We start from the raw sequence: 55548 nt of genomic DNA, 5'->3' as shown, positions 1-55548 counted from the left end.
CGGCGCACCGGGAATCACATTGGAAACCCCCCCAGACGCCGATGTCGGAGGTGTTTACCCGGATTCATGGCTGACACGTGGCCGTTACCGGCCATTTGTCTTCTAACGATAACGCCTTACCTGCGGTTCGGCCGCGCCGCGAGAAGCGTCCGCTCGGACGTGGGCAACAATGTGCCGGTGCGGAAACTGGTGATCGGCTTCGTCGCGACCGTGCTCGCACTCGTCGTGGCGGCCGTCGGCGTCGACTTCGGCGCCGCCATCTACGCCGAATACCGGCTGGCCCGGACGCTGCGCACGGTCGCGGCCCTGAACTGGGACCCCACCGCCGCGATCCTCGGATTCCCGTTCATCACCCAGGCCCGCCGGCACCAGTACAACGAGGTGGAGCTGCGGGCGATCGGTGTGGACCACCCCGTGGTCGGCAAGGCGTCGCTGGAAGCCACCATGCACCACATCAACCTGACCGAGGCTTCGTGGCTCATCCGGCCGAACGCGCCCATGCACATCGGCAAGCTGGAGAGCCGCATCATCATCGACTCCACCCACGTCGGACGGTTCATGGGGATCGACGACCTGCTGGTCGAGGCCCCGTCCCGGGAGACCAACGACCCCACCGGCGGAACCACCGAATCGGGCATATCCAGCAACCAGGGCCTGGTCTTCACCGGCACCCCGCGCGCCGCGGGCATCGACAAGCGCGTCAGCGTCACCGTGGATCTGTCCATCACCGGCGAAGACCACAGCACGCTGGTAATGACCGCCACCGGCGTGCTCACCGGCGCAGGCACCGCCGACCAGCCGGTTCCCGAGGACAAGACCGCCGCGGTGCTCGCAGAGTTCAGCAGCACCATCACCGGGCAGAGGCTGCCCTTCGGCATCGCGCCGACCAGTGAGGGTGCCCGGGGCTCGGACATCATCATCGAGGGCATCGCCGAGGGAGTAACCGTCGAGCTCAGCGAGTTCAGACAGACATGAGCACTTCCATGATCACCGTGATCGCGGTGGTGATCGCCGCGCTGGGCGTCGCGTACGTGATCGGCCGGCTGGTGACCCGGCGCGCCGGGATGCTGCGCAGCGCCGACGAGGCTGCCACGCAGCTGGACACCTCCGACCTCGGGCTGTCCAGCACGGGACCGACCATCCTGCACTTCAGCGCAGAATGGTGCGGGCCGTGCGCAGGGGTACGCCGCGTGGTCGACCAGGTGTGCGCCGACTTGCCCGCGGTGGCGCACGTGGAGATCGACATGGACGCGAATCCGGCGGCGGCCCGGCGTCTTTCGGTTCTGTCGCTGCCGACGACGTTCATCTTCGACGCCGAAGGGCATCAGCGGTACCGCACCAGCGGGGTGCCGAAGGCTGCTGACCTGCGCGCAGCGCTCGAACCGCTGTTGGCCTGAGTCAGCGGTCATTGGGTAAGCTGTCGCTCGTGTCCGCCCGCATTGAGCTTGTGCTCACCAAGCGCCGCGCAGTCGATCTGTGCCGCGTTGCGGGCTGCTGCTGTTGTTGTTGCTGCTGCTGAGCGCTCCCGCGCGTCTTGACGTGCCCGCTCGGAGTCTTGTCCTCCGGCCTGCTCACCTCCCAGCCTTCCAACAACAACAGGAGCTTTTCACATGTCAGGTCCTCACCTCGAGACCACCGGTCAGGTCGACGTGCGCGGCCCCCGATTCGCCGCCTGGGTCACCACCGGTGCCCTGATTCTCATCCTGCTGATCTCCGGGGTCAGCAACGTCGCGGCGGCCGTGCTGCTCGGTCTGCAGGCGGTGGTGTTCGCCATCGGTGCCGTCGGCGGTCCCCGCAGACATCCGTACGGCCGGGTGTTCGCCACGCTCGTGGCGCCGCGCCTTGGTCCGGTTACCGAACGTGAACCGGTTGCTCCGCTGAAATTCGCCCAACTGGTCGGCTTTGCGTTCGCCGTCGTGGGTACCGTCGGCTTCGCGCTCGGGGTCCCCGCGCTGGGCTTGGCAGCCACCGCGCTGGCCTTGGTGGCAGCGTTCCTCAATGCCGCGTTCGGCATCTGCCTGGGCTGCCAGCTCTACCCGCTGGTGGCCCGTTTCCGTCGCACGCCAAGCCCCGCCTGACATCACCAAATATCAAGCAACCGAAAGGATCTCGTCTATGGCACGCTCCGACGTCCTGGTCTCCACCGAATGGGCCGGGAACAATCTCGATACTCCTGGCGTGGTATTCGTCGAGGTCGACGAGAACACAAGCGCTTATGACGACGAGGGTCACATCCCCGGCGCCGTCAAGCTGGACTGGCGCGACGACCTGCAGGACGCCGTCAAGCGTGACTTCGTCGACCAGCAGCAGTTCTCGAAGCTGTTGAGTGACAAGGGCATCAGCAACGACGACACCGTGGTTCTCTACGGCGGCAACAACAACTGGTTCGCGGCCTACGCCTACTGGTACTTCAAGCTGTACGGCCACAACGACGTCAAGCTGCTCGACGGCGGCCGCAAGCGCTGGCAGCTCGACGGACGTCCGCTCGTCAAGGACGCGGTCAGCCGCCCGGCCACGTCGTACTCGGCCAAGCCGCAGGATCACAGCATCCGCGCCTTCCGCGACGATGTGATCGCCGCGATCAACGTCAAGAACCTGGTCGACGTGCGTTCGCCCGACGAGTTCTCCGGCAAGATCCTGGCCCCCGCGCACCTGCCGCAGGAGCAGAGCCAGCGGCCCGGACACATCCCCGGAGCCATCAACGTTCCGTGGAGCAAGGCGGCCAACGAGGACGGCACCTTCAAGTCCGACGAGGAACTCGCCGCGCTGTACGCCGCGGCAGGCCTGGACGGCGAGAAGGAAACCATCGCCTACTGCCGGATCGGTGAGCGCTCGTCGCACACCTGGTTCGTGCTGCAGGAACTGTTGGGACACAAGAACGTCAAGAACTACGACGGCAGTTGGACGGAATACGGCTCCCTGGTGGGCGCCCCGATCGAGTTGGGAAGTTGATATGTGCTCTGCACCCAAGCAAGGACAGACGTTGCCGGCCGGCGTCGACCTGGAGAAGGAAACCGTGATCACGGGCCGCGTGGTCGACGGCTCCGGCCAGGCGGTCGGTGGGGCGTTCGTGCGCCTGCTCGACTCCTCCGATGAGTTCACCGCCGAGGTGGTGGCGTCAGCGACCGGTGACTTCCGCTTCTTCGCGGCGCCGGGCACCTGGACGCTGCGCGCGCTGTCGCCCGCCGGCAACGGTGACGCCAGCGTCGCCCCGACCGGTGCGGGCATCCACGAGGTCGACGTCAAGGTCGCCTGAGGTCTTCGCTCGAACGTGAGCTTGTGTGCGAGGTTTCGCCCGCATATCGCACATAAGCTCACGTTCGGCGGGTGACCTCCGGCACACCACCCGGGGCCGCGAGGCCTGTGCCGAGGAACTAGACTCGTCGCCGTGGTGCTCTTCTTCGAGATCATGCTTGTCGCGGCCGTCGTGGTCATCACGTGGTTCGCGCTGTACACCCTTTACCGGCTCGTCACCGACGAGTCGTGACGTCCGAGCAGGACGTTTCAGCCGACGGTCCTGAGCCGGTCGTACCGGGCTCCGGTGACCGCGCGGTCGCCGCGGCTGCCGAACGGGCCAAGGCCACGGCGGTACGCAACATCCCGGCCTTCCAGGACCTGCCGCTGCCCGCCGATACCGCGAATCTGCGCGACGGAGTGGGCCTCAACGACGCCCTGCTGGCGTTGTTGCCGCTCGTGGGAGTCTGGCGCGGCGAGGGCGAGGGCCGCGACGCGGACGGCGACTACCGGTTCGGCCAACAGATCGTGGTGTCCCACGACGGCTCTGACTACCTGAACTGGGAAGCTCGGTCCTGGCGACTCAACGAGGCCGGAGACTACGACTCCCCCGCCCTGCGGGAAACCGGCTACTGGCGCTTCGTCGACGATCCGTCGGATCCGTCCGAGGCGCAGGCCATCGAACTACTCCTCGCCCATTCCGCCGGCTACGTCGAGTTGTTCTACGGCCAGCCCCTCAACCAGTCGTCGTGGGAGCTGGCCACCGATGCGCTGGCCCGCAGCCGCTCCGGCGTGCTGGTGGGCGGCGCCAAACGGCTCTACGGCATCATCGAGGGCGGCGACCTGGCGTATGTGGAGGAGCGTGTCGACGCCGACGGCGGCCTGGTTCCGCATCTGTCAGCCCGGCTGAGCAGGTTCGTCGGCTAGTGCACCGCCTCGGATATGCGGTGGCCGCGCTGGCCGCCGCGGCAACCCTCGCATCCTGCTCGACCGACAGTTCGCCACAACCGGCACCGACGTCGACGCCCCCCGAACACGGTTCATTCGCGCACTGCCTCACCGAGCACGGTGTGCCCGCAGCGCCGGGCCCGGTCGCAGGACCGCCTCAAGGGGTCGACCCGGGCACCTGGCAGAAGGCCATGACAGCATGCTCGGATCTGGCTCCCGGGCCGCGCTAACCGGCCACACAGCAGGCACATAGCTTTCCGATAACCCGCACTTAGCACGGCCGCATAGCGTCACCGCCATGAGACAGTCGATCTTGAAAACGGTGTTGACCGGGGTGGCGGCCACCGCGGTGATCGGTGGCGTAGCCGCCTGTTCGTCGAACCAACCGCACAGCGGGCAGACCAGTTCGTCGGCCGCATCATCGGCCGCCACGTCAGCGGCGCCGGAATCGGCGGCACCCGACGCCTACGGCCAGTGCATGCAGGAACACGGCATGCCCGCCCCACCTGGCGGGTTCGGCCAGCGGCCGCCGGGGCATCCTGACGGCCCGCCGCCCGACGGCGCGACGCCTCCCGAGGGAGCGCCGCCTGCCGGGCCGCCACCGGGGCACCACGGTGACGGTGCCACACCGCCGCCGCCCCCGGGAGTAGACCAGGACGCCTGGAACAACGCGTTGCAGGCGTGCGCCTCATTGGCGCCGGCACCGCCTCCGCGGTAACGAGCAGTCCGCCCCGGATATGGAGCGGCCCCCGAGCCTTGGTTCCAGGGTTGGACTGACCGAGGGGCTCGGGGGCCGGGTGGCTGCGGGGAATTCGCCAGCGCGCGCAGGCAATTCACCCCGCGCTGCTAGCGGGCAGCCACCTCACATGTCCATAAATCAATCAATTTTTCGGACCACCTCCTTCCCTGTGTACGAGCGACCGTACCCCCGTATCCGCACCGCGACAAGCGATTTACTCTCAGCGATCGCTGACGATGGCGGCGTCGACCAAACCTGCCAGTTCGTCGTGCAGCGGGGCGTCGGGCAGGCGATGCCCGTCCAGGGTGTGCACCCGCGCGGCGAGCGTGATGCTCGATACCAGCCAAACACCTTGCGCGGCAACAAGATCCGCCGGTGTAAGTTGGCGGTAGTCGCAGTCGTAACCCTTGTTGCGAGCGACCTCGAAGAGCGCCTGCTGCGTCGTCCCGCGCAGGATCGGATACCACGGCGGCGGCGTGAGCAGCAGCGGCGCCCCGGATTCGTCCGGGGTCGCGATGACGACGGTGGACCGCGGCCCCTCCAACAGGTACCCGTCGGAACTGACGAAGATCACGTCACCCGCGCCGGCACGCGCGGCATGCCGCAACGCGGCCATGTTGACCGCATAGGACAGCGTCTTGGCGCCTGCGACCAACCAGGGCATGTCGGCGGCCCCGAGCGGCAGTCCCCGGTCCAGCGTGATCGCCGCGACCCCGTCCCGGCGGGCACCGGCGACCCGGTCGGCCAGCTCGCCGACGGTCGCGAACGCCGTCGGCGGCCCGCCGCTTTCGCGACCCCGGCTGTACACCAGGCGCAACACGCCGTCGCCGGCCTGACCGGATGGGTGTTCGGCCGCCCAGCGTTGCGCAGCGATGCCCACCGCGCTGCGCCAGGCCGGCAGATCGGGCTCGGGCAGATCGAGCATCCGGGCGGACTGGCTCAGCCGCGCCAGGTGCGACTCCAGCAGGCACGGTCTGCCGTCGCGGATCAGCAGGGTCTCGAAGACCCCATCGCCGCGCACCGCAGCCAGATCGTCGGCGTGCAGGAGAGGTGCCGTCGGATCGTGGAGTTGCCCGTCGAGGGTGACCACCACGGCTGGTTGACTCGCCATGGGGCCTCACCCTAGCGCCGTAGAGTTGGACCATGTCAGAAGTACCGACAGCCGTTCCCGCACCCGACAGCAGCCCTGACGCCGGTGCGGTGTGGCATTACGGCGATCCCCTCGGTGAGCAGCGGGCCGCGGCCCGGGGCGCCGTCGTGGTCGACCGGTCCCACCGCGCAGCGCTCACCCTCACCGGGAAAGACCGCCAGAGCTGGCTGCACAGCATCTCGACGCAGCACGTGAGCGCGCTGCCCGACGGCGCTGTGACGGAGAACCTCAGCTTGGACCTGCAGGGCCGCGTCGAGGATCACTGGATTCAGACCGAGCTCGGCGGCACCACCTACCTCGACACCGAGTCGTGGCGGGCCGAACCACTGCTGAGCTATCTGCGCAAGATGGTGTTCTGGGCCGACGTGCAGATCGAGCCGGCCGAACTCGCGGTGCTCTCTCTGCTGGGCCCGGCGCTGGCCGACTCGGCAGTGCTCACCGCGCTGGGCCTCGATGCCCTGCCCGCCGAGCTGTCGGCGGTCCCGCTCGCCGACGGTGGATTCGTCCGGCGCATGCCGGCCGACACGCTCGAACTCGATCTCGTGGTGCCCCGCGACCAGGTCGACGCGTGGAAGCAGCGACTGGAGGCGGCCGGGGTGCGGCGTGCCGGGGTCTGGGCCTACGAGGCGCACCGCGTGGCGGCGCGTCGGCCGCGTCTGGGAGTCGACACCGACGAACGCACCATCCCGCACGAGGTCGGCTGGATCGGGTCCGCGGTGCATCTGGACAAGGGCTGCTACCGGGGCCAGGAGACCGTCGCGCGCGTGCACAACCTGGGCAAACCACCGCGGATGCTGGTTCTGCTGCAGCTCGACGGATCCTCCGAACGCCCGTCGCCCGGTGACCCCGTGACCGCTGGCGGCCGCACGGTGGGCCGGCTGGGCACCGTAGTCGAGCACGTCGACGACGGCCCGATCGCGCTCGCGCTGCTCAAACGCGGTATTCCGGTCGAGACCGAGCTGCTCACCGGCGGGGAGGTCGCCGTCGCGGCCGTCATCGACCCGGACTCGCTGCCTGCCGCGGATACCAGCGCGGGCGCCGGCCGGGCTGCCGTGGACCGGCTGCGCAGCGGTACATGACGGCACTCACGCCCCCTCGGAGGCAGGGCCTGCCAGCACTTCGCCGCCGGGCACGGTAAAGTGTTGGCAGGACAATAAAGACACACAGATCGGAGCCGCCTAGCAAATGGGCCGCTCCGTTATTGCGCGAGGGGGTCCCCCCATGGGCCGCGGCCGGGCTAAGGCAAAGCAGACCAAGGTTGCACGTGAGCTCAAGTACAGCTCACCGCAGACCGATTTCTCCCAGCTCCAACGTGAGCTGTCGGGTGCTCCCGATTCCGAGGATGCAAACGACGACGCCGACGAGTGGGCTAACGAGGACGACTGGCGGCGCTGAGCTGACCGGCATTCCGGCCCCACGGCACCTTGGCCGCAGGGCCGGATTCCTCTATCCGCGCCGAGAACCCCTCCCGGGTTAGAAGCGCGGGTGCTGACCGACGAGTTGGGCGCGCAAACTGTCCTTCCCGCCCTTCTCGACGGTTCCCAGCGTCCAGCAGTTCAGGTGCCGCGCAGTCAGGATCGCCAGCGCACGGTCGGTGTCCTCCGGCGCGACGACGGCGACCATGCCGACGCCCATGTTGAACGTCTTCTCCATCTCGGCCCGTTCGATGCGGCCGCGCTGGGCGATCATCTGAAACACAGGTGCGGGCGTCCACGTGCCGCGATCTAGTGTCGCGGTCAGGCCGTGCGGGATGACCCGTTCCAGGTTGCCGGCCAGGCCACCGCCGGTGACGTGGCAGAACGTGCGGACCTGGGTTTCGGCGGCCAGCGCCAGGCAGTCCTTGGCGTAGATGCGCGTCGGCTCGAGCAGCTCCTCACCGAGGGTTCTGCCGAACTCCTCGACGTGGCCGGCCAGGTTCATCCGGTCGATCTCCAGCAGCACCTTGCGGGCCAGTGAGTAGCCGTTGGAGTGCAGCCCGCTGGCGGCCATGGCGATGATCACGTCACCCGGCTTGACCCGATCAGGGCCCAGCACATCGTCTGCCTCGACGATGCCGACGCCCGTCGCGGAGATGTCGTAGTGGTCGGGCTCCATCAGTCCCGGGTGCTCGGCTGTCTCACCGCCGAGCAGCGCACAGCCGGCCAGCACACACCCGTCGGCGATTCCGGACACGATGGCGCTGACGCGTTCGGGGACGGTGCGCCCGACGGCGATGTAGTCCTGCAGGAACAGTGGCTCGGCCCCGCACACGACGAGGTCGTCGACCACCATCGCGACCAGGTCGAGTCCGACGGTGTCGTGCTTGTCCATGGCCTGGGCCACCGCCAGTTTGGTGCCCACCCCGTCGGTCGACGAGGCCAGGACCGGCTCGCGGTAACCGCCGCGCAGTGCGAACAGTCCGGCGAAGCCACCCAGCCCACCCCGGACCTCGGGACGAGTTGCTTTGGCAGCGAGCGGTTTGAAGAGTTCCACAGCGCGGTCACCGGCTTCGATGTCCACCCCGGCCGATGCGTAGGAAATGCCCTGCTGATCGGCGATGCCGTGCTGTGCGGCGCCTTTAGTCATCGCAAATAAGGCTACCGCCCCGGAGATCGGCGCGATACAGCGCCAGCGCGGTGACGCTCTCCTCAGGGCCTGCGCAGCGCCGAGACGTTGTCGTTCTCGGCGCTCAACGGGATGCCGGTACGCGCCGCGGTGGCCAGCATGTGCTCGACGACGTTCTTGCCGAGCGCGGTCTCACCAGGCAGTTCGATCGGGTAGTTGCCGTCGAAGCAGGCCGAGCACAACCGGGTTGCCGGCTGTTCGGTGGCCGCGATCATGCCCTGCTGCGAGATATAACCCAAGGTGTCGGCGCCGATGGCGTGGCGCACGGCCTCCAGCATCTCCCCCTCGTGCTCCTGCGGCGCGGCGTTGGCGATCAGTTCCGCCGGGGTGGCGAAGTCGATGCCGTAGAAGCAGGGCCATTTGACCGGCGGCGACGCGATCCGGACGTGCACCTCGACGGCGCCGGCTTCCCGCAGCATGCGGACCAGGGCGCGCTGGGTGTTGCCGCGGACGATCGAATCGTCGACGACGATCAGCCGCTTGCCCCGGATCACCTCTTTGAGCGGGTTGAGCTTGAGCCGGATGCCCAGCTGGCGGATGGTCTGCGACGGCTGGATGAACGTGCGGCCCACATAGGCGTTCTTCATCAGGCCCTGCCCGTAGGGAATGCCCGATTCCTGCGCGTATCCGACCGCCGCGGGGGTGCCCGACTCGGGCACACCGATCACCAGGTCGGCGTCGATGGGGTGCTCACGGGCCAGCCGCCGGCCGATGTCGACGCGCGTGGCGTGCACCGAACGGCCGACCAGCGTGCTGTCCGGGCGGGCCAGGTAGACGTATTCGAAGACGCAGCCCTTGGGTTCCGGGTTGGCGAACCGGGTGGAGCGCACCCCGTCGGCGTCGATGGCCAGCAGCTCGCCGGGCTCGATGTCGCGGACGAACGAGGCGCCCACGATGTCGAGGGCCGCGGTCTCGGAGGCGACCACCCAGCCGCGGTCCAGCCGGCCCAACGACAGCGGCCGCACCCCGTGCGGGTCGCGTGCGGCGTAGAGGGTGGTCTCGTCCATGAAAGTCAGGCAGAACGCGCCGCGCACGGTCGGCAGCAGCTCGAGGGCGGCCTGCTCCAGCGTGGCGTCGGCGGCACCGTGGGCCAGCAGCGCGCCCAGGATGTCGGAGTCCGTCGTGGCCGCCGGGGCGCCCTTCATGTCGATGAGGCCCGCTTCGCGCGCCCGGCGGGCGAGTTCGGCGGTGTTCACCAGGTTGCCGTTGTGTCCGAGCGCCACGCCCGTACCCGCAGCGGTGTTGCGGAAGACGGGCTGGGCGTTTTCCCACGTGGTCGAGCCGGTGGTCGAGTAGCGGCAGTGGCCGACGGCGACATGGCCCGGCATCGCGGCCAGGGTCTGCTCGTCGAACACCTGGCTGACCAGGCCGAGATCCTTGAACACCAGGATCTGCGAACCGTCGGTGACCGCGATACCCGCGGCTTCCTGACCACGGTGCTGCAACGCGTACAGGCCGTAGTAGGTGAGCTTGGCGACGTCTTCTCCCGGGGCCCAGACCCCGAATACACCACACTCTTCGCGCGGTTCGTTGTCGTCGAGTTCCTGACCAGTCACGATAGGGCTGCTCCCGGGGCGGCGGTTGGAGACATCACAGAGTCTACGGTCCAGATGGGCCTGAAAAAGAATCGAATGGCCGCGTCTGGTATCGGAAACGTTCAACAACGGGTGCGGCGGGCGCATTTCCGGGCCCGCTCCGACAGTGTGGACAACCCCACCCCCTCCCTCGGGATAACCCCATCGATTCGCCACAGGTCAACGGCAAGGATGACTTTCGTGACCAGCCAACTCTCGGAGAAGCCTGAAACCGGTCCTGCCGATTCCGTCGGTGAAGCTCAGCGGCGCCCGTGGTCGAACGTGACGAAGACCTCATTCCGATTCTGTTTCATCTACTTCGGCCTGTTCTGTCTGCTGTTCGCCCAGATCACGTTTGCCTTCCTCGGCGTCGTGGGCCAGTGGCTGCCGGAATCGGCCGTGATGTGGCAGATGACGGTGCTCGGCCCGGTGTTGAGCTGGGTCGGCAGGAGCGTCTTCGGTGTGGATGCGGTGTTGCACCTGGATTCGGGCAGCGGGGATCAGGCCGCCATCTGGGTCATGGTGTTCTGCCTGCTGGTCATCGCCCTCGTGGGCACCGCGGTGTGGTCGCTGGTGGACCGGGGCCGCCGCGACTACGCCCGACTGTGGGCGTGGTTTCTGACGTTCGTACGGTTGTGCGTGGCGGGCCAGATGCTGTTCTACGGGTTCGCCAAACTCATCCCGACACAGATGCCGAGCCCACCGCTGACCGCCTTGCTGCAGCCCTACGGCAACTTCAGCCCGGCCTCGGTGCTGTGGCTGCAGGTCGGCACGTCGCAGCCCTACGAGATGGCCTTGGGCGCCGCGGAGGTGCTGGCAGGGCTGCTGCTGTTCCTGCCGCGCACCGCCACCCTGGGTGCGCTGGTCGCCCTGGCGAGCATGGCGCAGGTGTTCCTGTTGAACATGACCTTCGACGTGCCGGTCAAGATCTTGTCCGGTCACCTTCTGCTGATGAGCCTGGTCCTGCTCGCCCCGCAGCTGCGCCGGTTGACCAACCTTTTTGTGCTGCAACGCCCGTCGGAGCCGGTCAGCCAACCAGAACTGTTCGGCACCGAGCGGGCCAACCGGAGAGTCGCCACAGCTCAGGCAGTGCTGGGCGCCTGGGTGGCGATCGGCTGCGTGTGGACCTGTTGGCAGGCTTGGCACCAATACGGTGGTGGTAGCGCCAAACCCGAGCTGTACGGCATCTGGGCGGTCCGCGAGTTCAGCGTCGACGGCACTTCGCTGCCGCCGCTGACCACCGACCAGACCCGTTGGCAGCGTGTGGTTTTCGACAAGCCCGGCGCAGTGACGTATCAGCGGATGAACGGCGACCTGGTGGACGCGACCGCCGACATCAGTGCGGACACCATCCGAGCGTCGGAACCCGGCGGCCACGTGCTGGCCGAACTGACCGTGTCACGGCCGACTGAGCAGCAGCTGCACCTGACGGGCACACTGCAGGGCCGTCGCGTCGCGATGACGCTCGACCAGGTCGACCTGACCGGATTCACCTTGCGCAACAGGGGCTTTCACTGGGTTCAGGAGTATCCGTTCTTCCGGTGAGCGTCAGAGGGCGACCAGTGGTAGCCACCGCGCGACCTCGGTGGCGCGCGAACCCGACAGCTGCACGGCGCCGGCGGCCTCGTCGAGCGACAGCAGTCCGGTGGCGAGCAGCAGCCACGTGCGGGCGTCGGTTTCGACGACGTTCGGCGGTGTGCCGCGGGTGTGCCGCGGCCCCTGGATGCACTGCACCGCCACGAACGGAGGTACCCGCACCTCGACGCTCGCGCCCGGTGCGACCGCGGCCAGTGTGCGCGCGGTGAGCCGTACCGCGTCGGCAAGCTCGGCGCGACTGGGCTCGGGGGCGTCGGCGTCGCGCAACCAGTCGGCGACTGCCGACACGGCGACCCGGGTCTTCACCGGATCTGCACTACCGCGCGCTGCCATACCTTAGTGTCTCAAAGTGTTTGCCGATCGCCACAATCCGCCGTACAAGACGGCCGGAGCCGCTCTCCTTGCGGTCGTGGCGGTTCTGCTGATGCTGATCGCGCTGCAGTTCCGCGGGGCTTTCCAGCCGAAAGCACAGCTGACCCTGGTGTCCGCACGCGCCGGCCTGGTGCTGGACCCAGGATCGAAGGTCACCTATAACGGTGTCCCGATCGGCCGGGTCGCGGGCGTCAGCACGGTCAACGGGGATGACCTCAAAGCGCGGGTCGTGCTCGACATCGACCCGCGTTATCTGAACCTGTTACCCGCCAACGTGGAAACCTCGATCCAGGCCACCACCGTGTTCGGCAACAAGTACGTTGCGTTCCGCTCGCCGCAAAACCCAAGTGCAGAGCGGGTTTCCACCACAACACCCATCGACGTGTCAGCAGTGACCACCGAGTTCAACACGCTCTTCGAAACCATCACGGCCATCTCCGAGCAGGTCGACCCGATCAAGCTCAACCAGACCCTGTCGGCGACGGCACAGGCACTGTCCGGTCTCGGCGACAAGTTCGGCCGGTCGCTGGTCGACGGAAACGCCATCCTCGACGATCTGAACCCGCGGATGCCGCAGTTGCGCCACGACATCAGCGCGCTGGCCGACCTCGGCGACGTGTACGCAGGTGCGGCGCCGGACCTGTTCGACGGGTTGGCCGGCGCGACCCGCACCGCAGCCACGTTCAATGCCGAACGCGACAACATCGATTCGGCGCTGATGGCGGCAATCGGGTTCGCCGGGACCGGGGCCGACATCGCCGAACGCGGCGGCCCGTACCTGCAGCGCGGGGCGCAGGATCTGCTTCCGACGTCGAAGCTTCTCGACGAGTATCAGGGCGAGATCCTGTGCATGATCCGCAACTATCACGACGTCGCACCGGAGCTGAACCTGGCGCTCGGCGGAGACAACGGCTATTCGCTGGCGTCCTCCGGCACGCTCTACAGCGTCGGATCGGCCAATGCCTACGTCTACCCGGACAACCTGCCGCGCGTGAACGCCCACGGCGGTCCCGAGGGCAAGCCGGGCTGCTGGCAGAAGATCACGCGCGACCTGTGGCCCGCTCCGTATCTGGTGATGGACACCGGACTGTCGATCGCGCCGTACAACCACTTCGAGCTCGGCTCACCGATGTTCACGGACTACGTGTGGGGCCGTCAGATCGGGGAACCGACCATCAACCCGTGACGCAGGCGTTGACATCAACTTTCATTGAGGTTCTACCGTGACGGCATGATCTTCAAACCGCATGAGGTCGCCTTTCTGCAGAATGCCGACCTGGGCAGGTTGGCCACCATCCAACCCGACGGCACACCGCAGAACAGCCCGGTCGGCTTCACGTTCAACGAGCAGCTCGGCACGATCGACATCGCCGGTTACCGGATGGCGCACAGCCAGAAGTTCCGTAACATCGCCGGCAATCCGAAGGTCGCGTTCGTGGTCGACGACATCACCTCCCGCAACCCGTGGCGCGTTCGCTGTCTGGAGATCCGCGGCACCGCCGAGCAGGCCCAGGTGCCTGCCGCCCGCGGCGCCGGGGGCGACGAATTGGACACCGCCATCATCCGGGTGACGCCGCACAAGATCATCAGCTTCGGCATCGACGATCAGGAAACCGAACCGCACCAACTGATTCCTGACGTCAGGACGATGTAGGCAGCCTTACCATCGAACGATGCCGAAGCGGACGGTGTCCGAGACCGACGACACCGGCTACTTCGTGCCCGGGATCTTGCCGATGTGGCGAGCAGCAGGCCTGTCGCTCGCAGTGGCCGGAAGCGCTGTGTTCAACGGGGTCGGCGCCCTCGGTGCCGTGCTGATCGCCGCGGTGGTGGTCTACGCGCTCGAGCGGTTGCACCGTCACGCACCGGAAGCGCCGTCGACGGGCGATCTCGTCGGATCGACGCTCGGTCCGTCGGTTGCGCGCTTCACCGGCATGATCCAGCTGGCGGCCTACGTTGTCATGGCCGCCGGCGTCGCGGTGTCGCTGGGCGGCTTGTCGTTCTACCACTCGGCGGACCCGGCCTCGGCGATGGCCAGCTGGTGGTGGCCGATGTTGTCACTGGCCTTCGTCGGACTGGCCGCGACACTGGTTGCCGTGCTGCCGACCCGGACCATCGGCGCAGCAGCCGCGGTGCTCGCGGTCGTGGGCCTGTTGGTGTACTTCTACGTCGGCCTGGCCATCATCGCCAAGATGCTCAGCGGTACCGCACCGCTGGACATCGGCCCGCAACGCTTTCCGTCAGCACTGATCACATTGGCCACGGTGATTCCACTTGGCCTGGGGCTGGCCGGGTTCGAAGTGGCCAGCGCCGCCAACGGCAGGCTGCGCTCGGTGGGCCGGCCCCTCGGTGTGGTGTTGGCCGGGGTCGCCGTGTGCACGCTCACGCTGCTGGTGGCGGTGAACCTCGCAACGACAAGCGGTTTCCAGTACCAGGCCGGTTCGTTCTCGGCGATAGCGATCGAGATCTTCGGTGAGTCAAGCCGTTTCTGGCTGCTCGCGGGTCCCGTGCCGCTGTCGTGTGCGGCCCTGCTTGCGTTGCTGTGGGCAGCGACGCGCGTGGCCGGCCGGCTGTTCGGCGGCGGCGTGGCGACCTCCAGCCTGGTCGCGGCGGCCACCGCCGTCGTCGCCGTGGCGCTCTGCCGCTACCAGCGTGACATCAGCGGCCTGCTGTCCATCGTGGCGGCACTGCTCCTGCTTGCGGTGTATGTCCTTGTTGCCGAAGCGAACTCGCGTGTCTCGGGAACAGTCGCTGCGATGCAGGCGCCGCGCGCCGTGGTGTTGGCGACGGCAGCTGCGGTGGTGTTCATCCCGCTTCGGGCCAGGGACTTCGCGATTGCGGCGTGGTGGCCGCTGGGCGTCACAGTCCTGATCGTCGGTGTCGCGGCGCTGCTCAGCGGCGTCGGACGAACAGAACGGCCAGCGCCCCAGCCTCGTTGAGCGCCAGGTGCACCAGCATCGGCGCGGCCAGGCCACCGGAGTTGTCGGCCAACCATCCGAACACCCAGCCCGCACCGCCGGTGACCAGCACGGTGCCGATGACCGGTGCACCTGTCGCACGCGAATCGGCGATGTGCGACAAGCCGAATGCCGCCGCCTGCAGCAGCCGCCCGCCGCGCGGCCCGAATGCGCGGGAACCCAGGCTCGCGAGCGCCGCACGGTAGGTCGTCTCCTCCGCCCACACCGTGCCGACCGGTATCCGCAGCGTCAGCCATCCGACCGGGTCCGAGGGCAGTTCCCGCCGACGCATCGCGGCGCGGACCGCTGGCACCGCCGTCGTCGCCGCGGTACCGGAGGCGACCGCGACGGCGGCAGCCGCACCCCAGCGCAGGCCGGGCCGGATCCGGGCCGGCTGCAGGCCGGTCGGGGCGCGGGTGAGCGCGACCAGGCCGGTGCCCAAAGCCGCCCGCACCGCGGGCTGCCAGCGCGCCGGCAGCCGCGGATCGACCAGGGCACTCCAGGCCACCAGCCCACCGGCCAGCAGCAACGCCCGTAACTTGGTGGCGGGCATCAGTTTTCGGGACCGTCCTCGGCCATCGTCTTCTGCAGCGCGATGCGGATCCGCTCGGTGTCATGCGGTGTCCAACCGGCCGGCGGCGCCACGGCGATCCAGCCGTCCAACACCGATTCGCCGTAGTTGTGCCCGTGCCCGGCAGGCACCCCCGATGCGTTGGTGATGTCCGCGGCGACCTGCCAGAACGTGATGATCGGGTACCAGCGCATCGACGCCGTGCGGTCGCGGCCCGGCGGCTCGACGAGCCAATCCGGCCGGGAGAACAGCAGATCCGTCGACCACCAGACGATGGGGTCCGACGGATGCTGCAGGAACAGCACGCGTGTCCCCTCCCAGGTACCTGCCGTGTCAGCGGCGATCTCGCCGGGATCGACAGCTTCGGAGAACCGGACCGTGCGGCCGTTGTCGTAACGCGGTCTGACCGCCGGGGTCCCCGGATCGCGTCGGACCAGCAGGCCGTGCCACAGCGTGCTGGCGTTCGGCGGGCCCACCCACAGCACAGCGGAGAAACCCATCCTCGCGATGTCGGGCAGCCAGCTGAAGGCGCCCTGCCCGGCCAGCGAGCCCAGGCTCTCGCCGTAGAGCACCAGTTCAGGCCGGTGGTCCGCGGGCAGTTGAGCCCAGCGTTCATGGATGGCATTGATCATGGTCCGACCGGAGTCCACCGATTTCTCCCGGTCCGCCAGGAACGAAATCCAGCTCGGCAGATAGGAATACTGCATGCCGACCATGACGGTGTCGCCGTTGTACATCATCTCCAGCGCCCGCGCCGCGACCGGATTGACCCAGCCGGTACCCGTGGTCGGGACGATCACCAGCATCTTGCGATCGAACGCGTGCGTACGCTCAAGTTCGCTGAGCACCACCGAAATCCGCTGCTGATCGTCGTCGCCGGTCTGCAATCCGGCGTAGACCCGGATGGGTTCCTTTGCGGGCCTTCCGTTGAGCTTGGTGAGTTCGTCGGCGTGCGGCCCGGTGGCGACGAAGTTGCGGCCCTGGAAGCCGAGCGTGTTCCACGGCGCGAAAGAGTCTGGGCTTCCAGACCTTTCAGGTTGATCGGGTTGACTGACCCCCTCGCGGGTGGTGGTGTTCTGCGGCTGGAACACCCGGCTGGCCCCGGCCAGAAACCCTCGGTAGAGCACACCGTTGACCAGCGTGACCACCAGCACCACCACGATCGCGGTCCCGATGAACTGGGCGACCTCACGGTGCAGATGCCACCGCCGGATGAACAGCCGGGCCAGCAGGCGCACGGCGTCGCGCAGCACCCGCGCGGTGGAGATCAACGCCGTGCCCACGGCGACGGCGATGATCAACGTGCGCAGATAGCCTGCGGTGCCCGGACCTTCCATGCCCATCACCGCGGACACCTGCCGCTGCCAGGCCGCAGCCGGGATCAGCATCAGAATGCATGCCGTGATCGCTCCGGTGACGACGACCGCCTTGAGGCCGTACAGCACCCGCTTGCCCGGGGGCCACCACGGTCTGCGTCGCAAAAGCAAGCGGTACAACACTTTTCCCAGGACGACGCCGATGCCGTAGCCGATGGCGGCGTTGATCCCGCCGATCAACCCGGCGAACAACCAATCCCTGGGCAGCAGCGACGGGGTCAGCGACAGACAGAAGAACAGAGCGCCGACGGCGATGCCGACGAAATCGAGCCGGACCAGATTCCAGGCCCAGACCAGTAACGGGTGTCGATTTGTGGTCTGTTCAATCACCCGAACAACCCGGGCAGCACGCCCTCCGACGTGCTCCGCAGCTCGGACAAGGTGACACTGAACTGGCCCTGCACTTCAACCGAATCGCTACCCTGGTCGACCACGCCGATGCGGGTCACCGGCAGGCCGCGTGCCTCGCACATCGACCGGAACCGGCTCTCCTCGGTACGCGGCACGGCCACCAGCACGCGACCCGCCGACTCGGAGAACAACGTCACGAACGGGTCAGCTCCTTCGGGAAGGATTACCCGGCAACCGGTTTCACCAGCGAGTGCCGATTCGACCACGGCCTGGATCAGTCCACCCTCGGACAGATCATGGGCGGCGGAGATCAGCCCGTCACGCGATGCCGCCACCAGCACCTCGGCCAGCAACTTCTCGCGATCGAGGTCCACCTTCGGTGGCACCCCACCGAGGTGGTCGCCCGTGACCTGCGCCCAGATCGACCCGTCGAACTCGTCGTGGGTGTCGCCGAGCAGCATCAAGGTCTCGCCGGGCTCGGTGCCCAGGCCGGTGGGGATCCGGCGCTTCACATCGTCGATCACGCCGAGCACACCGACCACCGGGGTCGGCAGGATCGCGGTGGTCCCGGTCTGGTTGTAGAAGCTGACGTTGCCGCCGGTCACCGGAATGCCCAGCGCCGCACAGCCATCGGCGAGGCCGCGGACAGCCTGGCTGAACTGCCACATGACACCGGGATCCTCGGGAGACCCGAAGTTGAGGCAGTTTGTCACCGCAACCGGGGTGGCACCGGTGACGGCGACGTTGCGGTACGCCTCGGCAAGCGCGAGCTGCGCACCGGTGTAGGGATCCAGCTGGGTGTAGCGTCCGGAGGCGTCGGTGGACAACGCGATGCCCCGCCCGGTGGACTCGTCGATGCGCAGCACGCCGCCGTCGGCGTGCTCGGCCAGCACGGTGTTACCCCGCACGTACCGGTCGTACTGCTCGGTGATGAACGCCCGGCTGCACAGGTGCGGACTCCCGACCATCGTCAGCAGGGTCTCGCGCAGCTCGTCGCCGGTCGTGGGTCGCGGCAGCTTCGCCGAGGTGTCGGCGATCAGCGCGTCCTGGCTGTCGGGGCGCGCCACCGGACGCTGGTAGACCGGGCCCTCGTGCGCAACCGTGCGCGGCGGCACGTCGACGACGGTCTCGCCGTTCCAGGTGATCTGCAGCCGGTCGCCGTCGGTCACCTCGCCGATGACCGTGGCCAGCACGTCCCACTTGCGGCACACCGCGAGGAACGCGTCGACGTTCTCCGGGGTGACCACCGCGCACATCCGTTCCTGCGATTCGCTCGACAGGATCTCGGCCGGGGTCATGTTGGCCGCGCGCTGCGGTACACGTTCCAGTTCCACCCGCATGCCGCCGTCGCCTGCGGAGGCCAGTTCGGATGTGGCGCAGGACAATCCGGCGCCGCCGAGGTCCTGGATGCCGACCACCAGGCCGGCGGCGTAAAGCTCAAGACAGCACTCGATGAGCACCTTCTCGGTGAACGGGTCACCGACCTGCACCGCGGGCAGCTTCTTGCGGCCGGGGCCGGACCCTTCGTCGCCGCCGAAGGTCTCGGACGCGAGGACCGACACACCACCGATGCCGTCGAGGCCCGTGCGAGCACCGAACAGGATGATCTTGTTGCCCGTGCCCGACGCGAACGCCAGGTGCAGGTCTTCTTTGCGCAGCACCCCGACGCACAGCGCGTTCACCAGCGGGTTGCCCGCGTAGGACGCGTCGAAGACGGTCTCGCCGCCGATATTGGGCAGACCCAGGGAGTTGCCGTAGCCGCCCACACCGCGCACCACGCCGTCGAGCACGCGGCGGGTGTCGGGGGCGTCGGCCGCACCGAAGCGGAGCTGGTCCATCACCGCGACCGGGCGGGCGCCCATGGCCATGATGTCGCGGACGATGCCGCCGACACCGGTCGCCGCGCCCTGGTAGGGCTCGACGTAGGACGGGTGGTTGTGGGACTCGACCTTGAAGGTGACGGCCCAGCCGTCGCCGATGTCGACGACGCCTGCGTTCTCGCCGATGCCGGCCAGCATGCCTGCGCGCATCTCGTCGGTGGTGGTCTCACCGAAATAACGCAGGTGCACCTTGGAGGACTTGTAGGAGCAGTGCTCACTCCACATCACCGAATACATGGCCAGTTCGGCGTCGGTGGGACGCCGGCCGAGGATATCCCGGATCCGCTGGTACTCGTCATCCTTGAGGCCGAGTTCGCGGTAGGGCTGGGGGTGATCGGGGGTGGCGGCTGCCCGCTCCACCGAGTCGATGTCGTGGGTGAGCTCAGACGTCACGCTCAGAGTGTATCGTTGCCGGCCCTGCCGCTCTGACCCCGAGCAGGTCAGCGGCATACTCGGCGGATGCGCAAGCTGGGGTCCAGGGGGTGGCTCGCCGCTGTCGTCGTGGTGTTGGTGCTCGTCGCCACCTGTTACCAATTCAGGGGGTCGTGGTCGGCCCGCCTCATCGACACCGTGTTGCGGCGACAACCGGGTGTGACGTTCGTGGCCCACACCGTCTCGAGTAACGACGGCTTCGGGGTCCGCACGGCCAGCTTCGACGTGTACGTCGGCACCGACGCGACGGCCGACCAGTTGTCGGCGCTGGGCCACACCTTCGCCACGCAGATCCACGATTCCTGGGTGTACAGCGGGCTGGGAGCCAGCTTCGTTGTCATGCGCAGCGCGCAGTCCTACTCCGCCCAGTCAGGTTCCACGATGTATGTCAGCTTCGAACCGTCGCGTCCCACCCCGCAAGCGCCGTGGCGGGACTGGCTCGCCTTGTCCAAAGGCGACTACGCGTACGAGATCACCGGGTCAGCGTCGCCCGACAACACCAGCCTCACAGTGGCGCTGCGCAGTATCAAGCATTCGGCTGATCCCCTCAGCGCGTCGGAGTTCGCGGCATCGGTCCGGCGGCTGACCACGGACTTCCCCGATTCGACCGTCGGCTGGACCGTCTTCGACGCCGACACCAACAAGGCACCGAGTATCCGGTCCGACCGCGGCCTGCCCAGCCCGGCTCAACTGGCGCTGTGGCAGGCGCTCGATCAGATTGCGCCGATCGACGGCGCGTTCAACCTCGATCGGCCCGACCAGAACAGCTTCTCGCTGGATGCCCTGCCTCCGGGTCCAGACGTGGATCGCGCTGTCGTCGCCCAACTTCAGTTCATCAAGGACTCGGGGCTGCCCGCGGCGTACGACGTGGAGGACGCACAGATCACGGTGCGGCCGGGAGGTTGTTCGAAAGGCGTCCAGGAACCTCAGCCACGGACGCCGGCGGATGCGGATCTGCAAGCCAGGTTGCGCGCCCAGTTCGAGCACTGCCCCGGCTGAGCTGGGACGTCACGCGACCTGTTTGGTTTGCGACCGCTGGTAGGCGCGGGCGGCCGCCGGGGCGCTGGCCCCGTGCACGATGACGCTGCCGAGCACCGCGATCACCAGCACCTGCACGACGGTGTTCTCCGCCACGCCCTCGAGGGCATTGAACGCCAGCAGCCCGAAGACGATCGAGCTGGTGCCGCGCGGTCCCAGCCAGCCGAGCAGCAGCCGTTCCGACCATCCGACCCGTGACCCGAGCATCGCCAGCAGCACCGTGACGACGCGCACCACCGTCAGCACCAACAGGCAGAACACGACCATCCCCCACGGCACGCCGAAACCGAGCGCCAGCACTGCGGTGAGGCCGAACACGAACCACATGCCTGCGGCCAGCAGAAATCCGACGTCGTCGACGAGTTCCAGTTCGGTCGCGAAGGCCGGCGAGGTCCGGAAGTAGTTGAATGCCATGCCACAGACGAACGCCGAGACGAAGCCGTTGCCGCCGACGCCGAGGCTGGCTCCGAACGACAACAGTGGCGCGCTCACCAGGATCATGCGCTTGGCCTGGCCGGTCATCAAGCCACGGCGTTCGGCCGAGTTGGTCGCCACTGCCAGGACGGCGCCGACGACTGCGCCGATCAGCAGGGCCTTGCCTGCCTCGGGGATGGCCCGCCCGAGGGCGTCCAGCGGGGTCTCGGCCTGGGTGCGGTCGGAGGCCAGGACGAGGGCGAAGATGAAGACCGGCGAGACGATGCCGTCGTTGTAGCCTGCCTCGACGTTGAGCAGGCCACGGACCCGTTCGGGAATCCGGTCGTCCCGCAGCAGCGAGGATGTCGGCGCGAAGTCGGTCGGCACCACTACGCACGCGATGACCAGCAGCACGGCCCACGGCAGGCCCGGCAGCAGCCACAGGCCCAGCAGGACCGACGCTGCCAGGCCGAGCGGCATCGCGATGAACAGCAATCGCAGTGCCGAACGCGGGTCGGCACCGAGATACCCGCCGCGCACGTCGGTGGCATCGACGAAAAGCAGTACGGCAAGGATGATTTCGGCCACGTGCTGGGCGGCGACGGCATTCAGGGTCGACGCCAGCGCATCCTTGGTGGTGAACCCGACCGCGATCCCGGCCAGCACAAGCAGCATGGGCGAGGTGAGCCGCAGTCGCTCGAAGCCACGCGAGAAGAGCGACCAGCCGGCCAGCACCACCGAGACCGCGACGAGCGACAGCAGCATGGCCGGAATCCTGCCAGCTGTCGGCCGTTACTGACCGGCGATGCAGAAGGCGTTGCCCGCCGGGTCGGCAAGCACCACCCAGGAGAACGCGTCGCCGAAACTGTGCCGCTCGGTTTCACTGGCGCCCAACCCGACGAGCCGCGTCACCTCGGCTTCCATGTCGTCGGCGTGGAAGTCGAGATGTAGGCGGTTCTTGCCCGGCGTCGGATCCCCGACGTGCTGGAATCCCAGCTTGGAACCGTCGGGCAGCGCGACGATGATGAATTCGCCAGGGATCACAGCGTTTACGGTGCCGCCGACGGCTTGTGCCCACCACTGGGCCAGGGACTCCGGTTCGGCACAGTCGACGGTCGCCATCTCCATATGCAGGGTCATGCGCCCGACGATAGATCAGGCCGGTGACAAAAACGCCTGCAGCGCCGCCGCGTAGGCCGCAACGTCGTGGGCGCCCATGAACTCCCGCGCCGAGTGCATCGCCAGCTGCGCGGCCCCGACGTCGACGGTGGGAATGCCGGTGCGTGCCGAGGTCATCGGCCCGATCGTCGATCCACAGGGCAGATCGGCCCGGTGCTCGTAGCGTTGCAGCGGCACGCCCGCCTGCTCGCACGCGAGAGCGAATGCCGCCGCGGTGCGGCCGTCGGTGGCGTAGCGCAGGTTCGGTTGCACTTTGAGCACCGGCCCGGCGTTGACCGCGATCTGGTGGGACGGCTCGTGACGCTCGGGATAGTTCGGGTGGGTGGCGTGCGCCATGTCTCCCGATGCCACCATCGAGCCGGCCACTCGGCGCAGGTAATCCTCGCGGCTGCCTCCGGCCGCCAGGGTGATGCGTTCCAGCACGGTTATAAGAGCAAGGGACTGGGCACCGTGGTCGGAGGTGGAGCCCACCTCCTCGTGATCGAACAGCGCCAGCACCGGGATGTGATCGGATTCGGCCGCGGCGAGGAAGGCCTCCAACCCGGCGTAGCACGTCACCTGGTTGTCCAGCCGTGGCGCACTGACGAACTCGTCCTCGGCACCGGTGACGGCCGACGGGTTCGTGTCATGCGTCATCAGGTCGAATCCCAGCACGTCGGCCTCGGCGACACCGGCCCGCTCGGCCACGAAGCCGAGAAACGACCCCGGCCGCTCCCCCAGTCCCCACACGGCGTTCACGTGTCGCTGCGGGTCGGGGCTGACGCCTTTGCGGTCGTCGGACAGATGGATCGCCAGCTGCGGTACCCGCAGGATCGGGTCGTCGACGCAGACCAGGCGGTGTTCGACGCGGCTCCCGACGCGGACCGCCAGCCGGCCGCTGATGCCGAGGTCACGGTCGAGCCAGGAGTTCAGCCATGCGCCGCCGTAGGGCTGCAGCGCCACCACCTGCCAGCCGGCCACCACGCGGTCGGGATATTGCTTGACCCGCAGATTCGGGCTGTCGGTATGCCCGCCGACGATGCGAAAGGGTCTCACCGGGTCGGGCTGGTCGGCCCGCCACGCGACCAGCGAACCGGCCCGCACCGTGAAGTAGCGACCGCCGGCGGGCCACGCGTCGGTTTCGGCGAGCTCTGTGAAACCTGCTGCGGTCAGTCGTTGTGCGGCATGAGCGCACACATGAAACGGAGACGGCGAGGCATCGATGAATTCACACAGACCATGGGGGCTAGCTGGCATATCTCTATCTTGGCCTGGATTTCACGGCGGTCCGCGCTAGGGTCCTGGTGTGCCCGCACCACAGCCCCAGCCGGTTCTGGCCCCGCTGACACCGGCTGCCGTGTTCATGGTCTCGACGATCGACGAAGGTCAAGAAGCGGCAGTACACGACGCTCTCCCCGACATCTCGGGCCTGGTCCGCGCAATCGGATTCCGCGATCCCACCAAGCATTTGTCGGCGATCGTGTCGATCGGCTCCGAGGCCTGGGACCGGCTGTTCGCCGGCCCACGCCCGGCCGAACTGCATCCCTTCGTCCCCCTCGACGGTCCGCGCCACCACGCCCCGGCCACCCCCGGAGACCTGCTGTTCCACCTGCGGGCCGAGTCCATGGACGTATGTTTCGAACTCGCAACCAAACTCGTCGACGCGATGGCGGGGGCCATCACCGTGGTCGACGAGGTGCACGGCTTCAAGTTCTTCGACAACAGGGATCTGCTCGGATTCGTCGACGGCACCGAGAACCCGAACGGGCCGATCGCCACCAACGCCAGCCAAATCGGCGATGAGGACCCCGATTTCGCCGGCGGCTGCTACGTGCACGTGCAGAAGTATCTGCACGACATGACGTCGTGGAACTCGCTGTCCGTCGAGGAGCAGGAGCGGGTGATCGGACGCACGAAACTCGACGACATCGAGATGCCCGATGCGGTCAAACCACCCAATTCGCATGTCGCCCTCAACGTCATCGAAGACGCCGACGGCAATGAGCTGAAGATCATCCGGCACAACATGCCGTTCGGCGAGATCGGCAAGGGCGAATTCGGTACGTACTACATCGGTTACTCGCGCACACCTGACGTCACCGAGCGCATGCTGCGCAACATGTTCATCGGTGATCCGCCGGGCAACACCGACCGCATCCTCGATTTCTCCACGGCCGTCACAGGCGGCTTGTTCTTCAGCCCCACCATCGACTTCCTGGACGCTCCACCGCCACTCCCGGCGGACCGGGCAGAAGAATCGCAGCCGGTTTCGGTCGAGGAGCCGGCGGCGAGCAGCAATGACACCTCACTTGGGATCGGCAGCCTGAAAGGAACACCGCAATGAACAATCTCTACCGCGAACTAGCTCCGATCACCGAGTCCGCCTGGGGCGAGATCGAAACCGAGGCGACCCGGACGTTCAAGCGCCACATCGCAGGACGGCGCGTCGTCGACGTGACGGGGTCTGGCAGTCCGGTGGAGGCGGCGGTGAGCACCGGTCATCTGCTCGACGTGGAAGCACCGGCCGACGGCGTGCAGGCCAATCTAAGAGCAAGCCAGCCACTGGTGCGCTTGCGTGTGCCGTTCACGGTGTCGCGCACCGCAATTGACGATGTCGAGCGCGGCGCCCAGGATTCGGACTGGGATCCGGTCAAGGACGCCGCCAAGAAGCTCGCCTTCGTCGAGGACCGGGCCATCTTCGAGGGCTACGGCGCCGCATCCATCCAAGGCATCCGCAGCGCCAGTTCCAATCCCGCGCTGGCGCTTCCGGACGACGCCCGCGAGATTCCCGACGTGATCGCCCAAGCGCTTTCGGAGCTGCGTCTCGCCGGTGTCGACGGCCCGTACTCGGTGCTGCTGTCGGCGGCGACCTACACCAAGGTCAGTGAGACCACCGCACACGGCTATCCGATCCGCGATCACCTGAGCCGACTGGTCGACGGGGACATCATCTGGGCCCCTGCCATCGACGGTGCATTCGTGTTGTCCACCCGCGGTGGGGATTTCGATCTGCACCTCGGCACCGATGTGTCCATCGGCTACCTGTCCCACGATGCCGACAGCGTCAAGCTGTACATGCAGGAGACTCTGACGTTCCTCTGCTACACCGCTGAGGCATCGGTCGCGCTCACCGCCTGATCCCTTGCCCTTTGCCCTTTGCACCGCGAGCGTGCGTGTCTGTCCCTCGACACGCCGCTCGCGGTCGGCATTTTGCGCACGCTCGCGGTGAGCGAGAGGTAGTCGATCGGTGAGCGAGAGGTAGTTGACGCAGCACCTGATCGCGATGCTGAGCAGTCGACTAGCACTACATCGAGTCTGCGGTGAGGGCACAAGACATCGAGAAGCGAACGCCCTCAACGCAGACCCAACGCGTCGGCTCAGCCGTCAGGCCGTGAGAACCGCGTCCAGAGCAGAGTAGAAGAGGCCGAGGCCGTCGTCGGAGGGCCCGGTCAAGGCTTCTGTCGCGTGCTCGGGGTGCGGCATGAGCCCGACGACGCGACGGTTGGCCGAGCAGACGCCTGCGATGTTGCGCATCGAGCCGTTGAGGTTCTCGCGGTAACGGAAGACCACCCGGTCCTCGGCTTCGAGTTCGTCGAGCACGGCTTCGGAGGCCACATAGCGGCCTTCGCCCGACTTCAGCGGGACCAGCAGATCGGCGCCCGGCTCGTAGCGTGTCGTCCATGCCGTCGAGGCGGACGCCACTTCCAGCCACACGTCGCGGCAGATGAAGTGCAGTCCGGCGTTGCGGGTCAAAGCTCCGGGCAGCAAGCCGGCCTCGCAGAGCACCTGAAAACCGTTGCAGATGCCCAAGACCGGCATACCCTTTTCCGCCGCGGAGATCACCGAACCCATCACCGGGGCGAACTTGGCGATCGCGCCGCAGCGCAGGTAGTCGCCGTAGGAGAAGCCGCCGGGCACCACGACGGCGTCGACGCCGTGCAGGTCCGCGTCGGCGTGCCACAGGTTGACGGCTTCAGCCCCGGCCAGCCGCACGGCGCGTGCGGCGTCGACGTCGTCGAGGGTGCCGGGGAAGGTGATGACCCCAATGCGAGCGGTCACGAATCCTCCCGGCTCACCGCGAAGTCTTCGATCACGGTGTTGGCCAACAGGGACTCGGCGATCTCGGCCAGCGCCTCGTCGGAGACGGAATCGTCGACCTCAAGCTCAAAACGCTTGCCCTGTCGAACATCTGAGATACCCGCATGCCCGAGGCGACCGAGCGCCCCGACAATGGCCTGCCCCTGGGGGTCCAGGATCTCAGCCTTGGGCATCACATGCACAACTACCTTTGCCACGGCGCACACTCTACCGGCACGATCCCAGGTAGGCGTCGCACAGTGGCCTGGTCATCGCATCGAAGACCTGGCTATCGGGAATCGTCGGCCACGGAACCTGCGGCGGGGTTGTTGACCACATGGCGAGCTCCACCACGGTGCTGTTGCGGGTGTCAGCCAGCAAATACTGATGCAGCACCCGGTTGCCGTCGATGCTGAGCACCGCCGCCAACTGACCGGGCACATCGGTGGTGATCGACGGAGAGCTCTGCGGCGCGGTCAGCTGGCAGGCCCGCAGCGCGCCGGCCGCGACCCGGATCACGCCGAGCGCGATGTCGGCGCCGCGCCAGGTCTCGCCGCGCCAGTGCACCACCTGTGCTTGCACCTGCCACTGGCCGCCCGGCTCAGGGATGAGGGCCCGCGCGCTCACCGCGTAGCCACGGGCGTCACCCGGCAGCGGTGGCGTCGCGCAGTCGTCCTCGAACCGGAACCGCGGGCCCACCGTCGCCACGGCCAGTCCGGCCGGCTCGCCCCAGTGGTAAGTGCGGTACAGCGGAATGTCCGACGCGGCGATCCATGCGGAAGCGGGAATCTGGTGGCATGTCGGCGGACACGTTGACGGCTGCGACGAGGCCGCCCCAGGCGTGGCCGCCAGCCCGAAGACCGCGAGCAACATCGCCCACATCATCCGCATGATTGCAGCCACTGAGGGCAACAATATAGGCATGCAATTGACGCATTTCGGACATTCATGCCTTCTGGCCAGCATGTCGGACACCACGGTGTTGTTCGACCCGGGCAATTTCTCGCACGGATTCGAGGGCATCACCGGCCTGTCGGCAATCCTGATCACCCATCAGCACCCCGATCACGCCGACCCTGCCCGCCTGCCCGCGCTGGTTGACGCCAACCCGCAGGCCGCCCTGTACGCCGATCCGCAGACCGCCGCCCAACTGGGCGGAGCGTGGCAAGCCGTGCAGGTGGGCGACGAATTCCAGGTCGGCAACATCACCGTGCGCGGGGTCGGCGGCAGACACGCGGTGATCCACCCGGAAATCCCGGTGATCGACAACATTTCGTATCTGCTGGGCGACGACGAGCATCCGGCGCGGTTGATGCACCCGGGCGACGCACTGTTCGTGCCCGGAGAGCCGGTCGACGTGCTGGCCACCCCGGCAGCCGCGCCGTGGATGAAGGTCTCCGAGGCGGTCGAATACCTGCGCGCGGTGGCACCGGCCCGGGCGGTGCCGATCCACCAGGGCATCATCGAACGCAACGCGCGGGGAATCTACTACGGGCGGCTCAGCGAGATGACCACCACCGATTTCCAGGTCCTCGAAGAGGAAAACGGCACCGAGTTCTAGGCGATGTCGGCCGCCGCGCCCCGACCGGCGGCGCGGCCGGAGAAGATGCAACCGCCCAGGAAGGTTCCCTCCAGCGAGCGGTAGCCGTGTACACCGCCGCCGCCGAATCCGGCCGCCTCGCCGGCGGCGTACAGCCCGGGCAGCGCCGTGCCGTCCTCGCGCAGCACCCGGGAATCCAAATCGGTTTCCAAGCCGCCCAACGACTTTCGCGTGAGAATGTGGAGTTTTACGGCGATCAGGGGGCCGGCTTCCGGGTCGGTGAGCCGATGCGGTGCGACGACGCGCCCCAACCGGTCACCGAGGTAGCCACGGGCTGCACGGATGGCGGTGATCTGCCCATCCTTGGTGAAGCGGTTGGCCACTTCCCGGTCGCGGGCGGTGACCTCGGCCGCCACCGTCGCATAGTCGAGTTCGACCACGTCGGGCACCGTGTTCATCGCGGATACCAACTCGCGCAAGGTATGTGCGCTGACGAAGTCGACGCCGCGGTCCACGAACGCCTGAACCGGAGCCGGCGCGCCCCGCCTGACCCGCGCCAGCACGTCGCGCACGCTACGGTCGGTCAGATCGGGGTTCTGTTCCTGGCCCGAGAGTGCGAATTCCTTGGCGATGATCCGGGCGTTGAGGATGAACCACGTGTAATCCTGCCCGGTTCGGCAGATGTGCTCCAAGGTGCCGAGGGTGTCGAAGCCGGGATAGAGCGGCACCGGCAGACGTCTTCCGTTGGCGTCCAACCACAATGACGACGGGCCGGGCAGGATGCGGATGCCGTGTGCGGGCCAGACGGGATCGTAGTTGGTGATTCCCTCGGTGTAGTGCCACATCCGGTCGCTGTTGATGACGCGCGCGCCCGCGGCCTCGGAGATGCCGATCATGCGCCCGTCGACGTGGGCGGGCACCCCGCTGAGCAGTTGCTCGGGCACCCGGCCCATGCGGGTGGGCCAGTTCTTGCGGACCAAGTCGTGGTTGCCGCCGATCCCGCCGCTGGCGACGATCACTGCCGAAGCATGGAACTCGAAGCTGCCCACTATATTCCGCGATGACGCCACACCCCGGGCCGCTGACGACGGCTCAAGCACCGAGCCCCGCACCCCGATCACCAGACCGTCGGACACGATCAGCTCGTCGACGCGGTGCCGGTGGGCGAATCGGACGTGCGTGTTGTTGCGCACGCGCCGGGCAAACATCTCCACGAGCGCAGGGCCGGTGCCCCAGGTGATGTGGAACCGCGGTACCGAATTGCCGTGCCCGAGCGCGTCGTAACCACCCCGCTCTGCCCAGCCGACCAACGGGAAGGTCTGCAGACCGCGGGCCCGCAGCCAGCTGCGCTTCTCCCCCGCCGCGAAATCCACGTAGGCATGCGCCCATTCACGGGGCCAGTGGTCTTCAGGCCGGTCGAACCCTGCCGTGCCCAACCAGTCCTGCAGTGCGAGCGCCTCGCTGTCGCGGATGCCGAGCCTGCGTTGTTCGGGGCTGTCGACGAAGAACAGCCCGCCGAACGACCAGAACGCCTGACCGCCGACGTTGGCCGCGTTCTCCTGGTCGACGATGAGCACGCGGTGTCCACGATCGACTAGTTCGCAGGCGGCGACCAGTCCGGCCAGACCCGCTCCCACGACGATGACATCGGCGTCTGCCATGAGAGGCAAGACTAGCGCGAGTCAGGCGGCGTCGGTCAGTACCGGATCGGCGTCCCAGTGGTAGACGGCGGGCACACTGTTGTGCAGCAAAGCCAGGTCGATGGCGTCGAGCATGGCCTGTCGCGGACCGGGCCTGCGGAGATGCCGGGCGGCCACGGCGACGCGCACCACGCCCTCGCGTCGAGCGGTGCGCTCAGCAGCCAGGACCAGCGTCCGGCACCACCACGGTTCGGTGAGAAAGCCCTCGCCGATACCGAGCACCCGCGCCCGCAACGTGGTCTGGCGGACCAGGTCGGTAACTCCGCTGAGCCCGGCCAGCAACCGAAAGCCGTTGCGCGGTAAAGCGGTCACGGTGCCTTGCGAAACCGTCCACCCCGGAGCGGCGAACAGCCTGGTGCGGAGGCCCAGGTGCTCGAGCACGCGGTCGGCGCCCATGATGCGCAGGTTGGCCTCGTGCGCGGGCAGGCTCGCGAACTCGCCGCGACGTTTCTTGGTGGCGGCCTCGTCGTAGCCGTGCAGCACCACTGCGTCACCCGCAGCGCGGCGGGCGGTCAGCCACTCCACGGTCGGGGCGTCGCGGTCCAAGCGGTAGCCGCCCTTGAGTCGCGGTGCGACCAGAAGCGAGGCCGGCACGCCCCGGCCGTCGAGTTCGGCGCAGAACGATTCGACGTCGCCCAGCGTGCGGTCGCTGATCTGTGAGATCGAGACGAAGAGTTGTCCGGTCACCCCATCAGTGTGACAACGTCACATGACGCAACGGTTTCCAACACTCTGCCGCCGAATGTCGATTGGACTATCGCGGCAGGACGGCTTCGATGGCAGCCACCACCTCGGGCGCGTCGGGCGCGGTACGCGGCCGGAACCGGTTGACCACCACCCCGCCGGGTGCCAGGAGGAACTTCTCGAAATTCCACTGGATGTCGCCGGCCGCGCCGTCGCCGTCGGCGGCTTCGGTCAGGGCGGCGTAGAGCGGGTGCCGGTCGGGCCCGTTGACGTCGGTCTTGGCCAGCAGCGGGAAGGTGACGTCGTAGGTGGTCGAGCAGAACGTCTGGATCTCCTGGGGCGTGCCGGGTTCCTGCCCCATGAACTGGTTGCAGGGCACGCCGATGACCGTGAGCCCACGGTCACCGTAGTCTTGCGCGAGCTTCTCCAGCGCCGCGTACTGCGGGGTGAGGCCGCATTTCGATGCCACGTTGACCACCAGCGCCGCGCCAGTTGCCAACGCGCCCAACGTGGTTGGGGTGCCGTCGAGGGTGGTCAGCGGAATTTGGTCGATGCTCACACGTCGACGCTACCGCACCTATGCGTCGAACAGGATCAGGCCCAACCGCTCGACGACGCCGAGCGGGTCGGCGCCTGTGTCGATCGCATCGTTGAGCCAGAGCAACGCGAAGCCGTGTACCAGTGACCATGCGGCCAGCGCCGCAGCCTCGGGGTCGGCGTGGGCTTTTGGGTCGACGAGAGTGCCGACTCCGCTGTCGAGTTCGGCCCGCGCGGCCGCGGCCGCCACGACGAGTTCGGGGTTGGTCTCGTCATAGAGCGACTTGTCGAACATCACCGCGTAGTGGCCGGGATGGTCCAGCGCGAACCGGACATAGGCCTTGGCGGCGTCGATGAATTGGGGACGCGCGTCGGCCAGCGCCTTGGCCAGTAACTGGAAGCCTTCGGTGGCCAGCGCGGTGAACAGCCCGCGCCGATCGGTGAAGTGGTGCGCCGGCGCCGCGTGCGATACGCCGGCTGCGCGCGCCAGTTCGCGCAGCGAGACGCCGTCGGCCCCGCGCTGCGCCACCAGGGTCGCGGCTTGGGCGAGGATCACGGCTTTCAGATCACCGTGGTGGTAGCTCATGCAGCCATCCTATCCCTCGATCTTGACAGCGACTAGATTCGCGGTACCGTATCCAACTAGACAATGACAAGATTGGGGTGCGCGATGGCCGTGTTCCTGATGCTGGTTCTGGGCAGCGTGGCTGCTCGCGTCATCGGCTGGGCAGGGGTCGACTACGTCGACAGCTGGCCCCGCGCCGTGGCCGTCGGCCTCGCGGCGATGTTCGTGATGACGGGCGTGGCGCACTTCGTCAACCCGTTGCGCGCAGACATGATCGCGATAGTGCCGCCGCGGCTTCCCGCGCCGGCACTGCTGGTGACCGTCACCGGCGCACTCGAGCTGGCCGGCGCGCTGGGACTGCTCTACCCGCCGACGCGGGTGGCCGCGGCAGTATGCCTCTTCCTGCTGATGCTCGCCATGTTTCCGGCCAATGTCTACGCGGCCCGGATGCCGAACCCACCGAAGACGATGACCACCCGGTTAGGTCTTCGGACCGCTGAAGAGGCTGTCTACCTGGCCGCTGCCATAGTTGTCGCGATCGGCGGCGGCCAGTAGCCAGGCGTATTGGAAGGCCGCCTCTTTCCAGCGTTCGTAGCGCCCGCTGATTCCGCCGTGACCGGCCACCATCTCGGTCTTCAGCAGCACCTTGCCGGCATCGTTCGCCGGGTCGGACTGGACATGCCGCAGCGCCGCAACCCATTTCGCAGGTTCGACGTAATACACCCGGGTGTCGTTGAGTGAGGTCATCGCGAGGATCGGCGGGTAGTCGCGGGCCGCGACGTTCTCGTACGGCGTGTAGGACTTCATGTAGGCGTAAACCTCGGGGTCCTCCAACGGATTTCCCCACTCGTCCCATTCGGTGACGGTCAACGGCAGCGACGGATCGAGAATCGTGGTGAGCGCGTCGACGAACGGCACCTGGGCCAGGATGCCCGCGAACAGCTCCGGTGCCATGTTGGCGATCGCGCCCATCAGCAGACCACCGGCACTGCCCCCTAGGGCCACCAGGTTCTGCGGCCGTGTCAGGTCGGTATCGATGAGATGCCTTGCCACCGCGATGAAGTCGGTGAAGGTGTTCATCTTCTCCAACAGCTTGCCGTGCTCGTACCACGGCCTGCCGAGCTCACCGCCCCCGCGGACATGGGCGATGGCGAACACCATGCCCCGGTCCAGCAGCGACAGCCGGGCGATCGAAAACCGCGGATCCTCGCACGATTCGTAAGCGCCGTAGCCGTACAGCAGCGTGGGAGCGGGGAATTGCAGCCCGGCCCGATGGATGATCGAGATCGGTACCCGCGCGCCGTCGGGTGCGGTCGCCCAATCCCGGCGCTCCACATAGTCTTCCGGCCGGTAGCCGCCCAACACAGGCTGCTCGCGCAGCAGTGTCCGGTGTCCCGTCGCGAGATCCAGGTCATAGACCCGGGCCGGGGTGATGAATGAGGTTGCGGCGATTCGAAGCTTGGGCGCCGACCAGTTCGGATTGCCGCCCAGACCCGCAGCGGTCAGCTCGGAGTCGAAGGTCAATTCCTCGGGTGTGCCGTACCCGCCGTTGGCGTTCACGGGCCACAGCTGAATCTTCGGCAATGCCTCACTGCGGTAGCTGATCACCAGGAAACCGTCGAAGGCGTCGACGGCGTCGAGACGCACATCGCCGCGGTGAGCGATCAGCGGATGAAATGCGGTGGGGTCATTGACCGGTGCCTCGACCAGCGTGAAGTTCTCGGCGCCGTCGTTGTGCAGGATGAGAAAGCGGTCCTCACCGCCGATGACGGCATGCTCGACGGAGTACTCGACCAGATCCCGCCGCTCCCATACCGGGATGAACTCTGCTTCCGGATCGTTGGCATCGGCGTAGCGGACCTCGGTCGTGACCGCACTGCCCGCAGCGATGAAAAGGTATTTGTTGCTGCGGCTGCGGCCGACACCGACCCAGAATCGTTCGTCGGGTTCGTGATACACCTTCTCGGCCGGCAGGCCCGCCGCGAGGCGGTGCCGCCACACCGTGTCCGGCCGCCACGCATCGTCGACGGTGGTGTAGTAAATCGTCCTGCTGTCGGCTGCCCAGGTCGCGCCGGAACCGATGCCGACGATCGTGTCGTCGTACTCCTGGCCGGTACGTAGATCCCGGAAGCGCAGGGTGTAGCGCTCGTCACCCTTGACGTCGACCGAGTACGCCAACACGTTGCCGTCCAGGCTGACCGAGGCCGCACCGAGCGCGAAGTAGTCGTGACCGTCGGCTTCCACGTTCTCGTCGAGCAGCACCTGCTCACCCGGAACGTCGGTGTGCTCGTCGAACTCGGGCGGCGTCCAGTCGTCGGGATCCGTGACCGGGCAGCGGCAATGCACGCCATACTGCTTGCCCTCGAAGGAGCGGGCGTAATACCACCAGTTGTCCCGGCGGGTGGGGACCGAGAGATCGGTCTCCTTGGTTCGGGCCTTGATCTCATCGAAGATCTTCTGCCGCAAGGGCTCCAGATACTCCGTCGAGTACGTGGTGAACGCGTTCTCGGCTTCGAGATGAGCGATCACCTCGGGATCGTTCTTGTCGCGCAGCCACTCGTACGGGTCGATGAACACGTCGCCGTGGTGTTCGCGACGATGGTTGCCGCGCTTGGCGATGGGCGGGGTCACGGGCTGACTCATGCGCCGATCCAATCGGCGAAGCGCAGGCCCGAAATCCGTTCGTAGGCCTCGATGTAGCGGTCCCTGGTCGCCGCCACGATCGCATCGGGCAACGGCGGTGGCGGCGCGTCGCCGTGGCGGTCCCAGCCCGACTCCGGCCCGGTCAGCCAGTTGCGCACGAACTGCTTGTCGAAGCTGTCCTGCACCACACCCTGCTGGTAAGTATCCGCGCGCCAGTACCGCGACGAGTCCGGGGTGAAGACCTCGTCGGCCAGCACCACGTCACCGTTCTCGTCGACACCGAATTCGAACTTCGTGTCGGCGATGATGATGCCCTTGGTCAACGCGTGATCAGCGCCCTGCAGATAGGTCTGCAGCGTGCGCGCTTTGAGCTGATTCGCCAGCACCGGACCAACCAGATCGATCACCTGGGCGAACGAGATGTTCTCGTCGTGCTCACCCATTTCGGCCTTGGTGGCCGGGGTGAACAGCGGCTCTTCGAACTTGCTGGCCTCCCCGAGGTCGGGCGGCAGCGGGATACCGCACACCGAACCCGTCTTCTGATAGTCGATCAGGCCCGACCCGGTCAGGTAGCCGCGCGCCACGCACTCGACCGGCAGCATCTTGAGCTGACGCACCACCAGCGCACGGCCCAAGACCTCCTCGGGGATGCGGGGATCGTCCGGAGGCCCCGCGAGATGGTTGGGCGCCGCGACGTGGTCGAAGAAGAACACGCTCATCGCCGTGAGGATCCGGCCCTTGTCGGGGATCTGCGAGTCGAGGATGTGGTCATAGGCCGATATCCGGTCGGACGCCACGAACAGCAGGTGGTTGTCGTCGACGCGGTACAGCTCGCGGACCTTGCCGCTGGCCAGGTGCTGGTACTCGGACAGAGCGGGACGCATCCGGTCAGCCTATGTGTTGGGATCGGTGCCATGAGATCGCGGTACCTGCCGTATGCCCACAGACCCGGCCGATTGCTGGCACAACTGTTCAGCGACGTCGCGGTGCTGGCGTGGATAACGGTGTGGGTGCTCGTCGGTATGGCCGTGCATTCGGCCATCGCCACCATCGCAACGGTGGGCCGCCAGGTGCATGACGGTGCCAACGGCGTGGCCGACAATCTGGACTCGGCCGGTGACAGCGCTCACCACATACCGCTGGTCGGCGACACCCTGAGCAAGCCGCTGCGAGCAGCCAGCGAGGCGGCGCTGGACATTGCCGGAGCAGGCAGCAGCCTCGACTCCACGGCCAGCTGGCTGGCCTGGGTGTTGGCGCTGGCCGTGGCCGCCGCGCCGATCCTGTTCGTGGCGATGCCGTGGCTGTACCTGCGCGTGCGGTTCTTCCGGCGCAAGTGGACCGCCATCACGCTGGCCTCGACTGCCGCGGGCGAGCAGCTCCTCGCGTTGCGCGCCCTCGCCAACCGCCCCCTGTCCAAGCTGACCGCGGTGTCCGACGACCCCGTAGGTGCCTGGCGCCGCGAGGAACCACGCGCCATCCGGGGCCTGGCCGCCCTCGAACTGCGCTCAGCAGGCATGCGACTGCGCCGCCTCGACTAACCCCGAGTGATTTGTGGAGTCTCAGCCACCCGCACCGGGTGCTCGGCGAGGTCCGCTTCACTATCGAGTCCCGTGCAGCCGTCGCAGCCAGCTCCCGAACGGATGGCGCACGGTGACCGAGCCCATCCGGACCCGGCCCCGCACGACGAGATGCAGCTGCTGTGACGGCGGGCTGGTGCGCACCTTGACCGTCGCACTACCCGCGACGGCGTCGACGCCGTTGAGGTCGGCGGTCGCGGTGGCCGGCACGATGAGCTCGGTCGAACTGCAATAGTCGTCGATGAGGATCTCCACGACCGGGCCGGGCAACACGGCTGAGGTGAAGTCGAGTGTGGTGCTGCACATCCGGGTGTTGAGTTGCAGGACCGGGGCTACCGTCCATTGCCCGCGCCGCACGATCGACGACATGCGGCCCCGCAACACCTCCGGGGCCGGGCGTGGTGCGGCCGTCGGCGCCATGGGCAGGTCCGCGAGCACGACCCGCAATTCGCCGCGGGTCCGTGCGGCCAGTGCGGCGTCGTAACGCTCGGTGAATTCGTCGAGCGTGAGCATTCCTTCGCTCACCGCGCGCTCCAGCAGCTGGCCTACCTTGGCCCGCTCGGCGTCGGAGACGCGGAGGTGGTCATTCTGGCCTGAGTCCATGCTCCGAGGTTAGGCGAATCAACCGACGGGTCACGCTGACCGCGACGGCAAGCCACGCCGCAAACGCGATCCAGAAGAACACCAGCGAGACCACAGCCAATGGCCGCCAACCGGTTTCGAGCATCATGGCGAACGTGGCCGCCGAGTACATGCCGAGAGGGAACACCGCCGGCCAGTCGAGCATCTGCCGCCAACTCGTGATGGCCAGGGGCACGATCTGCACCGTGGCGACTGCGAGGGTCGCGATGGTGACGATCCGCACGGCATCGGCGAGGGGGCCCGGAGGCAGTGCGGCGTGAATGTGCTCGCCGGCCAACGTGGCGATCGCCAGGCCACCCATCAGGATCCAATGATCAGGTGGCACGTTGCGTCGAGCTTGCGGTTCGCCCAACGCCCGCCACGCGATGAGCGACGTCATCACGCAGTAGGCCACCAGCGCGCAGCCCCAGAAGATCAACGCCCAGAACAGGATTCTCTCGGCCACGAATACGATGGCGAGTCCGGACGTCGCGACGCTGGCGAGTTCCCAGGTGCCACGTGCCCGGTCGCGCAGCCTGGTCGGGCCCAACCGCCACATCCTCGCCAGCAGCATCGGCACGAGGGACAACCACCCCGCAAGACCCATCGCTCCGAGGCCCCACACTGCGATCGGGTGATCGGCGAATCTCGAGGCCAGCACTGCACAAGCCGCCACATACGTGAAAAGGCCGAGAACCGTGTCGATGTCGCGCAGATCGAACGTCCGCCATCGAACGGCAGCCAGATACATCAATACCGGAAGCGCGACGACGGCCAGAGCCGCCAACGGGACACTGATGATGCCGAAGCCGTGATCCGCTGCGGAGATTGACACGATGCCCGTCGCCATGACCATCGCGAACATCTCGGGCCTCACGCCCCGAGCTCCACCACCAGATGCCGGATGCCGGTGTGCCGGTTGCTGCGGGTCCATTCGACAGGCTGGACCAGTCGGGCCGACGCGAACCGCGCGAGGAGTTCCTCGAACAGCACGCGCAGCTCCAAGCGGGCCAGATTGGCGCCGAGGCAGTAGTGCACGCCGTAACCGAATCCCAAGTGCGGATTGGGTTTACGCGTGATGTCGAATACGTCGACGGAGGGGAACACCAACTCGTCGCGGTTGGCCGAGCCTTCCCACACCTGAACCTTCTGCCCGGCCTCGATATCGCAGCCTCCGACGGACACCGAACGGGTCGCGGTACGACGCTTCGAGGGTGACGGCGAGGTCCAGCGCACCATCTCTTCGATCGCGGTCGGCAACAGCGTCGGATCTGAACGCAACATCTGCAGTTGATCCGGGTTCTCGATCAACGCCAGCAGGCCGCCCGCGACCGCGTTGCGGGTGGTCTCTGCACCCGCGCTGAACAGCAGGCTGAAAAACAGGTACAGCTCGACGTCAGAGAGCGGGGTCAGTGTCTCCGCCAGTGACGCGTTGGCCACCACCGACAGCATGTCGTCGGTGGGGTGGGCCCGTTTGGCGGCAATGAGTTCCTGCCCGTAGGTGTACATCCGGGTGCCGGCCTCCTCGGCCGACAACTGCCCCACCGACGCCGTGCGGGCCGAGCCGAAGTCGAACTGCGGCTCGATGGCCTCGAAGAGCCAATGCCGTTCAGACTCCGGAACTCCCAGCAGGATGCAGATCATCTGCATGGGAAGTTCCGCCGCTACGTCGACCACGAAGTCGAACTCCTCGCCGGGCGACACAGCATCCAGTAGCCCGCGCGCCCGCGCCCGCAGATCCTCCTCGACGCGGCGGATCATCCTGGGCGTCAGCCCAGAACTCACCAGCCGCCGGATCTCGGAGTGCCGTGGGTCGTCCATCATGTTCAGAACCTGTCCCGCAATGGACAGATCCTGCAGCAGGGTGCCGCCGAATGGCCGCGAACCCCCGGTCACCGACGAGAACGTCGACGGATCACGCAGCACCGCAAGGGTTTCAGCGTGGGTGGCCACCGACCAGAAGCCCTCGCCGTCGGGGGTGTGTTCCGTCGGCGGGTGCCAGTACACCGGCGCTGCCCGCCGGTGCTCGGCGAACAGCTCATGGGGAAACCCATGAGCGAAATTGTCCAGATCGGTCAGATCTGCCAATGTCACAAGATGGCACCCGAGGTGTACTTGGCTGCTTCCGGGTACCGGCTGACCAGTTCGTCGACGGCCGCGACAACGCCATCGACCTGCGCGCCCGCGGCTCCCGTGAACGCCTGCCGATCCGCCAGAGCCGTCTCCAGCGCGACCCGGTCCAGCGGCAGTCGCGGGTCTGCGGCCAGCCGGTCCAGCAGGTCGGGTTCCTTGCCCTGCTCGCGCATGGCGAGCGCGACAGCGACCGCGTGTTCCTTGATCACCTCGTGGGCGGCTTCGCGGCCGACTCCGGCGCGCACGGCGGCGATCAGGATGCGGGTGGTGGCCAGGAACGGCAGATAGCGGTCCAGTTCCCGCTGGATCACCGCGGGGTAGGCACCGAATTCGTCGAGCACCGTCAGGAAGGTCTCGGTCTGTCCGTCGATGGCGAAGAACGCGTCGGGCAGCGCGACCCGGCGCACCACCGAACAGAACACGTCGCCCTCGTTCCATTGCGCTCCGGCCAGTTCCGCGGCCATCGACGCGTAACCACGCAGCACGACCTGCAGGCCGTTGACCCGCTCGCAGGAGCGGGTGTTCATCTTGTGCGGCATCGCCGACGATCCGACCTGTCCCGGCGCGAAGCCCTCGGTCACCAGCTCGTGCCCGGCCATCAGCCGGATGGTGTGCGCCATGGACGACGGGCCGGCGCCCAGCTGCACCAGCGCCGACACCACGTCATGATCCAGCGACCGCGGATACACCTGCCCGACGCTGGTGAAAACGTCTGTGAATCCCAGGAATTCGGCAACCCGGCGTTCCAGCTCGGCCAGCTTGCCGGTGTCGCCGTCGAACAGGTCGAGCATGTCCTGCGCGGTGCCCATCGGCCCCTTGATGCCCCGCAGCGGGTACCGGTCGATCAGCTCACGGACACGTTGCAGGGCCACCAAGCTTTCCTCGGCCGCCGAGGCGAACCGCTTGCCCAGCGTGGTTGCCTGCGCGGCGACGTTGTGACTGCGGCCTGCCATCACCAGGTCGCGGTACACCACGGCGCGCTCGGCCAACCGGGCCACCACCGCGACACCATGGGCGAACACCAGTTCCAGGGAGCTGCGGATCTGCAGCTGCTCGACGTTCTCGGTGAGGTCGCGGCTGGTCATGCCCTTGTGCACGTGTTCGTGGCCGGCGAGGGCGTTGAATTCTTCGATGCGGGCCTTCACATCGTGGCGGGTCACGCGTTCGCGCGCGGCGATAGAGGCCAGGTCGACGTTCTCCAGGACGCGTTCGTAGTCGTCGATCACGCCCTCGGGCACGTCGACCCCCAGCTCGGCCTGGGCACGCAGGACAGCGAGCCACAGGCGGCGCTCCGCGACGATCTTGGCCTCTGGCGACCAGATCGCGACCATCTCCTCGCTGGCGTAGCGGTTGGCCAGAACATTCGGAATCGTCACGAACACACAGCTTACGGGCCAGCCGGGCACACCAATGAGACAGTGGACGGATGCACTTCGTCGGGCTCGACCTCGCCTGGGGCGAGAAGAATCAGACCGGTGTCGCGGCGATCGACGCGGACGGGCGTGTTCTTCACGTCGGCGTGGCACAGGACGACGACAGCATCGCAGCAACCATCAGGCCGTACGTCAAGGATGACTGTCTGGTCGCCATCGACGCACCGCTGATCGTCAAGAACGCCGAGGGCTACCGGCCGTGCGAACGGGAGCTCAACCGGGATTTCCAGCGGTTCGACGCCGGCGCGCGCCCCGCGTTCACCGAGCGGCCAGAGTTCAGGCATCCGCGCGCCGCGCGCATCGCGTCCGCGCTCGACCTGGACATAGACCCCTCCTCGTCGTCCCATCGACGGGCAATCGAGGTCTACCCACACCCGGCGACCGTCGTGCTGTTCGGCCTCGACAAGACGCTGAAGTACAAGCGCGGCTCGTTCGAGGATCGCCAGCGCGAGCTGCTGAAACTGATGACCCATATCGAAGAGCTCGACAAGGCGACACCGCGGCTGCGGGCAAACCGCAGCGTCAGCTGGGTCGAGCTGCGCAAGCGGGTCGAAGCCGCGACGCGCCCCGGCCAGCTGGACCGTGACGAAGACCCGGTCGACGCCCTCATCTGTGCCTACATCGGGCTGTATTGGTACCACCGGCCGGAAGACGTGACGATCTACGGCGACGTCGCCTCCGGCTACATCGTCACCCCGTCACTGCCTGCCGAGAGGCTCCCCCGCCCTCGAAAAGAACCCTCGAACCAACCTGCGCCTCCGGCCGTGCTGACCGCACAGAACGCGGTGGCCGAGTACCGGCGACGGCGTCCCGCGTTGGTCACCGCCACCGAGCACTATCTGGAACTGGTGACCGCCCTGCTCGACGACGCCGGCATCAACTACCTCAGCATCACGGCACGGACCAAGAGCGTCGAGTCCTTCGCCGCCAAGGTCGACCGGACTGTCGACGGGCGCCGGCTCTACACCGACCCGCTGGTGGAGATCACCGATCAAGTCGGGCTGCGGGTCATCACCTATCTGCGCGAGGACGTCGACACGGTCGCCCATCTGCTCGCCACGGAGATGCGACTCCTGGATGACCAGGACATCGGCCTGCAGACCGCGCGCAAGGGTCGCTGGGGTTATGCCAGCCGGCACCTGTTGGTCGGCATCGAGGGCGAGACGCAACCGGCCTCGATCCAGGTGCGCACGGTGCTGCAGCACGCATGGGCAGAATTCGAGCACGACATCCGCTACAAGGGGCAGATCCCTGCCGAGCACGGCGCCGATCTCGACCGTCGCTTCACTCTCGCGGCGGGGCTGCTCGAGCTGGCCGATCGGGAGTTCACCGCGATCCGCCAGCGGCTGCGTACGACGGTCACCGAAGAGGAATCCGACTGGTCGACGGATTCGCGGATCGCCACGCCCGTGCTGGCCACGTATCTGGGCAACCGTTACCCCGATGCGGGATGGTCACGCACCGACCACTACGGCTGGATCTCGGGGCTGCTGCTGGAACTCGGCATCACGTCGTTGGACGCGCTGAGCGGGCTGCTCGATTCGGTGAACGCCGACAAGGTCAACGACGCCATGGGATACCGGTTCCCGCCGGGCGCGGTGCGCCGCCTGGACGACGTCCTGCTCGCGGTGTACGGCGAGCGTTATATCGGTCTGGAAGGCAATGCGCACCGAACAGAGTTGTTGCAGAACAGGATTGAGAAGCTGCGCGGCAATACTTAGATGTGCACGGGCCGCTCGTCGACCGGGGCGAGCACATCGATCACATCGATGAGCGTCGCGCGCGCACTGGCGCGGGGACCGTCACCTTCGTCCATGAGCGACGCGACCACCGCGCCGTCCACCGCGCACACCAGCGCGGTCAGCAATTCCGAACGCACCGCCCGGCCCGACCGTTCGACCGCTTCCACCACGGCATCGGTGCGCTGTTGCCGGATGCGGCGCTGGATGTCGCGCAGCCCGGGCTGGCGCGCGCACGCGATGTAGCGCTCGTAGCGGGAGATCAACTGCTCGGTGACCCGGGTTTCCGGAGAATCCCCGACCAGGAGGTCCACCAGCACGTCGGCCGTCGATTCTGCGCCGCGGCGGCGACGGCTCAACGCGGCCACGCCGGCCTTCAGCTGCTCGGCTTCCCGGATTCCGATGTCCTCCACGGCCTTGGCGATCAGGTCGTCGAGCGACGAGAAATAGTAGGTGGTCGACGCGAGTGGCAAACCTGCCCGGCGGGCCACCGCACGGTGACGAACGGCGTCGAATCCGCCCTCACACAACAGGTCAGCGGCCGCCCTTACGAGGGCGTATCGCCGACGCTCCCCCTTCGGAGTGACTGCTGCTGTCACCACTAGCATGCTGCCAGCTGAGCCGACGCGCCATCGCGCTTTCGGCAATTCATCAGCCTCTACTCAGGTTTGTCGCGCACCGGAGCCATTCGCCGGTGGCGATCACGCGATGGCAAGATGGCCGCCATGCCTGACTTGAACCGTCGCGCCCTGCTGCGCCTCGGTGCCGGTGCGGCCGGTGCCTACACGCTGGGGGTAGCCCTTCCGTCCGCTCCCGCGATGGCCAATCCGCCCGCTGCCGCCCCGACCTACGTCAGCGGATCGTTCACGTCCGCAGCCCGCGGCGGCGTCGACACCAATTGGGCCATCGCCCGCCCACCCGGCCAGACCGGCAAGCTGCGACCCGTGATCGCCCTGCACGGCAAGGGTTCCGACGCCGCCGAGGTGATGGCGGGCGGCGTGGAAAACGGCCTGGCACAAGCGGTTGCGGCCGGCCTGCCACCGTTTGCGGTCGTCGCCGTCGACGGCGGAGGCGGCTACTGGCACAAGCGCGCGTCCGGTGAGGACTCGGGGGCGATGGTGCTGAACGAGCTGATCCCGATGCTGGGCGATCAGGGTCTGGACACCTCGCGGGTGGGCTTCCTCGGCTGGTCGATGGGCGGCTACGGCGCCCTGCTGCTCGGTGCACGACTGGGACCTGCGCGCACCGCGGCGATCTGCGCGGTGAGCCCGGCGCTGTGGACATCGTCCGGGGCGACCGCGCCCGGCGCCTTCGACGGCGCCGACGACTACGCCGCCAACACGGTGTGGGGACTGCCGGCACTGGCATCGATCCCGATCCGGATCGATTGCGGCAACAGCGATCCCTTCTACTCAGCCACTCAGCAGTTCATCGCGCAGCTGCCCCACCCTCCGGCCGGCGGCTTCTCCCCCGGCGGTCACGACTCAGGATTCTGGAGTCAGCAGTTGCCCGCCGAGATCTCCTGGATGGCTCCGCTGCTGGTGGCCTGATCCCGGCGTCACCCTCTCCCGCGTCACCTTCTCCCGCGCGTCACCTTCTCCCGCGAGCAGACAGTGCGGTACCCGACACGCCGCGCTTCCGGTTCCGCAGCGTCTGCTCGCGCTAGGAAGGTGAGCCCTAGAGGCCGATGCGTCCCTCGGCCGCGGCCAGGGCGATGTCAGTGCGGAAGTGGCTGCCCGGCAACTTGATTGACTTGGCCAACGAGTACGCGACGTCGCGGGCAGCCGACAGGTCAGGGCCGGTACCCACCACCGAGAGCACCCGGCCGCCGGAGGAAACGATGGCGCCGTCATCGCGACGCGCGGTACCGGCGTGCAGCACGCCGTCGGCCTCCGACCCGGTGATCACGTCACCGAGCCGAGGCCGGCCCGGGTAGTTTTCGGCAGCCACCACCACGGCGACGGCATAGCCGTCGTGCCATTGCAGGTCGCCGAACGATGCCAGTTCACCGGTCGCAGCCGCGCGCAACAGCTGCCCCAGCGGTGACTCCAGCAACGCCAGCACCGCCTGCGTCTCGGGATCGCCGAAGCGGCAGTTGAATTCGACCACCGCGGGCCCATTCGACGTGATGGCCAGGCCTGCGTACAGCAGGCCCGAGAACGAGCTGCCCCGCGCAACCAGTTCTGCGGCAACGGGTTTGACGATTTCGTCGACGATCTGTGTGATCACGGCTTCGGGCAGCCACGGCAGCGGTGAGTAGGCACCCATGCCGCCGGTGTTGGGTCCCGAGTCGCCTGTCTCTATACGCTTGAAGTCCTGCGCGGGCAGCAGCGGGACCACGGTCTCGCCGTCGACCACACAGAACAGCGAAACCTCGGGGCCGTCGAGGAACGACTCCAGCAGCACCGGGTGGCCGGAGTCGAGCAGGCTGGCGGCGTGTGCCCGCGCGGTGTCGGGGTCGGTGGTGACCACCACACCCTTGCCCGCGGCCAGGCCGTCGTCCTTGACCACCCAGGCGGCCTGCCCGGCCGGCGGGCCGAAGCGGTCCAGCGCCGCATCGAGGTGCCCGGGGTTGTCGACGATCTCACTGCTCGCGGTCCGGACTCCGGCCTTGGTCATGACGTCCTTGGCGAAGGCCTTGGAGCCTTCGATGCGGGCGGCGTCCTTCGTCGGACCGAAGCAGGCGATGCCTGCCTCACGCACCGCGTCCGCGACCCCGAGCACCAGCGGCACCTCGGGGCCGATCACCACGAGGTCGGACTTCAGCCGCTGGGCGAGTTTGACGACCGCTTCGCCGGAGGTGACGTCGACGTCGTACTGGTCGGCGATGATCGCCGTTCCCGCATTGCCGGGGGCGATCGCCACCTCTTCGACCTCTGGATCCCGACGCAGCGCCAGGAGCAGAGCGTGTTCACGGGCACCGGATCCGATCACGAGGACGCGCACGGACGTAAAGCGTAGCCGCACGCCTTAGGGCATACAGTTGACACCGAGGTGTATGGTCAAACTCAAGAAAGTGTTCGACGTCACACGAGGAGATGGTCGGTTTGACGACACTGAGCGCCTGTCCGTTCGGGCAGGGATACGACTTCACCGACCCCGAGGTGCTGCTCCATGGCATCCCGGTCGCCGAGTTCGCCCAGCTGCGCAAGACCGCCCCGGTGTGGTGGAACGAGCAGGGCGAATCGATCTTCAACGACGGCGGCTACTGGGTGGTCAGCCGGCACGAGGACATCAAGACCATCTCCCGCAACGGCGGCGACGTGTGGTCCACCAATGCCAAGGGCGCGGTCATGCGCCTGCCCGAGGGCGTCACCAGCGAGCAACTGGACCTGACCAAAGCCCTTCTGATCAATCACGATGCACCTGAGCACACCCGGCTGCGCAAGATCGTGTCGCGACTGTTCACGCCGCGAGCCGTGGCCACGCTGGAGGAGAAGCTCGCCGTCGCCGCGCGCGAGATCGTGGCCACCGCCAAAGAACGAGATTCCGGCAACTTTGTCGAAGACATCGCGATGTGTCTTCCGCTGCAGGCCATCGCCGATCTGATCGGAGTGCCGGAAGCCGACCGGGAGAGGTTGTTCCACTGGACCAACGCGATCATGAACACCGACGACCCAGACTTCGACAGCGATCCGACGACGGCCAACGCCGAGCTGATGGGCTACGCGTACAACATGGCCGAGCAGCGCCGTCAGTGTCCGGCCGATGACATCGTCACAAAGCTCGTGCAGGCCGACCTGAGCGACGGAGGTGGTGAATCCATCACCGACGTCGAGTTCGCGTTCTTCGTCATCCTTCTTGCAGTGGCCGGCAACGAGACCACCCGCAACGCCATGACGCACGGCATGAACGCGTTCTTCGAAAACCCGGACCAATGGGAGCTTTTCAAGCGCGAACGGCCCGCGACAGCCGTCGACGAGATTGTCCGGTGGGCCACCCCCGTGCACTGCTTCCAGCGCACCGCTCTGGTCGACACCGAAATCGGCGGTGTCACCGTGCGCGCCGGGCAACGCGTCGGACTCTTCTACAGCTCCGCCAACTACGACGAAGACGTGTTCGACAACCCGTTCCAGTTCAACATTCTGCGCGATCCCAACCCACATCTCGGGTTCGGCGGCAACGGCGCGCACTACTGCATCGGCGCCAACCTGGCTCGCATGGAGATCAAGCTGATCTTCAACGAGATCGCCGACCAGATTCCGAACATCTCCAAACTGGCTGAACCGCAACGGCTTCGGTCGGGCTGGATCAACGGCGTCAAGGATCTGCAGGTCGCCTACCGGTAGCTGGCTACAATTCCCGGGTGCGTACCCACGGCTGGGCCGGCTCAGCGCCCGCCACCGATGACGAGGCCGTCGCGCGCATTTTGACCGCCGCCAGCAAGGCGATCGACGAGCGCGGCGCCGACTTCTCCATCGCCGACGTCGCCCGCACCCTCGGTGTCACCCGTCAAACCGTATACCGGTACTTCCCCAGCACCGACGCGCTGCTGGTGGCCGCCGCGGTGCATGCTGCCAGCGATTTCCTCGACCGGCTGGCCGCGCACCTGCAGGGCATCACCGATCCCGTGGAGGCTGTCACCGAAGCGATCGCCACCGCACTGGAGTGGCTCCCGAAGGACAAGCACATCGGCCTGCTGATCGCTCCCGGGCGTGCCGACGTGCACACCGAGTCGGTGACCTCGGACGTGGCGGTGGATTTCGCCCGGGCTGTGCTGCGCCGGTTCGACGTCGACTGGGCCGGCCTCGGATTCACCGACGACGACCTCGATGAGCTCGCCGAGCATCTGCTGCGGATCATCCAATCGTTCGTCATCGATCCCGGCCGGCCGCCACGCACCGGCGAGGCACTGCGCGCCTACCTGCGGCGATGGGTCGGATCTGCTGTCATTACGGCCGCCGCGTCGCCCTTAGACTGATCCGATGAGCGCGCTCGACGCCTTCTACTCAACCTGGGACCAAGCCCGCAACACCTTCGGCTCCGGCGCACCACAAACCGGCGCGGAATTCGACCGCAGCTCACAACTACGCGACATGCAGACCGCCGTCCAAGCCGCCACGCCTGACTCCCGCTGGCAAGGTTCAGCCGCCGACGCCTACACCGCCAAAAACCAGCAACACGCCGCCCTCTACGGCAAACTCGCCGACCTCGACCAGCGGATGGCCACCGAAGTCGACCGCTCCGCCGCCGTCGTCACCGCCGGCCGACAAAACCTCGACCAGATCCGCGACTGGGTCACCAGCGCCGCCGCCTCAGCCCCCAACGACAAATCCGGCGAATACGTCAAACTCGCCATCGCCAGCAAGGGCCTCGGCCAGATCAGCGACATCATCCAACAATCCAACAACGAAATGACCGCCATCGGAGAACGCGTCCGCGGCATCGGCAAGGAATACGACGAAATCGGTGGAGACGACAAAAAGAGCGCGCTCGCTGGCGGCAAGAAAAGCGGCTGGAAGCAGAGCCCGACAACCACCCCCGCCCCTGACCCTTGGGAACCCACGCCAGACGCGAAAGTCGCTGAGTGGACGATCAAGTTCAAGGAGCTGATGGATAAGATCCGGAGACACAACGCCAGCAAGCCTCCTGACCGTCCAGAGTATGCGGCGCAAGGCAAGGCATGGAATCAAGAACGCGATCAACTCCTGAAGGAACTTGGTGATTTGACACGCGAAGGTTCTGAACTCGGACTAGACCTCAGCGGCATAGCACCTCCTACCGTGCCGGGCGGGTCTACGACCACAGCACCTGCGGGCGCCCGTGGACCGCTCGGAATCACTGGACCATCCGGGCTTGCCAACGTCCCGAGAGTCAGCAAGCCATGGTCCGTATAAATCTCAGCACCGCAGCGCTAGTTTGTTGCGCTTTCGTTGCGGCTGCGTGCGGCAACGATTCAACTGTCACTCCGACATCGAGCCCCAGTTCCGATAAACCACCCGCCGTACTCTCACTCGACGAAGTGCGACAGATCTCCGGAATACAGGGATTCGAGGCGCCGAATGAACCCGATCACGGGGAACGAACCGTACCAGTCGCTATCACGGACACGTCCGCACCGTGCCGCGCGGTCTACGACCAACAAACCGTCTTCGGACACAATTGGACTCAATTTCGTTCGGTCACGTATGCGGCGGCTATCCCACACCCGCTGATCGACGGATCGCTGATGCTGACCCAGAACGTTGCGGTATACCCCGACAGCGTTGCATCCGGCACCGCGTTCAGCCGAGTCGTGGCAGCTATACCGGGCTGCCTTGCCGCCAGCGCAAGCCTCGACAGGCGGACAGAACGCCGCCCCGACTCCAACACCGTGCTGCTGTACGGCGATTTGGGCGACGACGCCTACAGGCTGAATGGGGCGACCCTCATACATGTATCCACCGTCGGACCGTCCGAGCGTAAGCAATTCACTCAGGAGATACTCGATCAACTCGAGCATGCGCAACCCTAGAATCCGTCGAACACGCACGCACTCGACTCCTTGCGACAGTCCTCTACAGTGGAGCACCGGCGGCGACGGGCAGGACCCGTCCTACAGTTCTGCCTGTTGCTGACGAGCTGCGGAGCGTTCAGGCAATCCATGGATATCGCCTACAACGATCAGACCCCAGGGTGGGCATGGAAAGCCTTCTGTACCAGAATAAGTCAGGGTATCTCAGCGATTTCGTGTCATGGGGCTGGGACGAAACGCGCCTTTCCATGAGTACACGGAGCGTGACTTCATCGAGATGATTGTCGGACCCGCAGTGATCCAGAACAACTTCGACGACTGGAAGGCCGGCCTGCTGGTACTCGAAAACCGCGCGAACCCGGCCAAAGCCATCGGTGCCCGCCGAGATTATCTCCGCGGCAAAGACAATCAGGTCCATACGAGGCACCGATGGCGCCCTGAACCCATGGGGCAACGGATCCCTGATGCTCGCGCCTGCCTGACACCGCTTGGGCGGGTAGACAACCCCTCACACCACAGTCAGCGGCAGTGACTTCCGTGGCTCGAAGACAAACGACGCGCCGCCACTGAACTTGACCACCGCAACCTCACTGAATTCCTTTGCTGCCGAGTCGCTTTCAATAATCCGCGCTGTCCACTCGGCATCCGAGCCGCTCACTTCGACGGCCAAATGCGGGTCGACGGCAGCGACGATGGCTTGCAACGGCCGGATCTCGGCAGGCCCGGTCAATGACACCCAAGCACCGTCCTCGTGTGCCGGCGAGCGCCGCACCGACACGGTGTCGGGCCCGAACTCCGCGCTGACGTAGGCAGCCGGGTTCAGCAGGGGATGCAGTTCAAGCACACGCACGGCACCCTCGATACCGCCGGGCAACCCGAGCGCGCGGTGAATGCGTTCGGCGCCAACGCCTGCCACGCCGATCAGCTGCTTGACGCAGATATCGGCGGCAAGCGCGGTGTCAGTGCCGGCCCGCTTGCCGACCGCGAGGACGAACGCCAGGTTGAGCAGGTGCATCTGCAGACACACCTCGTCGGCCATCCGGACCAGCGCGGAATGCGAGAAGGCGGCGAAGTCGAAGTCGGACACCAAAGGGCCCGAGTAATCGGACTGCCCGGGCTGCGACGGGTCAATGTCATCGAGAACCGTTTGGGCGGCGTGGGTTTGGCGAATCACGTCCAGTACCGGGATATCGGGGACCTCCGGATAGGACTCGTCGATGATCACCGTCCACGCGCAATGCGGCTGTCGATCGGCCGGGGTCCGCGGCGGGCGGTGGATGGGCCGGACCTGCGCGCGTCGGTTGGTGGCGAGTGCGGTCGCGTCGAATGTCGGGTCTTCGATGTCGTGGCACATGCCGCGGACGTAGTCGTCACCCATCGGCTCGACGTCCAGCAAGGCGCCGCAGTGATCGAGCTGGAACTCACCGTGCCAGCGATCGTGCACGGTGTACCGAAAGTCCATGAACTGTGGCGGCGCACCGATATCGAGTTGCAGCCCCTTGAAGATGGTGATGACGTCGACACCCTCGTAGTTCAGCGCCTTTTGCATCCGCTTGGTGTAGATCGGGCTGGACGCCATCCACTCCTCGATGGCGATCTGCAGCATCTCCTCGCGTCCGAATGACGATATGCACCAAGCCATCCCGGAGCGGTCGATCAGCTGTCCCATGAGCAGCAGCTCGGGAACCAGCTTGACCAGCTCGGCGTGGGACAGCGAGGCGTACCTACTGGTCATCGAGCTCGCTTCCGGTGTTCATCTTGACTGCGGCGTTCACATTGGCGCGCCTGTCCTCGCCAAGTCCCTTCTCGGCCGCCTTTCGCCGCTTCGCGACCACCTTCGATACCGTGCCGTTGAGGCCGGAACCGAGTGGGAAACCGACGTAGTGGGTGAGAAAGATAGCGATGTCCTTGAGTTCTTCCTCGGTGAACTCACCATTGAGCAGGGCTGCGTTCACTTGAACCTCAGCGAGATCCTGCAACCCGAGTGCGGTCACCGCCGACAACGTCATCAACCGCTTCTCACGCATCGACAGTCCCGGCTTGGTCCAGATGGTGCCGAACAGATGATCCACGGTGAGGTCGAAGTACGGGTCACCTTCGATGTTGGGCATCTCCCAGCCGTAGACCTCGTTCATCTTGGACAGGCCCTTGGCGCGCAACTCGTCCATCACGACTCCTTCGTATGCGGCACGCCGAGACCATCGGCCAGCCTCTGCAAGGCCACGTGGGCCATCGGAAGATCAACGCCGACAACCTCACCCAAACCGAGGGCCAGGCTGAGGTCCTTCTCGCCGAGTCCGCGGGTGTGGGTGAATGCGTCGTAAAGCCAGTGATCCGGCGTCAGCTCGGACATGTCGTCACGCAGCATGATGGCGCCCGGACCACCGGTCAACGCGTCGGTATGCCGCACCACCCGGCCGAGCGCCTGAAGGTCCAGGCCGGCTGCCTCGGCCAGTCTCATCGCCTCACCTGCCGCGGCATACGACGTGAATGTCAGCATGTTGCGGGCCAGCTTCATCCGGGTTCCCGCACCGGGCTCGCCGGCGTGGATCACCATCGAGCCGAACTGCTTGAGCGCCGGCTTGATCCGCTCGTAGACGGGCCGCTCGGCGCCGACCATGATGGCCAGCTCGCCCTTCTCCGCGGCTCCCCCACCGCCGCTGACCGGGGCGTCGACGATATGGATGCCCTGCGGCTTGTACTGCTCGGCGAGCTCGACGGCGGTGGTGTCGCTGATGGTCGAGTGGATCACGATCACAGTGTCCGGCTTGGCCTTTGCCGCCAGTTCGGCCACGACCGACCGCACCTGCTCGTCGTTGAGCACTGTGATGCTGATGATGTCGGCGTCGGCGACGTCGCCCACACTCTCGGCCAACGACGCCCCGAGTTCGGCAAAGGGCGCGAGAGCCTCGGCTCGCACGTCGTACACGATGAATCCGCCCGGCCATTCGGCCAGGCGCTTGGCCATCGGGGCACCCATGTTGCCCAGACCGATGTATCCGTACTTGGACGTCATGATCGGATGATCTGTCCGCCGTCGACGTTGAAGATCTGCCCGGTGATCCACTTGGCCTGATCGCTCAGCAGGAACAGGCACATGCCGACCAGATCCTCCGGCTGGCCCATGCGGGACAACGGGATGCCTTTGACGATGTCGGCCACCATCTCCTGCGGCGTGGTGCTGCGGTTGGCCTCAGTGTCGATCGGGCCGGGGGCGATGGCATTGATACGGATGTTCTGGCCGCCGAGTTCCCGGGACAGCTGCTGGGTGAGGCCGTTGATACCGACCTTGGCCAGGCCGTAGTAGTTCGCGTACATCCATGCTGCGGTCGAGGATTGGTTCACGATGGCACCACCGCCGCGCTTGGCCATCTTGCGGTACACCGCCCGGGTGCACACCAGCGCACCGTCGAGGTTCACGCTCATGAACTTCTTGTAGTAGTCCCAGTCGACCGTGAGCAGGAAGTCCAACTTCATGCCACCGAATATCGCGGCGTTGTTGACCAGGTAATCGATGCCGCCGAATTCCGAAAGTGTCTGCGCTGCCATGTCTTTGGCCGAGTCGATGTCGGATACGTCGACCCGGACCGCGAGCGCCGACCCGCCTTCGCCCTTGATGCCGTCAGCGACCTTCTGCGCGCCTTCAGTATTGATGTCGGCCACCACGACCGCCGCGCCCTCGCGCGCTAGCGCTTCGGCGTATGCCTGGCCGATGCCGCCACCGGCTCCGGTGACAATGGCCACCTTGTCGTCGAATTGTCCCATGTCTCAATCCTTTCCCGTCGAATGGCCAGTCAATACCCGGTGCTCGTGAGATTGCGTGTCACAACTGGCGGCTCGACAACGTCTCAACCGGCCAGCGTGGCAATGCATTTGATCTCGGTGTACTCCTCGAAGCCGGCCACACCCATCTCCCGGCCGATCCCGGACTGCTTGTAGCCGCCGAAAGGTGCGTCCGCCGAGTACCAGATGCCGCCGTTGACGTTGACGGTGCCGACGCGCATCCGCGCGGCCACGGCCTGGGCGCGGGCGTCGTCGCCGGAGAACACCGTGCCGGACAGCCCGTACGGCGAGTCGTTGGCGATGCGGACCGCGTCGTCGTCGCCGTCGTGGGCGATCACGGTCAGCACCGGCCCGAAGATCTCCTCGCGGGCCACCCGCGCCGAGTTGTCGAGTCCGGCGATCACCGTCGGCTCGATGTAGTAACCGGTATCCAGATCGGCGGGCCGTCCGCCGCCACAGGCGAAGCGACCCCCCTCCTTCAGAGCCAGGTCCAGGTAGGACTGCACCCGAACCCGTTGGCGCGCAGAGATCAGCGGCCCGCACACCGTGCGCTTGCTGTTGGGATCACCGGGCTTGAGTGATCCGAGCGTTGCGGCGGCCGCCTCGACGGCCTCGTCATATCGGGATCTCGGTACCACCAAGCGGGTGGTGATGGCGCAGCCCTGCCCGGCATGCATGGCGACTGTGAAGGCCGCCATCGCGCACGCGCCGCCCAGGTCGGCGTCGTCGAGGACCAGGAACGCCGACTTGCCGCCGAGTTCAAGAAACACCTTTTTGATGGTCAACGCGGCGTCGGTCATCACCGCGCGGCCCGTCGCGGTCGACCCGGTGAACGAAACCATGTCCACCCGAGGGTCTTTCGACAGCAGCGCACCGACAGCGTGATCGCTGGACGTGACGATGTTGATCACCCCGGCCGGAAAATCGGTCTGCTCGGCGATGATCTGGCCGACAGCCGCTGCGGCCCACGGCGTGTCCGGAGCAGGTTTGAGAACCAGGGTGTTGCCTGCCGCCAATGCGGGTCCGACCTTGGCCAGGTTGATCTGATGCGGGAAGTTCCACGGCGTGATGGCGCCGACCACACCGACGGCTTCGCGCGCCACCACGCGGTTGGTCGGGATCCCCTGCGGGGTAGCGTGTCCCAGGTCGGTGCGCCACTGATAGTTCTCCGCCGTGTCGGCTGAGAACGCCAAATCGCCGATGGGACCTTCCAATTGCGCACCCGCAGTGAGCATGCGGGGCGCACCGACCTCCGCGATGGTCAGCTCACGCAGGTCTTCCACGTTCTCCTGCAATGCGTCTCGCAGCTGACGCAGGCAACGCACCCGCAGTGCGGTGTTGGTCGACCAGTCGGTGTCGTCGAAGGCTCGCCGCGCCGCCTCGATGGCGTTGCCCATGTCTTCGGCATCGGCGTCGGCCGCTACGCCGAGCACCTCTTCGGTCGCGGGGTTGACGGTGTCGAACACCCCGCCGCGGCCGGCGACGAGCTTGCCGTCGATGAGCAGTTGACTCTGACGATCGGCCAGTACCGGCATCGGTGAACTCCACTTCACGAATTCTGGACAACTGTCCGGCTGTCTCATTTCGAACCATAGCCTCAGAGCCCGAAGACCCGCAAGACCGGACCGGGAGGCGACGCCGCATACAACCATTGTTAGCGACATGAGCTGCGAATATGCGTTCCACCCTTGCCCAACGTGCGGGTCGTCAGATAATTTGGACAGGTGTCCAGCGATGCCGTGGCAGCCGTCACAGAAACACCGCGCAACCGTCGGCAGGAAGAGACTTTTCGCAAGGTCCTCGCCGCCGCGATCGAGATGCTGCGCGAGTCCTCGTACGCCGATCTGACGGTGCGCGCCGTTGCCGGCCGCGCGAAGGTCGCGCCTGCGACTGCCTACACTTACTTCTCCTCGAAGAACCACCTGATCGCCGAGGTGTACCTCGACCTGGTCAACAAGGTTCCGTACTTCACCGACGTCAACGACGCGATGCCGACGCGTGTCGACAAGGCGCTGCGCGCACTGACGCTGGTCGTCGCCGACGAGCCGGAAGTCGCCGCGGCGTGCACCACGGCCCTGCTCGGTGGCGGCAGCGATCCCGCGGTGCGCACCGTCCGCGACCGCATCGGCGCCGAGATCCACAAACGCATCCGCTCCGCGGTCGGCCCCGACGCCGATCCGCGCATCGTCTCGGCCTTGGAGATGACGTTTTTCGGCGCACTGGTCAATGCCGGCAGCGGCGCCTTCACCTACCACCAGATCGCCGACCGGCTGACCTATGTGGTCGGACTGATCCTGGGAGAGGACCAATGAGCGTGAAAGCCCCAGAACTGGTTTTCGATCCGTACGACTACGACCTGCACGAGGACCCCTACCCGTACTACCGGCGGCTGCGCGACGAGGCTCCGCTCTACCGCAACGACACGCTCAACTTCTGGGCGTTGTCGCGGCACAGCGACGTGCTGCGAGGTTTCAGGAACAGCACCGCCCTGTCCAACAAGCACGGCGTATCGCTGGACCCGATCTCCCGCAACGACGAGGCCCACCGCGTGATGTCCTTTCTGGCGCTGGACGATCCGGCCCATCTGCGGCTGCGTACCCTGGTGTCGAAGGGATTCACGCCCCGGCGCATCCGCGAGCTGGAGGGCCGAGTCACCGAGATCGCCGTCCAGCATCTTGAGGCCGCGCTCGAACACGAAAGCTTCGACTACGTCGATGAATTCGCCGGTAAGCTCCCGATGGATGTCATCTCCGAATTGATGGGGGTCCCGGAGGAGGACCGAGTCCGGATTCGTGCCCTCGCCGACGGTGTCATGCACCGGGAAGACGGGGTGGCCGACGTCCCTGCCTCAGCCGTGCAGGCCTCAGCCGAACTGCTGATCTACTACGCCGACATGGTGAAGCAACGGCGCAATCAGATCACCGATGATCTCACCTCAGCGTTGGTCGAGGCAGAGATCGACGGCGACAAACTCACCGATGACGAAATCATGGCCTTCTTGTTCCTCATGGTGGTGGCGGGTAACGAGACCACCACGAAACTTCTTGCCAATGCCGCATATTGGGGTTACAAGAATCCGGACCAGCTGGCGCCGGTGTTCGACGATCACAGCCTCATCACCCCCTGGGTCGAAGAAACGCTGCGCTACGACACGTCGAGCCAGATCCTGGCCCGCGCCGTGGTCGAGGACTTCACCGTCTATGACACGACCATCCCACAAGGTGATGTGCTGCTGCTGTTGGCCGGGTCCGCCAACCGCGACGAACGCGCCTTCGACAACCCCGACGAATACCGCATCGGCCGCGACATCGGCTCGAAGTTGGTGAGTTTCGGCAGCGGGGCCCACTTCTGCCTCGGCGCCCATCTGGCGCGCATGGAGGCGAGGGTGGCACTGACCGAGCTGTTCAAACGAATCCGCGGATACGAGGTCGACGAAGCCAACGCCGTCCGCGTCCACTCCAGCAATGTCCGTGGCTTCGCGCATCTGCCAATTGCGGTGTCCCACCGCTGAAGCCAATTGCGGTGTCCCACCGCTGAACCCATCACAATGGAGAAACGCTAAATGGCCCGTTTTGAACCGCACCCCGACCGGCGGCCCGCGATCGTCGCCGGCGCTTCCTCGGGCATCGGTGCCGCGACCGCGAAACAACTGGCCGCTCACGGCTTCC

At 66.8% G+C, this 55548-nt stretch carries 61 protein-coding genes (1 of these 61 running past the window's edge); 31 read left to right on the top strand and 30 right to left on the bottom strand.

The genetic code is table 11. From position 1 onward, the window contains the following. Positions 1–159: 159 nt before the first annotated feature. The 9 genes from lmeA to RMCB_RS32170 all read left to right on the top strand — a co-directional run bounded on the left by lmeA (position 160) and on the right by RMCB_RS32170 (position 4900). The gene (gene lmeA / locus RMCB_RS32205; RefSeq protein ID WP_062831988.1) at positions 160–975 is read left to right on the top strand and encodes a mannan chain length control protein LmeA; all 816 of its coding nucleotides are present in this window, start codon (positions 160–162) and stop codon (positions 973–975) included. Next, positions 972–1397, top strand: coding sequence for a thioredoxin family protein (locus tag RMCB_RS32200; protein ID WP_062831987.1), 426 nt, complete (start codon positions 972–974; stop codon positions 1395–1397). Before lmeA ends, RMCB_RS32200 begins: the two co-directional genes overlap by 4 nt. 29 nt (positions 1398–1426) lie before the next feature. Further along, entirely contained in the window at positions 1427–1519 is a 93-nt protein-coding gene (locus RMCB_RS37025) for an Ms5788A family Cys-rich leader peptide (protein ID WP_353651897.1), read from the top strand. 91 nt (positions 1520–1610) lie between these two features. After that, complete coding sequence (locus RMCB_RS32195; RefSeq protein WP_062831986.1) at positions 1611–2078, top strand: DUF4395 domain-containing protein; 468 nt, start codon at positions 1611–1613, stop codon at positions 2076–2078. Between the two features lie 37 nt (positions 2079–2115). Then, entirely contained in the window at positions 2116–2952 is an 837-nt protein-coding gene (locus tag RMCB_RS32190) for a sulfurtransferase (protein ID WP_029369849.1), read from the top strand. Position 2953: 1 nt separating this feature from the next. Next, the gene (locus tag RMCB_RS32185; protein ID WP_029369850.1) at positions 2954–3256 is read left to right on the top strand and encodes a DUF1416 domain-containing protein; all 303 of its coding nucleotides are present in this window, start codon (positions 2954–2956) and stop codon (positions 3254–3256) included. Positions 3257–3483: 227 nt separating this feature from the next. Next, complete coding sequence (locus tag RMCB_RS32180) at positions 3484–4161, top strand: heme-binding beta-barrel domain-containing protein (protein WP_062831985.1); 678 nt, start codon at positions 3484–3486, stop codon at positions 4159–4161. Continuing rightward, positions 4161–4412 carry a hypothetical protein gene (locus RMCB_RS32175; RefSeq protein WP_062831984.1) on the top strand — a complete coding sequence of 84 codons (252 nt, stop codon included), beginning with the start codon at positions 4161–4163 and terminating at the stop codon, positions 4410–4412. Before RMCB_RS32180 ends, RMCB_RS32175 begins: the two co-directional genes overlap by 1 nt. Positions 4413–4480: 68 nt before the next feature. Further along, positions 4481–4900: a hypothetical protein gene (locus RMCB_RS32170; RefSeq protein WP_072278585.1), complete on the top strand. Its 420-nt coding sequence runs from the start codon at positions 4481–4483 to the stop codon at positions 4898–4900. 241 nt (positions 4901–5141) lie between these two features. On the opposite strand, the gene RMCB_RS32165 is transcribed toward RMCB_RS32170, so the two are convergent. Next, positions 5142–6032: an aminodeoxychorismate lyase gene (locus tag RMCB_RS32165; RefSeq protein WP_062831983.1), complete on the bottom strand. Its 891-nt coding sequence runs from the start codon at positions 6030–6032 to the stop codon at positions 5142–5144. Between the two features lie 32 nt (positions 6033–6064). On the opposite strand from RMCB_RS32165, the gene ygfZ reads away from it, so the two are divergent. Beyond that, on the top strand, positions 6065–7150 hold the full coding sequence (gene ygfZ / locus RMCB_RS32160) for a CAF17-like 4Fe-4S cluster assembly/insertion protein YgfZ (protein ID WP_062831982.1): 1086 nt from the start codon (positions 6065–6067) through the stop codon (positions 7148–7150). A 142-nt stretch (positions 7151–7292) separates the two neighbouring features. Continuing rightward, positions 7293–7466 carry a DUF3073 domain-containing protein gene (locus tag RMCB_RS32155; protein ID WP_072278584.1) on the top strand — a complete coding sequence of 58 codons (174 nt, stop codon included), beginning with the start codon at positions 7293–7295 and terminating at the stop codon, positions 7464–7466. 78 nt (positions 7467–7544) lie between these two features. Here RMCB_RS32155 and purM read toward each other — a convergent pair whose 3' ends face one another. Together purM and purF are read right to left on the bottom strand one after the other, a co-directional pair. Continuing rightward, positions 7545–8636: a phosphoribosylformylglycinamidine cyclo-ligase gene (gene purM, locus RMCB_RS32150; RefSeq protein WP_029369856.1), complete on the bottom strand. Its 1092-nt coding sequence runs from the start codon at positions 8634–8636 to the stop codon at positions 7545–7547. Positions 8637–8698: 62 nt separating this feature from the next. Next, entirely contained in the window at positions 8699–10231 is a 1533-nt protein-coding gene (purF, locus tag RMCB_RS32145) for an amidophosphoribosyltransferase (RefSeq protein ID WP_029369857.1), read from the bottom strand. 210 nt (positions 10232–10441) lie between these two features. Between purF and RMCB_RS32140 the strand changes: the two genes are divergently transcribed. Then, a complete protein-coding gene (locus tag RMCB_RS32140) occupies positions 10442–11794 on the top strand; it encodes a DoxX family protein (protein ID WP_234792317.1) in 1353 nt (450 codons plus the stop codon). A gap of 3 nt (positions 11795–11797) precedes the next feature. Here the strand turns inward: RMCB_RS32140 and RMCB_RS32135 are convergent, their stop codons facing one another. Next, a complete protein-coding gene (locus tag RMCB_RS32135; protein ID WP_029369859.1) occupies positions 11798–12178 on the bottom strand; it encodes a sterol carrier family protein in 381 nt (126 codons plus the stop codon). A gap of 16 nt (positions 12179–12194) precedes the next feature. On the opposite strand from RMCB_RS32135, the gene RMCB_RS32130 reads away from it, so the two are divergent. The 3 genes from RMCB_RS32130 to RMCB_RS32120 are packed head-to-tail and all read left to right on the top strand — an operon-like array spanning position 12195 to position 15156. Then, positions 12195–13403, top strand: coding sequence for an MCE family protein (locus tag RMCB_RS32130; RefSeq protein ID WP_062831981.1), 1209 nt, complete (start codon positions 12195–12197; stop codon positions 13401–13403). Positions 13404–13448: 45 nt separating this feature from the next. After that, the gene (locus tag RMCB_RS32125) at positions 13449–13871 is read left to right on the top strand and encodes a PPOX class F420-dependent oxidoreductase (protein ID WP_029369861.1); all 423 of its coding nucleotides are present in this window, start codon (positions 13449–13451) and stop codon (positions 13869–13871) included. A 19-nt stretch (positions 13872–13890) separates the two neighbouring features. After that, positions 13891–15156 (top strand): APC family permease, encoded by a 1266-nt coding sequence (locus RMCB_RS32120; protein ID WP_062831980.1) that lies wholly within the window; start codon positions 13891–13893, stop codon positions 15154–15156. On the opposite strand, the gene RMCB_RS32115 is transcribed toward RMCB_RS32120, so the two are convergent. From RMCB_RS32115 to purL, 3 genes are read right to left on the bottom strand one after another with little or no spacing between them, the layout of a single operon-like run. Beyond that, positions 15110–15727 (bottom strand): Rv0804 family intramembrane glutamic endopeptidase, encoded by a 618-nt coding sequence (locus tag RMCB_RS32115; protein ID WP_062831979.1) that lies wholly within the window; start codon positions 15725–15727, stop codon positions 15110–15112. The genes RMCB_RS32120 and RMCB_RS32115 overlap by 47 nt on opposite strands. Next, entirely contained in the window at positions 15727–17451 is a 1725-nt protein-coding gene (locus RMCB_RS32110; protein WP_062831978.1) for an alpha/beta hydrolase, read from the bottom strand. Before RMCB_RS32110 ends, RMCB_RS32115 begins: the two co-directional genes overlap by 1 nt. Further along, the gene (gene purL / locus RMCB_RS32105; RefSeq protein WP_029369864.1) at positions 17448–19745 is read right to left on the bottom strand and encodes a phosphoribosylformylglycinamidine synthase subunit PurL; all 2298 of its coding nucleotides are present in this window, start codon (positions 19743–19745) and stop codon (positions 17448–17450) included. The genes RMCB_RS32110 and purL overlap by 4 nt, the downstream gene beginning before the upstream one ends. A 66-nt stretch (positions 19746–19811) precedes the next feature. On the opposite strand from purL, the gene RMCB_RS32100 reads away from it, so the two are divergent. Then, entirely contained in the window at positions 19812–20783 is a 972-nt protein-coding gene (locus RMCB_RS32100; RefSeq protein ID WP_062831977.1) for a hypothetical protein, read from the top strand. Positions 20784–20792: 9 nt separating this feature from the next. Here RMCB_RS32100 and RMCB_RS32095 read toward each other — a convergent pair whose 3' ends face one another. From RMCB_RS32095 to RMCB_RS32085, 3 genes are read right to left on the bottom strand one after another with little or no spacing between them, the layout of a single operon-like run. Then, positions 20793–22001 (bottom strand): cation:proton antiporter domain-containing protein, encoded by a 1209-nt coding sequence (locus tag RMCB_RS32095; protein WP_062831976.1) that lies wholly within the window; start codon positions 21999–22001, stop codon positions 20793–20795. 27 nt (positions 22002–22028) lie between these two features. After that, positions 22029–22376: a VOC family protein gene (locus tag RMCB_RS32090; protein WP_062831975.1), complete on the bottom strand. Its 348-nt coding sequence runs from the start codon at positions 22374–22376 to the stop codon at positions 22029–22031. Positions 22377–22391: 15 nt separating this feature from the next. Then, positions 22392–23651: a M18 family aminopeptidase gene (locus RMCB_RS32085; RefSeq protein ID WP_062831974.1), complete on the bottom strand. Its 1260-nt coding sequence runs from the start codon at positions 23649–23651 to the stop codon at positions 22392–22394. A 49-nt stretch (positions 23652–23700) separates the two neighbouring features. Here RMCB_RS32085 and RMCB_RS32080 point away from each other — a divergent pair, with 49 nt between their 5' ends. Then, positions 23701–24738 carry a Dyp-type peroxidase gene (locus RMCB_RS32080; protein ID WP_062831973.1) on the top strand — a complete coding sequence of 346 codons (1038 nt, stop codon included), beginning with the start codon at positions 23701–23703 and terminating at the stop codon, positions 24736–24738. Next, the gene (locus RMCB_RS32075; protein WP_029369870.1) at positions 24735–25532 is read left to right on the top strand and encodes a family 1 encapsulin nanocompartment shell protein; all 798 of its coding nucleotides are present in this window, start codon (positions 24735–24737) and stop codon (positions 25530–25532) included. The genes RMCB_RS32080 and RMCB_RS32075 overlap by 4 nt, the downstream gene beginning before the upstream one ends. Before the next feature lie 246 nt (positions 25533–25778). Here the strand turns inward: RMCB_RS32075 and purQ are convergent, their stop codons facing one another. Genes purQ through RMCB_RS32060 form a run of 3 tightly spaced genes read right to left on the bottom strand, consistent with a single transcriptional unit; the run spans position 25779 to position 27374 of the window. Then, a complete protein-coding gene (purQ, locus tag RMCB_RS32070; RefSeq protein WP_029369871.1) occupies positions 25779–26453 on the bottom strand; it encodes a phosphoribosylformylglycinamidine synthase subunit PurQ in 675 nt (224 codons plus the stop codon). Then, positions 26450–26689: a phosphoribosylformylglycinamidine synthase subunit PurS gene (gene purS, locus RMCB_RS32065; protein ID WP_029369872.1), complete on the bottom strand. Its 240-nt coding sequence runs from the start codon at positions 26687–26689 to the stop codon at positions 26450–26452. Before purS ends, purQ begins: the two co-directional genes overlap by 4 nt. Before the next feature lie 10 nt (positions 26690–26699). Then, entirely contained in the window at positions 26700–27374 is a 675-nt protein-coding gene (locus tag RMCB_RS32060; protein WP_308213624.1) for an ATPase, read from the bottom strand. A 19-nt stretch (positions 27375–27393) separates the two neighbouring features. On the opposite strand from RMCB_RS32060, the gene RMCB_RS32055 reads away from it, so the two are divergent. Continuing rightward, on the top strand, positions 27394–28032 hold the full coding sequence (locus tag RMCB_RS32055) for an MBL fold metallo-hydrolase (protein ID WP_062832015.1): 639 nt from the start codon (positions 27394–27396) through the stop codon (positions 28030–28032). Here RMCB_RS32055 and RMCB_RS32050 read toward each other — a convergent pair. The 4 genes from RMCB_RS32050 to RMCB_RS32035 form a co-directional block, all read right to left on the bottom strand. Further along, complete coding sequence (locus tag RMCB_RS32050) at positions 28029–29672, bottom strand: FAD-binding dehydrogenase (RefSeq protein ID WP_062831971.1); 1644 nt, start codon at positions 29670–29672, stop codon at positions 28029–28031. The genes RMCB_RS32055 and RMCB_RS32050 overlap by 4 nt on opposite strands. A gap of 21 nt (positions 29673–29693) precedes the next feature. Continuing rightward, on the bottom strand, positions 29694–30398 hold the full coding sequence (locus RMCB_RS32045) for a DUF2334 domain-containing protein (protein ID WP_062831970.1): 705 nt from the start codon (positions 30396–30398) through the stop codon (positions 29694–29696). Between the two features lie 67 nt (positions 30399–30465). Next, positions 30466–30954 carry a glutathione peroxidase gene (locus RMCB_RS32040; protein WP_062831969.1) on the bottom strand — a complete coding sequence of 163 codons (489 nt, stop codon included), beginning with the start codon at positions 30952–30954 and terminating at the stop codon, positions 30466–30468. Between the two features lie 18 nt (positions 30955–30972). After that, positions 30973–31518, bottom strand: a complete 546-nt coding sequence (locus tag RMCB_RS32035; protein WP_062831968.1) for a TetR/AcrR family transcriptional regulator — start codon at positions 31516–31518, stop codon at positions 30973–30975. Between the two features lie 84 nt (positions 31519–31602). Here RMCB_RS32035 and RMCB_RS32030 point away from each other — a divergent pair, with 84 nt between their 5' ends. Continuing rightward, a complete protein-coding gene (locus RMCB_RS32030) occupies positions 31603–32052 on the top strand; it encodes a DoxX family protein (RefSeq protein ID WP_062831967.1) in 450 nt (149 codons plus the stop codon). On the opposite strand, the gene RMCB_RS32025 is transcribed toward RMCB_RS32030, so the two are convergent. Together RMCB_RS32025 and RMCB_RS32020 are read right to left on the bottom strand one after the other, a co-directional pair. Beyond that, positions 31978–34140: a S9 family peptidase gene (locus tag RMCB_RS32025; RefSeq protein ID WP_062831966.1), complete on the bottom strand. Its 2163-nt coding sequence runs from the start codon at positions 34138–34140 to the stop codon at positions 31978–31980. The two genes, RMCB_RS32030 and RMCB_RS32025, sit on opposite strands and share 75 nt — an antisense overlap. Further along, on the bottom strand, positions 34137–35024 hold the full coding sequence (locus tag RMCB_RS32020; RefSeq protein WP_062831965.1) for a phosphoribosylaminoimidazolesuccinocarboxamide synthase: 888 nt from the start codon (positions 35022–35024) through the stop codon (positions 34137–34139). Before RMCB_RS32020 ends, RMCB_RS32025 begins: the two co-directional genes overlap by 4 nt. A gap of 30 nt (positions 35025–35054) precedes the next feature. On the opposite strand from RMCB_RS32020, the gene RMCB_RS32015 reads away from it, so the two are divergent. Then, positions 35055–35678 (top strand): hypothetical protein, encoded by a 624-nt coding sequence (locus RMCB_RS32015; protein WP_062831964.1) that lies wholly within the window; start codon positions 35055–35057, stop codon positions 35676–35678. Positions 35679–35738: 60 nt separating this feature from the next. On the opposite strand, the gene RMCB_RS32010 is transcribed toward RMCB_RS32015, so the two are convergent. The 4 genes from RMCB_RS32010 to purB are packed head-to-tail and all read right to left on the bottom strand — an operon-like array spanning position 35739 to position 39847. Next, entirely contained in the window at positions 35739–36320 is a 582-nt protein-coding gene (locus tag RMCB_RS32010) for a DUF1707 SHOCT-like domain-containing protein (protein WP_062831963.1), read from the bottom strand. Beyond that, positions 36301–37215, bottom strand: coding sequence for a tellurite resistance/C4-dicarboxylate transporter family protein (locus RMCB_RS32005; RefSeq protein ID WP_109784493.1), 915 nt, complete (start codon positions 37213–37215; stop codon positions 36301–36303). Before RMCB_RS32005 ends, RMCB_RS32010 begins: the two co-directional genes overlap by 20 nt. Beyond that, positions 37212–38432, bottom strand: coding sequence for a cytochrome P450 (locus tag RMCB_RS32000; protein ID WP_062831961.1), 1221 nt, complete (start codon positions 38430–38432; stop codon positions 37212–37214). Before RMCB_RS32000 ends, RMCB_RS32005 begins: the two co-directional genes overlap by 4 nt. Continuing rightward, a complete protein-coding gene (purB, locus tag RMCB_RS31995) occupies positions 38429–39847 on the bottom strand; it encodes an adenylosuccinate lyase (RefSeq protein ID WP_062832014.1) in 1419 nt (472 codons plus the stop codon). The genes RMCB_RS32000 and purB overlap by 4 nt, the downstream gene beginning before the upstream one ends. A 50-nt stretch (positions 39848–39897) precedes the next feature. Between purB and relZ the strand changes: the two genes are divergently transcribed. Continuing rightward, a complete protein-coding gene (gene relZ, locus RMCB_RS31990; protein ID WP_062831960.1) occupies positions 39898–41625 on the top strand; it encodes a bifunctional ribonuclease/(p)ppGpp synthase in 1728 nt (575 codons plus the stop codon). Here the strand turns inward: relZ and RMCB_RS31985 are convergent. After that, complete coding sequence (locus tag RMCB_RS31985) at positions 41622–42251, bottom strand: TetR/AcrR family transcriptional regulator (protein ID WP_029369888.1); 630 nt, start codon at positions 42249–42251, stop codon at positions 41622–41624. The two genes, relZ and RMCB_RS31985, sit on opposite strands and share 4 nt — an antisense overlap. 108 nt (positions 42252–42359) lie before the next feature. Between RMCB_RS31985 and RMCB_RS31980 the strand changes: the two genes are divergently transcribed. Then, complete coding sequence (locus RMCB_RS31980; RefSeq protein WP_062831959.1) at positions 42360–43193, top strand: alpha/beta hydrolase; 834 nt, start codon at positions 42360–42362, stop codon at positions 43191–43193. Between the two features lie 127 nt (positions 43194–43320). Here RMCB_RS31980 and purD read toward each other — a convergent pair whose 3' ends face one another. Beyond that, a complete protein-coding gene (gene purD, locus RMCB_RS31975; protein WP_062831958.1) occupies positions 43321–44589 on the bottom strand; it encodes a phosphoribosylamine--glycine ligase in 1269 nt (422 codons plus the stop codon). A gap of 92 nt (positions 44590–44681) precedes the next feature. On the opposite strand from purD, the gene RMCB_RS31970 reads away from it, so the two are divergent. The 5 genes from RMCB_RS31970 (at position 44682) to RMCB_RS35915 (ending at position 48629) form a co-directional block, all read left to right on the top strand. Further along, a complete protein-coding gene (locus tag RMCB_RS31970; RefSeq protein ID WP_036423988.1) occupies positions 44682–45932 on the top strand; it encodes a cytochrome P450 in 1251 nt (416 codons plus the stop codon). A 17-nt stretch (positions 45933–45949) separates the two neighbouring features. Next, positions 45950–46564 (top strand): TetR/AcrR family transcriptional regulator, encoded by a 615-nt coding sequence (locus tag RMCB_RS31965; protein WP_029369892.1) that lies wholly within the window; start codon positions 45950–45952, stop codon positions 46562–46564. Between the two features lie 4 nt (positions 46565–46568). Further along, a complete protein-coding gene (locus tag RMCB_RS36720; RefSeq protein ID WP_234792316.1) occupies positions 46569–47480 on the top strand; it encodes an EspA/EspE family type VII secretion system effector in 912 nt (303 codons plus the stop codon). Positions 47481–47812: 332 nt separating this feature from the next. Next, on the top strand, positions 47813–48097 hold the full coding sequence (locus tag RMCB_RS36715) for a hypothetical protein (RefSeq protein WP_029369896.1): 285 nt from the start codon (positions 47813–47815) through the stop codon (positions 48095–48097). Between the two features lie 220 nt (positions 48098–48317). Then, positions 48318–48629 carry a hypothetical protein gene (locus tag RMCB_RS35915; RefSeq protein ID WP_131805596.1) on the top strand — a complete coding sequence of 104 codons (312 nt, stop codon included), beginning with the start codon at positions 48318–48320 and terminating at the stop codon, positions 48627–48629. Here the strand turns inward: RMCB_RS35915 and RMCB_RS31945 are convergent. From RMCB_RS31945 to RMCB_RS31925, 5 genes are all read right to left on the bottom strand, one after another. After that, complete coding sequence (locus RMCB_RS31945) at positions 48606–49832, bottom strand: hypothetical protein (protein ID WP_062831955.1); 1227 nt, start codon at positions 49830–49832, stop codon at positions 48606–48608. The two genes, RMCB_RS35915 and RMCB_RS31945, sit on opposite strands and share 24 nt — an antisense overlap. Continuing rightward, positions 49822–50265, bottom strand: coding sequence for a carboxymuconolactone decarboxylase family protein (locus RMCB_RS31940; RefSeq protein ID WP_062831954.1), 444 nt, complete (start codon positions 50263–50265; stop codon positions 49822–49824). The genes RMCB_RS31945 and RMCB_RS31940 overlap by 11 nt, the downstream gene beginning before the upstream one ends. Then, positions 50265–51113, bottom strand: a complete 849-nt coding sequence (locus RMCB_RS31935) for an NAD(P)-dependent oxidoreductase (protein WP_062831953.1) — start codon at positions 51111–51113, stop codon at positions 50265–50267. Before RMCB_RS31935 ends, RMCB_RS31940 begins: the two co-directional genes overlap by 1 nt. After that, positions 51110–51862, bottom strand: coding sequence for an SDR family oxidoreductase (locus RMCB_RS31930; RefSeq protein WP_029369900.1), 753 nt, complete (start codon positions 51860–51862; stop codon positions 51110–51112). Before RMCB_RS31930 ends, RMCB_RS31935 begins: the two co-directional genes overlap by 4 nt. 83 nt (positions 51863–51945) lie before the next feature. Next, positions 51946–53415: an aldehyde dehydrogenase gene (locus RMCB_RS31925; RefSeq protein ID WP_062831952.1), complete on the bottom strand. Its 1470-nt coding sequence runs from the start codon at positions 53413–53415 to the stop codon at positions 51946–51948. Positions 53416–53604: 189 nt separating this feature from the next. Between RMCB_RS31925 and RMCB_RS31920 the strand changes: the two genes are divergently transcribed. The 3 genes in view from RMCB_RS31920 to RMCB_RS31910 are tightly spaced (at most 51 nt apart) and all read left to right on the top strand, a layout consistent with a single transcriptional unit that may run on beyond the window. Continuing rightward, positions 53605–54192, top strand: a complete 588-nt coding sequence (locus tag RMCB_RS31920) for a TetR/AcrR family transcriptional regulator (RefSeq protein WP_062831951.1) — start codon at positions 53605–53607, stop codon at positions 54190–54192. Continuing rightward, positions 54189–55391, top strand: coding sequence for a cytochrome P450 (locus tag RMCB_RS31915; protein ID WP_062831950.1), 1203 nt, complete (start codon positions 54189–54191; stop codon positions 55389–55391). The genes RMCB_RS31920 and RMCB_RS31915 overlap by 4 nt, the downstream gene beginning before the upstream one ends. A gap of 51 nt (positions 55392–55442) precedes the next feature. After that, on the top strand, positions 55443–55548 hold the start of the coding sequence (locus tag RMCB_RS31910) for an SDR family oxidoreductase (protein WP_062831949.1). 722 nt of this gene lie beyond the right edge of the window; only the first 106 of its 828 coding nucleotides appear in the window; it begins with the start codon at positions 55443–55445; its stop codon lies beyond the right edge, outside the window.

The sequence above is a fragment of the Mycolicibacterium brisbanense genome (assembly GCF_001570425.1).
GTDB lineage: Bacteria > Actinomycetota > Actinomycetes > Mycobacteriales > Mycobacteriaceae > Mycobacterium > Mycobacterium brisbanense.
The sequence above is the reverse complement of the archived record's forward strand: the minus strand, read 5'-3'. Positions and strand labels throughout refer to the sequence as shown.

Coding starts and splice junctions, on each gene's coding strand:
- RMCB_RS31930 (WP_029369900.1), bottom strand. CDS start 51,862: ATGGGACAATTCGACGACAAGGTGGCCATTGTCACCGGAGCCGGTGGC.
- RMCB_RS31935 (WP_062831953.1), bottom strand. CDS start 51,113: ATGACGTCCAAGTACGGATACATCGGTCTGGGCAACATGGGTGCCCCG.
- RMCB_RS32120 (WP_062831980.1), top strand. CDS start 13,891: ATGCCGAAGCGGACGGTGTCCGAGACCGACGACACCGGCTACTTCGTG.
- relZ (WP_062831960.1), top strand. CDS start 39,898: ATGCACTTCGTCGGGCTCGACCTCGCCTGGGGCGAGAAGAATCAGACC.
- RMCB_RS32090 (WP_062831975.1), bottom strand. CDS start 22,376: ATGACCCTGCATATGGAGATGGCGACCGTCGACTGTGCCGAACCGGAG.
- RMCB_RS32170 (WP_072278585.1), top strand. CDS start 4,481: ATGAGACAGTCGATCTTGAAAACGGTGTTGACCGGGGTGGCGGCCACC.
- purM (WP_029369856.1), bottom strand. CDS start 8,636: ATGACTAAAGGCGCCGCACAGCACGGCATCGCCGATCAGCAGGGCATT.
- RMCB_RS32010 (WP_062831963.1), bottom strand. CDS start 36,320: ATGGACTCAGGCCAGAATGACCACCTCCGCGTCTCCGACGCCGAGCGG.
- RMCB_RS32055 (WP_062832015.1), top strand. CDS start 27,394: ATGCAATTGACGCATTTCGGACATTCATGCCTTCTGGCCAGCATGTCG.
- RMCB_RS32140 (WP_234792317.1), top strand. CDS start 10,442: ATGACTTTCGTGACCAGCCAACTCTCGGAGAAGCCTGAAACCGGTCCT.
- RMCB_RS31915 (WP_062831950.1), top strand. CDS start 54,189: ATGAGCGTGAAAGCCCCAGAACTGGTTTTCGATCCGTACGACTACGAC.
- RMCB_RS32050 (WP_062831971.1), bottom strand. CDS start 29,672: ATGGCAGACGCCGATGTCATCGTCGTGGGAGCGGGTCTGGCCGGACTG.
- RMCB_RS35915 (WP_131805596.1), top strand. CDS start 48,318: ATGGGGCTGGGACGAAACGCGCCTTTCCATGAGTACACGGAGCGTGAC.
- RMCB_RS32030 (WP_062831967.1), top strand. CDS start 31,603: ATGGCCGTGTTCCTGATGCTGGTTCTGGGCAGCGTGGCTGCTCGCGTC.
- RMCB_RS31985 (WP_029369888.1), bottom strand. CDS start 42,251: ATGCTAGTGGTGACAGCAGCAGTCACTCCGAAGGGGGAGCGTCGGCGA.
- RMCB_RS32100 (WP_062831977.1), top strand. CDS start 19,812: ATGCGCAAGCTGGGGTCCAGGGGGTGGCTCGCCGCTGTCGTCGTGGTG.
- RMCB_RS31980 (WP_062831959.1), top strand. CDS start 42,360: ATGGCCGCCATGCCTGACTTGAACCGTCGCGCCCTGCTGCGCCTCGGT.
- RMCB_RS32025 (WP_062831966.1), bottom strand. CDS start 34,140: ATGAGTCAGCCCGTGACCCCGCCCATCGCCAAGCGCGGCAACCATCGT.
- RMCB_RS32190 (WP_029369849.1), top strand. CDS start 2,116: ATGGCACGCTCCGACGTCCTGGTCTCCACCGAATGGGCCGGGAACAAT.
- RMCB_RS36720 (WP_234792316.1), top strand. CDS start 46,569: ATGAGCGCGCTCGACGCCTTCTACTCAACCTGGGACCAAGCCCGCAAC.
- RMCB_RS32165 (WP_062831983.1), bottom strand. CDS start 6,032: ATGGCGAGTCAACCAGCCGTGGTGGTCACCCTCGACGGGCAACTCCAC.
- ygfZ (WP_062831982.1), top strand. CDS start 6,065: ATGTCAGAAGTACCGACAGCCGTTCCCGCACCCGACAGCAGCCCTGAC.
- RMCB_RS32095 (WP_062831976.1), bottom strand. CDS start 22,001: ATGCTGCTGTCGCTCGTCGCGGTCTCGGTGGTGCTGGCCGGCTGGTCG.
- RMCB_RS32075 (WP_029369870.1), top strand. CDS start 24,735: ATGAACAATCTCTACCGCGAACTAGCTCCGATCACCGAGTCCGCCTGG.
- RMCB_RS32125 (WP_029369861.1), top strand. CDS start 13,449: ATGATCTTCAAACCGCATGAGGTCGCCTTTCTGCAGAATGCCGACCTG.
- RMCB_RS32195 (WP_062831986.1), top strand. CDS start 1,611: ATGTCAGGTCCTCACCTCGAGACCACCGGTCAGGTCGACGTGCGCGGC.
- RMCB_RS31925 (WP_062831952.1), bottom strand. CDS start 53,415: ATGCCGGTACTGGCCGATCGTCAGAGTCAACTGCTCATCGACGGCAAG.
- RMCB_RS32035 (WP_062831968.1), bottom strand. CDS start 31,518: ATGAGCTACCACCACGGTGATCTGAAAGCCGTGATCCTCGCCCAAGCC.
- RMCB_RS32085 (WP_062831974.1), bottom strand. CDS start 23,651: ATGCCAGCTAGCCCCCATGGTCTGTGTGAATTCATCGATGCCTCGCCG.
- RMCB_RS32115 (WP_062831979.1), bottom strand. CDS start 15,727: ATGCCCGCCACCAAGTTACGGGCGTTGCTGCTGGCCGGTGGGCTGGTG.
- RMCB_RS31945 (WP_062831955.1), bottom strand. CDS start 49,832: ATGACCAGTAGGTACGCCTCGCTGTCCCACGCCGAGCTGGTCAAGCTG.
- RMCB_RS32155 (WP_072278584.1), top strand. CDS start 7,293: ATGGGCCGCGGCCGGGCTAAGGCAAAGCAGACCAAGGTTGCACGTGAG.
- RMCB_RS32015 (WP_062831964.1), top strand. CDS start 35,055: ATGAGATCGCGGTACCTGCCGTATGCCCACAGACCCGGCCGATTGCTG.
- RMCB_RS31940 (WP_062831954.1), bottom strand. CDS start 50,265: ATGGACGAGTTGCGCGCCAAGGGCCTGTCCAAGATGAACGAGGTCTAC.
- RMCB_RS36715 (WP_029369896.1), top strand. CDS start 47,813: ATGCTGACCCAGAACGTTGCGGTATACCCCGACAGCGTTGCATCCGGC.
- RMCB_RS32200 (WP_062831987.1), top strand. CDS start 972: ATGAGCACTTCCATGATCACCGTGATCGCGGTGGTGATCGCCGCGCTG.
- RMCB_RS32185 (WP_029369850.1), top strand. CDS start 2,954: ATGTGCTCTGCACCCAAGCAAGGACAGACGTTGCCGGCCGGCGTCGAC.
- RMCB_RS31970 (WP_036423988.1), top strand. CDS start 44,682: ATGGTCGGTTTGACGACACTGAGCGCCTGTCCGTTCGGGCAGGGATAC.
- RMCB_RS32020 (WP_062831965.1), bottom strand. CDS start 35,024: ATGCGTCCCGCTCTGTCCGAGTACCAGCACCTGGCCAGCGGCAAGGTC.
- RMCB_RS32135 (WP_029369859.1), bottom strand. CDS start 12,178: ATGGCAGCGCGCGGTAGTGCAGATCCGGTGAAGACCCGGGTCGCCGTG.